This is a genomic window from Shewanella litoralis (assembly GCF_009828585.1).
GTDB lineage: Bacteria > Pseudomonadota > Gammaproteobacteria > Enterobacterales > Shewanellaceae > Shewanella > Shewanella litoralis.
The window spans coordinates 1-57,671 of record NZ_WSRZ01000015.1; the positions used below are offsets into that span (position 1 = coordinate 1).

Annotated in this window: 56 protein-coding genes and 1 rRNA gene (1 of these 57 running past the window's edge); 17 read left to right on the forward strand and 40 right to left on the reverse strand. The window is 42.2% G+C overall.

Annotated elements, in window-relative coordinates; translation table 11 throughout:
- Together GQA99_RS12745 and gmhB are read right to left on the reverse strand one after the other, a co-directional pair.
- Window positions 1-115, reverse strand: a 16S ribosomal RNA gene (locus tag GQA99_RS12745); the annotation flags it as partial.
- Between the two features lie 758 nt (window positions 116-873).
- Window positions 874-1,428, reverse strand: a complete 555-nt coding sequence (gene gmhB, locus GQA99_RS12750) for a D-glycero-beta-D-manno-heptose 1,7-bisphosphate 7-phosphatase (RefSeq protein ID WP_373291436.1) — start codon at window positions 1,426-1,428, stop codon at window positions 874-876.
- A gap of 203 nt (window positions 1,429-1,631) precedes the next feature.
- Here gmhB and GQA99_RS12755 point away from each other — a divergent pair, with 203 nt between their 5' ends.
- Both GQA99_RS12755 and GQA99_RS12760 read left to right on the forward strand, forming a co-directional pair.
- Complete coding sequence (locus GQA99_RS12755) at window positions 1,632-2,306, forward strand: GntR family transcriptional regulator (RefSeq protein WP_160054270.1); 675 nt, start codon at window positions 1,632-1,634, stop codon at window positions 2,304-2,306.
- Between the two features lie 103 nt (window positions 2,307-2,409).
- Entirely contained in the window at window positions 2,410-3,492 is a 1,083-nt protein-coding gene (locus GQA99_RS12760; protein WP_160054271.1) for a ketoacyl-ACP synthase III, read from the forward strand.
- A gap of 73 nt (window positions 3,493-3,565) precedes the next feature.
- On the opposite strand, the gene GQA99_RS12765 is transcribed toward GQA99_RS12760, so the two are convergent.
- From GQA99_RS12765 to GQA99_RS12780, 4 genes are all read right to left on the reverse strand, one after another.
- Window positions 3,566-4,255 carry an exonuclease domain-containing protein gene (locus tag GQA99_RS12765; protein WP_160054272.1) on the reverse strand — a complete coding sequence of 230 codons (690 nt, stop codon included), beginning with the start codon at window positions 4,253-4,255 and terminating at the stop codon, window positions 3,566-3,568.
- Complete coding sequence (locus GQA99_RS12770; protein WP_160054273.1) at window positions 4,255-6,102, reverse strand: DUF294 nucleotidyltransferase-like domain-containing protein; 1,848 nt, start codon at window positions 6,100-6,102, stop codon at window positions 4,255-4,257. Before GQA99_RS12770 ends, GQA99_RS12765 begins: the two co-directional genes overlap by 1 nt.
- 131 nt (window positions 6,103-6,233) lie before the next feature.
- On the reverse strand, window positions 6,234-7,952 hold the full coding sequence (locus GQA99_RS12775; protein ID WP_160054274.1) for a sodium:solute symporter family protein: 1,719 nt from the start codon (window positions 7,950-7,952) through the stop codon (window positions 6,234-6,236).
- A gap of 11 nt (window positions 7,953-7,963) precedes the next feature.
- On the reverse strand, window positions 7,964-8,230 hold the full coding sequence (locus GQA99_RS12780; protein ID WP_160054275.1) for a DUF4212 domain-containing protein: 267 nt from the start codon (window positions 8,228-8,230) through the stop codon (window positions 7,964-7,966).
- Window positions 8,231-8,591: 361 nt separating this feature from the next.
- Between GQA99_RS12780 and GQA99_RS12785 the strand changes: the two genes are divergently transcribed.
- On the forward strand, window positions 8,592-10,757 hold the full coding sequence (locus GQA99_RS12785; RefSeq protein ID WP_229785896.1) for a diguanylate cyclase: 2,166 nt from the start codon (window positions 8,592-8,594) through the stop codon (window positions 10,755-10,757).
- Window positions 10,758-10,769: 12 nt separating this feature from the next.
- On the opposite strand, the gene GQA99_RS12790 is transcribed toward GQA99_RS12785, so the two are convergent.
- Entirely contained in the window at window positions 10,770-12,227 is a 1,458-nt protein-coding gene (locus tag GQA99_RS12790; protein WP_160054276.1) for an alpha/beta hydrolase, read from the reverse strand.
- Between the two features lie 81 nt (window positions 12,228-12,308).
- Here GQA99_RS12790 and GQA99_RS12795 point away from each other — a divergent pair, with 81 nt between their 5' ends.
- Window positions 12,309-12,866 (forward strand): DUF6942 family protein, encoded by a 558-nt coding sequence (locus tag GQA99_RS12795; protein ID WP_160054277.1) that lies wholly within the window; start codon window positions 12,309-12,311, stop codon window positions 12,864-12,866.
- Here the strand turns inward: GQA99_RS12795 and nadE are convergent.
- From nadE to GQA99_RS12835, 8 genes are all read right to left on the reverse strand, one after another.
- Window positions 12,863-13,693 carry an NAD(+) synthase gene (nadE, locus tag GQA99_RS12800; protein WP_160054278.1) on the reverse strand — a complete coding sequence of 277 codons (831 nt, stop codon included), beginning with the start codon at window positions 13,691-13,693 and terminating at the stop codon, window positions 12,863-12,865. The genes GQA99_RS12795 and nadE overlap by 4 nt on opposite strands.
- Before the next feature lie 157 nt (window positions 13,694-13,850).
- Window positions 13,851-15,155: an inosine/guanosine kinase gene (locus tag GQA99_RS12805; RefSeq protein WP_160054279.1), complete on the reverse strand. Its 1,305-nt coding sequence runs from the start codon at window positions 15,153-15,155 to the stop codon at window positions 13,851-13,853.
- Window positions 15,156-15,425: 270 nt separating this feature from the next.
- Window positions 15,426-16,070 (reverse strand): adenylate kinase, encoded by a 645-nt coding sequence (gene adk, locus GQA99_RS12810; protein ID WP_160054280.1) that lies wholly within the window; start codon window positions 16,068-16,070, stop codon window positions 15,426-15,428.
- 136 nt (window positions 16,071-16,206) lie between these two features.
- Complete coding sequence (locus GQA99_RS12815) at window positions 16,207-17,070, reverse strand: tetratricopeptide repeat protein (protein WP_160054281.1); 864 nt, start codon at window positions 17,068-17,070, stop codon at window positions 16,207-16,209.
- 65 nt (window positions 17,071-17,135) lie between these two features.
- Window positions 17,136-19,049: a molecular chaperone HtpG gene (gene htpG / locus GQA99_RS12820; protein WP_160054282.1), complete on the reverse strand. Its 1,914-nt coding sequence runs from the start codon at window positions 19,047-19,049 to the stop codon at window positions 17,136-17,138.
- A gap of 291 nt (window positions 19,050-19,340) precedes the next feature.
- Entirely contained in the window at window positions 19,341-19,940 is a 600-nt protein-coding gene (gene recR / locus GQA99_RS12825) for a recombination mediator RecR (RefSeq protein ID WP_160054283.1), read from the reverse strand.
- A gap of 151 nt (window positions 19,941-20,091) precedes the next feature.
- Window positions 20,092-20,325 carry a helix-turn-helix transcriptional regulator gene (locus GQA99_RS12830; protein WP_160054284.1) on the reverse strand — a complete coding sequence of 78 codons (234 nt, stop codon included), beginning with the start codon at window positions 20,323-20,325 and terminating at the stop codon, window positions 20,092-20,094.
- Window positions 20,318-20,815, reverse strand: coding sequence for a hypothetical protein (locus GQA99_RS12835; RefSeq protein WP_160054285.1), 498 nt, complete (start codon window positions 20,813-20,815; stop codon window positions 20,318-20,320). Before GQA99_RS12835 ends, GQA99_RS12830 begins: the two co-directional genes overlap by 8 nt.
- A gap of 377 nt (window positions 20,816-21,192) precedes the next feature.
- On the opposite strand from GQA99_RS12835, the gene GQA99_RS12840 reads away from it, so the two are divergent.
- The gene (locus tag GQA99_RS12840; RefSeq protein ID WP_160054286.1) at window positions 21,193-21,465 is read left to right on the forward strand and encodes a hypothetical protein; all 273 of its coding nucleotides are present in this window, start codon (window positions 21,193-21,195) and stop codon (window positions 21,463-21,465) included.
- Between the two features lie 54 nt (window positions 21,466-21,519).
- Here the strand turns inward: GQA99_RS12840 and GQA99_RS12845 are convergent, their stop codons facing one another.
- From GQA99_RS12845 to GQA99_RS12880, 7 genes are all read right to left on the reverse strand, one after another.
- Window positions 21,520-21,852: a YbaB/EbfC family nucleoid-associated protein gene (locus GQA99_RS12845; RefSeq protein ID WP_160054287.1), complete on the reverse strand. Its 333-nt coding sequence runs from the start codon at window positions 21,850-21,852 to the stop codon at window positions 21,520-21,522.
- 144 nt (window positions 21,853-21,996) lie between these two features.
- Complete coding sequence (gene dnaX / locus GQA99_RS12850) at window positions 21,997-24,972, reverse strand: DNA polymerase III subunit gamma/tau (protein ID WP_160054288.1); 2,976 nt, start codon at window positions 24,970-24,972, stop codon at window positions 21,997-21,999.
- 149 nt (window positions 24,973-25,121) lie between these two features.
- Window positions 25,122-25,673 (reverse strand): adenine phosphoribosyltransferase, encoded by a 552-nt coding sequence (gene apt, locus GQA99_RS12855; RefSeq protein ID WP_160054366.1) that lies wholly within the window; start codon window positions 25,671-25,673, stop codon window positions 25,122-25,124.
- A gap of 132 nt (window positions 25,674-25,805) precedes the next feature.
- Window positions 25,806-26,171, reverse strand: a complete 366-nt coding sequence (locus GQA99_RS12860) for a YbaN family protein (RefSeq protein WP_160054289.1) — start codon at window positions 26,169-26,171, stop codon at window positions 25,806-25,808.
- A gap of 379 nt (window positions 26,172-26,550) precedes the next feature.
- Window positions 26,551-27,303 (reverse strand): HvfC family RiPP maturation protein, encoded by a 753-nt coding sequence (locus GQA99_RS12870; RefSeq protein ID WP_160054290.1) that lies wholly within the window; start codon window positions 27,301-27,303, stop codon window positions 26,551-26,553.
- A gap of 51 nt (window positions 27,304-27,354) precedes the next feature.
- Window positions 27,355-28,200, reverse strand: a complete 846-nt coding sequence (locus GQA99_RS12875; RefSeq protein ID WP_160054291.1) for an HvfB family MNIO-type RiPP peptide maturase — start codon at window positions 28,198-28,200, stop codon at window positions 27,355-27,357.
- A gap of 114 nt (window positions 28,201-28,314) precedes the next feature.
- Window positions 28,315-28,743, reverse strand: a complete 429-nt coding sequence (locus tag GQA99_RS12880) for an HvfA family oxazolone/thioamide-modified RiPP metallophore (protein WP_160054292.1) — start codon at window positions 28,741-28,743, stop codon at window positions 28,315-28,317.
- A gap of 352 nt (window positions 28,744-29,095) precedes the next feature.
- Here GQA99_RS12880 and dusC point away from each other — a divergent pair, with 352 nt between their 5' ends.
- A complete protein-coding gene (dusC, locus tag GQA99_RS12885; RefSeq protein ID WP_160054293.1) occupies window positions 29,096-30,040 on the forward strand; it encodes a tRNA dihydrouridine(16) synthase DusC in 945 nt (314 codons plus the stop codon).
- Window positions 30,041-30,177: 137 nt separating this feature from the next.
- Complete coding sequence (locus GQA99_RS20805) at window positions 30,178-30,543, forward strand: TraR/DksA family transcriptional regulator (protein WP_373291435.1); 366 nt, start codon at window positions 30,178-30,180, stop codon at window positions 30,541-30,543.
- Window positions 30,544-30,639: 96 nt separating this feature from the next.
- Here the strand turns inward: GQA99_RS20805 and GQA99_RS12895 are convergent, their stop codons facing one another.
- The 15 genes from GQA99_RS12895 to trmJ all read right to left on the reverse strand — a co-directional run bounded on the left by GQA99_RS12895 (window position 30,640) and on the right by trmJ (window position 46,214).
- Window positions 30,640-33,168, reverse strand: a complete 2,529-nt coding sequence (locus GQA99_RS12895; protein WP_160054294.1) for a TonB-dependent receptor plug domain-containing protein — start codon at window positions 33,166-33,168, stop codon at window positions 30,640-30,642.
- 1,150 nt (window positions 33,169-34,318) lie between these two features.
- Window positions 34,319-34,750 (reverse strand): nucleoside-diphosphate kinase, encoded by a 432-nt coding sequence (ndk, locus tag GQA99_RS12900; RefSeq protein WP_160054295.1) that lies wholly within the window; start codon window positions 34,748-34,750, stop codon window positions 34,319-34,321.
- 123 nt (window positions 34,751-34,873) lie between these two features.
- Complete coding sequence (rimK, locus tag GQA99_RS12905) at window positions 34,874-35,785, reverse strand: 30S ribosomal protein S6--L-glutamate ligase (RefSeq protein WP_160054296.1); 912 nt, start codon at window positions 35,783-35,785, stop codon at window positions 34,874-34,876.
- A gap of 266 nt (window positions 35,786-36,051) precedes the next feature.
- On the reverse strand, window positions 36,052-37,494 hold the full coding sequence (locus tag GQA99_RS12910) for an amidohydrolase family protein (RefSeq protein ID WP_229785895.1): 1,443 nt from the start codon (window positions 37,492-37,494) through the stop codon (window positions 36,052-36,054).
- 74 nt (window positions 37,495-37,568) lie between these two features.
- Window positions 37,569-38,039, reverse strand: coding sequence for a Rid family detoxifying hydrolase (locus tag GQA99_RS12915; RefSeq protein WP_229785894.1), 471 nt, complete (start codon window positions 38,037-38,039; stop codon window positions 37,569-37,571).
- Window positions 38,040-38,307: 268 nt separating this feature from the next.
- On the reverse strand, window positions 38,308-38,961 hold the full coding sequence (locus GQA99_RS12920; RefSeq protein WP_229785893.1) for a TetR/AcrR family transcriptional regulator: 654 nt from the start codon (window positions 38,959-38,961) through the stop codon (window positions 38,308-38,310).
- 110 nt (window positions 38,962-39,071) lie between these two features.
- Window positions 39,072-39,407: an ISC system 2Fe-2S type ferredoxin gene (gene fdx, locus GQA99_RS12925; RefSeq protein WP_160054297.1), complete on the reverse strand. Its 336-nt coding sequence runs from the start codon at window positions 39,405-39,407 to the stop codon at window positions 39,072-39,074.
- A gap of 8 nt (window positions 39,408-39,415) precedes the next feature.
- Entirely contained in the window at window positions 39,416-41,275 is a 1,860-nt protein-coding gene (gene hscA / locus GQA99_RS12930; protein WP_160054298.1) for a Fe-S protein assembly chaperone HscA, read from the reverse strand.
- A gap of 64 nt (window positions 41,276-41,339) precedes the next feature.
- Entirely contained in the window at window positions 41,340-41,864 is a 525-nt protein-coding gene (hscB, locus tag GQA99_RS12935; RefSeq protein WP_160054299.1) for a co-chaperone HscB, read from the reverse strand.
- 49 nt (window positions 41,865-41,913) lie between these two features.
- Entirely contained in the window at window positions 41,914-42,237 is a 324-nt protein-coding gene (gene iscA / locus GQA99_RS12940) for an iron-sulfur cluster assembly protein IscA (RefSeq protein ID WP_160054300.1), read from the reverse strand.
- Between the two features lie 14 nt (window positions 42,238-42,251).
- Window positions 42,252-42,635: a Fe-S cluster assembly scaffold IscU gene (gene iscU / locus GQA99_RS12945; protein ID WP_160054301.1), complete on the reverse strand. Its 384-nt coding sequence runs from the start codon at window positions 42,633-42,635 to the stop codon at window positions 42,252-42,254.
- Between the two features lie 32 nt (window positions 42,636-42,667).
- Window positions 42,668-43,882, reverse strand: a complete 1,215-nt coding sequence (locus GQA99_RS12950; protein WP_160054302.1) for an IscS subfamily cysteine desulfurase — start codon at window positions 43,880-43,882, stop codon at window positions 42,668-42,670.
- A 79-nt stretch (window positions 43,883-43,961) separates the two neighbouring features.
- Window positions 43,962-44,423, reverse strand: a complete 462-nt coding sequence (gene iscR / locus GQA99_RS12955; RefSeq protein WP_160054303.1) for a Fe-S cluster assembly transcriptional regulator IscR — start codon at window positions 44,421-44,423, stop codon at window positions 43,962-43,964.
- A gap of 229 nt (window positions 44,424-44,652) precedes the next feature.
- Window positions 44,653-45,474 (reverse strand): serine O-acetyltransferase, encoded by an 822-nt coding sequence (cysE, locus tag GQA99_RS12960; RefSeq protein ID WP_160054304.1) that lies wholly within the window; start codon window positions 45,472-45,474, stop codon window positions 44,653-44,655.
- 17 nt (window positions 45,475-45,491) lie between these two features.
- A complete protein-coding gene (gene trmJ / locus GQA99_RS12965; RefSeq protein WP_160054305.1) occupies window positions 45,492-46,214 on the reverse strand; it encodes a tRNA (cytosine(32)/uridine(32)-2'-O)-methyltransferase TrmJ in 723 nt (240 codons plus the stop codon).
- 150 nt (window positions 46,215-46,364) lie between these two features.
- Between trmJ and suhB the strand changes: the two genes are divergently transcribed.
- The 9 genes from suhB (at window position 46,365) to GQA99_RS13010 (ending at window position 53,872) form a co-directional block, all read left to right on the forward strand.
- Window positions 46,365-47,168, forward strand: a complete 804-nt coding sequence (gene suhB / locus GQA99_RS12970; RefSeq protein WP_160054306.1) for an inositol-1-monophosphatase — start codon at window positions 46,365-46,367, stop codon at window positions 47,166-47,168.
- Between the two features lie 160 nt (window positions 47,169-47,328).
- Window positions 47,329-47,739, forward strand: coding sequence for a phosphate-starvation-inducible protein PsiE (locus tag GQA99_RS12975; RefSeq protein WP_160054307.1), 411 nt, complete (start codon window positions 47,329-47,331; stop codon window positions 47,737-47,739).
- A gap of 142 nt (window positions 47,740-47,881) precedes the next feature.
- Complete coding sequence (locus GQA99_RS12980) at window positions 47,882-48,184, forward strand: PilZ domain-containing protein (RefSeq protein ID WP_160054308.1); 303 nt, start codon at window positions 47,882-47,884, stop codon at window positions 48,182-48,184.
- A gap of 106 nt (window positions 48,185-48,290) precedes the next feature.
- Window positions 48,291-48,959 carry an AAA family ATPase gene (locus GQA99_RS12985; RefSeq protein ID WP_160054309.1) on the forward strand — a complete coding sequence of 223 codons (669 nt, stop codon included), beginning with the start codon at window positions 48,291-48,293 and terminating at the stop codon, window positions 48,957-48,959.
- Window positions 48,946-49,290: a ribbon-helix-helix domain-containing protein gene (locus tag GQA99_RS12990; protein ID WP_160054310.1), complete on the forward strand. Its 345-nt coding sequence runs from the start codon at window positions 48,946-48,948 to the stop codon at window positions 49,288-49,290. Before GQA99_RS12985 ends, GQA99_RS12990 begins: the two co-directional genes overlap by 14 nt.
- A 96-nt stretch (window positions 49,291-49,386) precedes the next feature.
- On the forward strand, window positions 49,387-51,063 hold the full coding sequence (locus GQA99_RS12995) for a sensor histidine kinase (RefSeq protein ID WP_160054311.1): 1,677 nt from the start codon (window positions 49,387-49,389) through the stop codon (window positions 51,061-51,063).
- On the forward strand, window positions 51,060-51,770 hold the full coding sequence (gene btsR / locus GQA99_RS13000) for a two-component system response regulator BtsR (RefSeq protein WP_160054312.1): 711 nt from the start codon (window positions 51,060-51,062) through the stop codon (window positions 51,768-51,770). The genes GQA99_RS12995 and btsR overlap by 4 nt, the downstream gene beginning before the upstream one ends.
- A gap of 163 nt (window positions 51,771-51,933) precedes the next feature.
- The gene (locus GQA99_RS13005; RefSeq protein ID WP_160054313.1) at window positions 51,934-53,394 is read left to right on the forward strand and encodes a carbon starvation CstA family protein; all 1,461 of its coding nucleotides are present in this window, start codon (window positions 51,934-51,936) and stop codon (window positions 53,392-53,394) included.
- 112 nt (window positions 53,395-53,506) lie between these two features.
- Window positions 53,507-53,872, forward strand: coding sequence for a VF530 family protein (locus GQA99_RS13010; RefSeq protein WP_160054314.1), 366 nt, complete (start codon window positions 53,507-53,509; stop codon window positions 53,870-53,872).
- 151 nt (window positions 53,873-54,023) lie between these two features.
- On the opposite strand, the gene GQA99_RS13015 is transcribed toward GQA99_RS13010, so the two are convergent.
- From GQA99_RS13015 to GQA99_RS13025, 3 genes are all read right to left on the reverse strand, one after another.
- Window positions 54,024-54,824 (reverse strand): hypothetical protein, encoded by an 801-nt coding sequence (locus GQA99_RS13015; RefSeq protein ID WP_240904652.1) that lies wholly within the window; start codon window positions 54,822-54,824, stop codon window positions 54,024-54,026.
- 122 nt (window positions 54,825-54,946) lie between these two features.
- Complete coding sequence (gene ribA, locus GQA99_RS13020) at window positions 54,947-55,555, reverse strand: GTP cyclohydrolase II (RefSeq protein ID WP_160054316.1); 609 nt, start codon at window positions 55,553-55,555, stop codon at window positions 54,947-54,949.
- Between the two features lie 37 nt (window positions 55,556-55,592).
- Window positions 55,593-55,949 (reverse strand): YibL family ribosome-associated protein, encoded by a 357-nt coding sequence (locus GQA99_RS13025; protein WP_160054317.1) that lies wholly within the window; start codon window positions 55,947-55,949, stop codon window positions 55,593-55,595.
- A 352-nt stretch (window positions 55,950-56,301) separates the two neighbouring features.
- Between GQA99_RS13025 and GQA99_RS13030 the strand changes: the two genes are divergently transcribed.
- Window positions 56,302-57,671, forward strand: partial view of a TonB-dependent receptor gene (locus GQA99_RS13030; protein ID WP_160054318.1) — the 5' portion only. Its footprint extends 1,081 nt past the window's final position; only the first 1,370 of its 2,451 coding nucleotides appear in the window; it begins with the start codon at window positions 56,302-56,304; its stop codon lies off the right edge, out of view.

The window sequence follows — 57,671 nt, forward strand, 5'->3', positions numbered from 1 at the left end:
CCCGTCCGCCGCTCGTCAGCAAAGTAAGCAAGCTTACTCTCTGTTACCGCTCGACTTGCATGTGTTAGGCCTGCCGCCAGCGTTCAATCTGAGCCATGATCAAACTCTTCAATTAAAGTTTTTTGTTCGACTACGTCGAACGGCTCAATGAATTCTACTGTCATAATTCGCTTCGCTCAAAGAGCTCACAAATTACTCACTACATTGCTGTAGCTTCATATTACTATGAACATTCTCATCATCGAGTTTAAATTTTTTGATTGCCTACATTCCGAAGAACAAGAAGACAATTTCGAATAACCCAATACCTGTGAATGTCCACACAGATTACTTGATAAATTGTTAAAGAGCGGACTTGGTAACAATGCGTTAGACGCTGTGTTCCGTGTCAGTGGTGCGCATTATAGGGAACTCAATTTATTGCGCAAGGGGTTTTATAAAATTTATTTGATATTAATGCCTAATTGCGCAGTTTTTAGACTCAACGACATGTTTTTAGCTGTTTATGCTGACATTATGTACAAATAAGGCCGACTTTAACTTTGTTGTAATTATTATTATCATAGTCGATTAGGGCGTTAAAACTGGCTGTAGAGTGAAAAAGCGTCTAAATAAGCTTATTGAGACGGATATATGCCTCAAACGAGGTTAATAGCATGTTAATCATGAGTGATTACCCATCTTAATTGCGATAACTGACTAAGGGTTAATTCAATGCGTCATTAAAAACAACCCATTTGGCAATGCCATTACTGACATGATATTAGCCTGGTGGGCTGAAATGCTGGGAGGGAATTAAGTCATAAACTAAAAATAGTAGAAGGTAGCAAGGCATTATTTGCCAAAGACTACCTTGCTTTAAGTGACGTGTTGTTATTCAGGCTGGCGGAGTATGTTTGGTACGTCAGCAATACTGTCGACTACTGCTGTAGCAAGCTCGATGCCAGCTTCGTCGACGACTTTACCTGAACGCACTAATATCGCGCTATTAATACCAGCCGCTTTTGCCGCTCTCATGTCATCGGCTTTATCGCCGACCATCACTGATTGGCTTAAATCAATGTTAAGAAATTGGGATGCAGAATTAAGCATACCGGGTTTAGGTTTTCTACAATCGCAATCTTGCTTATATTCACCTAAACCTTTTTCAGGATGATGTGGACAATAATAGATACCATCAAGGTCGACACCTTTGTCAGCAAAGTTCCAATCCATCCACTCGGTTAAATGATGAAAGTCATCTTCGCTGTACATACCACGAGCAATACCTGATTGGTTAGTGACTACAACAAGTAGATAGCCCATCTCTTTTAATGCTAAACATGCTTCAAACACGCCATCGATATATTCGAAGTCATCGACATTATGCACATAACCAGTGTCTTTATTAATAACGCCATCGCGATCTAAAAATACAGCCTTCTTCAACCTAGTCACTCCTCAAACTCAATACTGAGCAGATTATCCCACTGACATCAATTTGGTGCCAGACAAACTGTTTAATTTTGCGTATTTAATCATTTAGTCCATTTTTATGATGTTTATCTGCATTTATGCATATGTTTCACTTTATAATGCGGCTGCTAAGCGTTACCCTTGCTCGAAGAAATTAGTGATGAACACAAAAATACATGAGCAATATACCTCCTATTATTCATAAAACACGAACACAACTTGTTGTGGAAGCGCTCAGAGAACAGATCCTTTCTGGTGATATAGCAGGAGGCGAACCGCTAAGACAGTCAGCAATTGCTGAACAGTTAAATGTGAGCCGAATTCCAGTTCGTGAAGCCTTAGTGCAATTAGAAGCTGAAGGCTTAGTTAATTTTGAACCCCATAAAGGGGCGACAGCAACGAAACTGTCAGTTGAACAAGTAACCGAGTTATTTGAACTTCGCGCCATGATTGAGTCAGATTTATTGGCAAAAGCCATTCCTAATTTGACCGAGCAAGACCTCGAAGCAGCAGAAGCCGTGCTCGTACAACTGGAATTGGCATTTAAGCTTAAAGAATCAGTGGCCAGTTGGAGTGAGCTTAACACCCGTTTTCATACCCGTTTGTACGAGGCGGCAAACCGCCCCCATACTCTCGATGTGGTTCACGGCTTAAATACCAATTGCGATCGGTATATTCGTTTGCAATTGTTGTTTACTGGTGGAATACCTACCGCTGAGCGTGAACACAGGATTTTACTTGAACTGTGTAAAGATCGTGATGTCCAAAAAGCAACCGATTTACTGCGCCTACATATTTTGCATGCTGCAGATTCGATTACCCAATTAGTAGAACAAAAAATTAAGTCATAACAACAATGATAATATCAATCATAAACCTTAGGGCCGAATAAGCTTCTATACCAGACTATTGATGTTAAACAGATGACTATCAACATATATTAAGAGAATTGCTATGCAGTATGCACACATTACCGGTTGGGGAAAATCAGTACCGACCGCCACACTGACCAATGACGATTTAGCCACATTCATGGAAACTACCGATGAATGGATTAAAACGCGTACAGGGATCAGTAAACGTAATATAAGCCATGTTAATACCTCTGAAATGGCATCGGTTGCGGCAAAGCACGCGCTTGCAGCAGCTGGTATAGATGGCAGTGAATTGGATTTAATTATTTTAGCCACCGCCAGCCCGGATACGTTAATTCCTAACATTGCTTCTACCGTACAGGCCAATATTGGTGCAACATGTGGCGCTTTTGATATTAATGCCGCCTGTAGTGGATTTTTGTATGGCGTAGGCTTAGCAAGTTCAATGATTAAAAGCGGCCAAAATAAAAAGATTCTTATCATTGGTGCTGAGCGGTTATCTTTTTATTTAGATTGGTCTCGCCGTGAAACCGCAGTATTGTTTGGCGATGGCGCTGGCGCAATTGTACTAGAAGCCAGTGACAGTCCAGGCGGCATATTAGGTTATGAGTTAAATAACGATCCTGAAGGGCGCGATATTTTACAATCTAACTTTGGCACCCAAATGGACCGATTTGATACTGAGTCTCTGGATTTTTATATCCACATCAACGGTCAAGATGTATTTAAGCGTGCAATCCATGGCATGGGTAATTTAAGCGCTAAAGTGCTTGAGAAATGCAATACCGACATTAATGATGTTGATTTTGTCATTCCCCATCAAGCAAACGAACGTATTATCGACACTCTCGTTAGCCGGATGAAAATTCCTAAAGAAAAAGCTTTTGTGAATATTGCCGACTATGGCAATACATCTGCAGCAACTATCCCTATCGCGATTTGTGATGCGTTATCACAAGGTAAAATTGTGCCAGGCCAAACAATTTTGTCTTGTGCTTTTGGTGCGGGCTTAACCTCTGCCGCCATGCTGTTAAAATGGGGCGAGCGCACTACGCCAATTAATATTAGCGAAGCGACATTACCCCCATGTGACAAAACTGCATTGGAATTAATCAAACCTGCTGTTGATTATTTTTTTAGTAAAGCTAAAGCTGCAGAATAACGCCTTATTGATACAAGAAAGTCAGTCTTAATCTGGCTTTCTTGTCTTTAATCACAAACCGCGATTTAACAACTTACCCAATAACATCAATCAATTTCTTTACTGTTAACTTTTTAACATCCCCCATCGCCGCCACTTGCGCGAGCAAGAGCTCTGCACACGATAACGCATCAACCAGAGCATTATGAGCCGAATATACAGGTAAATGATAACGCGCTCGGCTTGCACCTAACCTTAACGATCCTTGCTGTAAAATATCTTGTTGTTGCAACCTGCGTTTTTTTTCAATAGCTAAAGTATCAATAAAGACCAACGGGATTGAGTGACCAAAACAGCGTACCAGCTGTTGTTGAATAAACTGGATGTCTAGTGGTGCATGATGTGCAATTAAAATATGACCTTCGGTTTGCGATAAAAACCATGACATCGCTTCTGGCAAAGTTAAAGCGGTGTGCAGTTGATGATCAACAATGCCATGAACAGTGGCGCTGTGTCCGACACTGCCGCTAATGGCAATCATGAGATGTTGCGCTTTTGCTAATGGGATCTCGCCTTTCACTATCGGCACTAAGCCGATACTAATCACTTGGTCATTCTTAGGGTCTAACCCTGTCATTTCTAGGTCAATAGCCATTAATGGTGCATCGATAAAACGTTGATTCAATACCGGCGTGATTGCCGCTAAATAATTTTGTAAAGGCAAAGGTAACACTTTTGTTTTGCTACGCCACAATAACGTTTTTATCCACCACAGATTGGCCACTAAAAACTCCTCAAAAACTTCAATTTAATCCCTGCTTGCGCGTCATGCACCACCTTAAATGCATCGCGCAGTTGATGCCTTAGCAATGAGGATAAATGCTGTGGCTTTAAAAAATTATTCACCGGTAAATTATTGGTTACTTGATACCCTTGATTAGCGAGGCGCATATGAGCAATAAATTCATGCGCATCAGCAAGATTTAGTGCATCTTTACGATTAATGATGTTGGCTTCCATCAAGACTCTTATCCTCTTGGCGGTATTGACTTCCTTTATCCCTGCGCTTAATGCATACACTCTGGCAATATCATTAATCAATGCACTGCCCTTATGCTTTAAATCCATACCTTTGACTTCACTGCCATCACGTTCAAGTACAAATTTTCTAAAAAAACCCAACGGCGGTGATTCGGTTAACGAGTTTCCTGCCATACCCGCTAGAAATATGTCGTTGTCTTTTGTCGACGCTAATACGTCATCTTGTAATTCACTGAATAAGCTCATTGGCCCAAATACCGCACGCATATCAAAAAAGATGCTGGCATGCATTAATGCTTTAGGCTCAGGCGTTAATACCCAATGTTTGAATAACGATTTCCATTGATTTAACGGTAAACGCCACTTCGGATTTTGCGCCATAATATCGCCAGGGCAATAAACATAACCACACTGATCAAGTCCTTTGCATACGGCTTGAGTTAATGCCTCAAAATAAGCAGCGGCCAATTCATCAGGTTCGTGCGCCAGCAATAAACCATTGTCTTGATCAGAACACGCCACTTGATCTTGGCGGCCTTGCGAGCCAAAGGCTAACCAACAAAAGGCCATGGGTGCCTTACCTAAAATTTGCTGGTTTAACTCAATTAAGCGGCGCGTTAAGGCATCAGTTACCGACGTTAATACTCGGCCAATCTCTTCAGCCCTGGCGTCAGCACTGATGAGGTTTTGCAGTAATAACGGAATTTGTTTACTGACTTGGATTAAGCTATCGATGTTAGCCTGGCGGCCAATTTCACCAATGAGTAATAAGGGTTGCGAACGCTGCGCACGTAAAATATCTGTGCTGGTGATCATCCCAATGGCTTTACTGCCATCAACAACCGGCAAGTGGTGAATATTGTGTTCGCTCATGGTGAGCATGGTTTCAAAAACTAGTGCATTGGCATGAGTGGTGATGGGGCTAACCGTCATGGCTTGACTCACCAAAGTATTAACATCTAACCCTTCCGCGATAATACGGTTTCGTAAATCACGGTCAGTTAAAATACCCACAAGCTTGTCATTATCAATCACCAGGACTGACGACACTCGGTGATCACGCATGATTTTAGCCGCATCGATGACACTGTCATGAGCCTGAACAATAATGGGCTTAGCACACATAATTGAGGTAATACGACTGGTCGTGGTGAGATCTTTTGCTTTAAAGCGCCCTTCATTACGCAAACGCTTAGCAAACGCTCGAGCAAAGAACTGATCAAAACTGCGCTGCTCTGCGCGTAATTGCGCAAAAATGGCTTGAGGTAAGTGGTACACCAAACCATCTTCTAAAATGGCCACTTTATTAACAACCTTTTCGCCCGATAATAGCGTCGAAAAACCAAAGCATTCGCCTTCTGCAACCCGATCAACCAGTATGCCTTCAGGATCGCGCACCTCAAATGCGCCACTGCGGACGATATACAATTTAGGGTTTTGGGTATCAAACTCGACAAAAGCAGAAGCTTTACTGTAATAGCCAACCGTAATGTTTTTAGCGCAACGGCTAATCACCTCAGCGGGTAATGAATCAAATGGAGAGTGTGCAGCTAAAAACTGCTCGACGGGTTGTAACTCGCTTGCATCCATATTATGCCCATATTGAATACATCAATATAAACACTATAGCAAAGGCGTTGATATGGTTGCTATAGGACTTAAGCCCAACAAAAAGAGCGCCGAAGCGCTCTTTCAATTTGTTTAATAATCAAGAGTGATGATTAGTGGTCGTGTGCTTCACCCGATCCTTTAGGGAAACGGATAGACTCAACCATTTCTACAATTTCATCAGGTATCTTAGCTGTCACTTTACTGACCGCAAATGCCACACCAAAGTTAATAAACATGCCCACCATGCCAAAACCTTCTGGCGAAATACCGAAGAACCAGTTTTCAGATGTATTGGCAGCAGGATTAATAAACTTAAAGTAAGCAATGTAACCCGCAGTAGACAGTAAGCCAATCACCATACCTGCAATCGCGCCTTCTCTATTCATAGTCTTAGAGAAGATCCCCATGATAATAGCTGGGAATAACGATGCTGCAGCAAGACCAAACGCAATCGCCACCACCGCAGCCACAAAGCCTGGCGGATTAATACCAAAGTATCCGGCCATCACCACACCTAATGCCGCGGCAATACGAGCGTACATCAACTCTTTTTGGTCAGAAATATCTGGCATCAAATTTTTCTTAAGCAAGTCATGCGATACCGAAGTAGAGATAACAAGCAACAGACCCGCTGAAGTCGATAATGCAGCCGCTAAACCACCCGCTGCAACAAGGGCAATAACCCATGCTGGAAGCGATGCAATTTCAGGCGTGGCAAGTACGATAATATCGCGGTCGATGTTCATTTCATTTTTATCACCACTGGTGTAAAAAATCTTTCCATCGTTGTTTTTATCTTCCCAGGTAATCAGTCCTGTTTTTTCCCAGTTTTTAATCCAAGAAGGTGCTGTTTCATAATCTACACCTGTTGAGTCAGGACCATTAATGGTCTCAATCATATTCACTCGTGAGAATGCAGATAACGCAGGAACCGTAGTGTACATAATTGCGATAAACACTAATGCCCAGCCAGCAGAGACTCGTGCATCTTTCACTTTAGGTACCGTAAAGAAACGTACGATTACATGTGGTAAACCTGCAGTACCAAACATTAATGCACCGGTAATAAAGAACACATCGATCATGTCTTTAGAACCTTCGGTGTATTGGGAGAAACCAAGTTCTGCTGATAAGCCATCAAGTTTATCGAGTAAGTACACTCCAGTGCCATTACCCGCAGCGTCGACTAACTCAGCACCAAAGCCGATTTGCGGTAAAATATGACCTGTCATCATCACCGAAATAAAGATAGCTGGCACCATGAAAGCAAAAATTAATACACAATACTGCGCGACCTGAGTGTAAGTAATCCCTTTCATGCCGCCTAATACCGCATAAAAGAACACCACCGCCATACCTATGTATACGCCGGTTTCCACCTCAACTTCTAAGAAGCGAGAGAACACCACACCTACGCCTCGCATTTGACCTGCGATATAAGTAAAACAGATAAAAATGGCACAAATTACCGCAACCGTACGCGCGGTTTGCGAGTAATAACGGTCACCAATAAAGTCTGGTACGGTAAACTTACCAAACTTACGTAAATATGGTGCCATACATAATGCTAATAGTACGTAACCGCCTGTCCAGCCCATTAAATATACAGAACCATCATAGCCAACAAACGACACAATACCTGCTAGTGAAATAAATGATGCCGCAGACATCCAGTCTGCCGCCGTTGCCATGCCGTTCATCACAGGGTGAACACCGCCACCAGCAACATAAAACTCTTTAGTAGAACCTGCACGAGACCAAATGGCGATCCCGATGTACAACGCAAATGTGGCGCCGACAATTAAATAAGTGAGTGTTTGAACATCCATCGTAGTGCCCCTTAGTCTTCCTGAACATTGTATTTTTTGTCTAATGCATTAGCTTTCGCTACGTAAACAAAAATCAGCGCCACGAATACATACATTGCACCCTGCTGCGCAAACCAAAACCCCAGTTTGAATCCCATAAAGGTGAATTCGTTTAATACATCAACTAATAAAATACCGCAGCCAAAAGACACTGCAGCCCAAATTGCAAGCAAGCTAAGTACTAAGCGTAAATTCTCACGCCAGTAACCCGCTGCCTTATCGTTATTTTCAAAACTCATTGCGACTCCCCTGTGTTAGTTTTTGTAAAGTCATTGTTAATTTAGCAACTCAGGGCAACACCACAATCAAGACCTTAGTCGTACCCGAATATACTAAAGGTAAACAAAACACATAAAATCAATATAAATTAATAACTTAACATAAATAATATTGTATAAGTGTTGCATACTGGTTAAACTCAGTTAGACCAAGGTCGAACAAAAGTGACCTGTAAAAGCGTTATTAATTGGCATTCTTAAGGTATTAAAAATACAAAGGAATAATAAAAAGTCTGGTTTTACATTGAAATCTCAATGGTTTCTTGAGATAAGTGTTGAATAGCAAGACGCTTTTTATAATAAAATCAATAAGGATCTCTTTTTGAAGCTTCCCAAGGTTAACCAACAACATCTACTTTTTTCTATTGCGTTAGGCGTAGTGGGTTTGTTAATTAATTATTACCCCATCCAGTTTTTTGCCAATGTGCAATTTGTACTGGGCAATACTGTCACCGTAATAGCAGCTGTATTACTCGGGCCTTGGTATGCATTTGTGACCGCAATGCTCGCCTCGACAGGGCTAATGATTAACTGGGACAGTCCTCATGTTTATTTATTCTTTGGGCTTGAAGCATTATTTTTAGGTTACGCCAGACGACGTGATATTTATGCTTTGTATGCCGATGCTGCATACTGGTTAATTATTGGTGCGCCATTGGTTTACGTGTATGTCACCTTTATCATGGATATTCCGTCATCGCATTTAGGTTTTATTATTGCTAAACAAGGCGTTAATGGCTTGGTTTATACCAGCATTGCCTCACTGCTTATTTTAGCAATACCAAAACTGTGGTTTTTTAAAGACAAGGTTAAAGATCGTCATCGCCGCTTATTAAGTGCGCAACTCACTTACTTTTTCACCCTCATGGTTACCCTCACCTTGTTGTTTTCTGCGTTGATATTTAACTATTATTATTTAGAACGCCAACAAACGATGTTAAGAAAAAACATCAATGATGCGGTGTCTCATTTAGCAACCTCAGCTCAAAATTACATTAACAGTCACAAAACGGTTATTGCAAACGCAGCGAATCAATTAACGATTGCCGCTGACGATCCATTACGATGGCAACCGATTTTGTCTAATTTACACAGTAGCTATCCCGGTTTTATCAGTATGTTGATTGCCAATCCTCAAGCTGAAATCGTTGCGGCCAGCCCTGTATCGCGTTTATTAGCCCAAAGTAAAACACAAAATGTGAGCATTAAAGACCGCGATTACTTTATTGAATCGTTTTACAACCACCGCTTATTTGTGTCATCGGTATTTCTTGGGCGAGGCTTTGGTAATGATTCCATTATTGCCATGAGCGCACCGTTTTATACCAATGAACAGCACACGACTACGGCAGGGATCATTGAAGGCTCTCTTGATTTAAATCATTTTTCACATGTAGACCAAACTAATGAGTATGCCGAGGATGAATCGGTGGTGATGGTTGATGAACAAAACCAAATTATTTACGCTTCTGAAAAGCTTGGGTTAAATTCGTTATCGCCATTTACCTTTGCCATCAACAAAGGTGTCTATCAAACAAGCTTAGAGCTACTCAATATTGAACGTCCTAAATCAATAGTGCCAGAGTATATTTATGCCCACAAAACACTGGATAACGGCTGGACGGTATATATCCTAAAAGAATTCTCTCCTTTGCTTAAACTGGCTGAAGAGCAAATGTTCAGTAGTTTCATCATGCTACTAATATCGTTATTGGGTACGTTTTACATTTCAAAAAAACTCAGTGCATTACTTACCGTGCCTTTAGAGGCGGTCGCTAGCCAATTTAGCCCATCTGGATTAGGTCTGAATAAAGTGCAAAGCATTGACGAAAATTCGCCCAAAGAAGTATTCAGTTTGTATCAACGTTTAGCCGCCAGTAAACAGCAATTAATCGATCATCAAGTCGAACTTGAAGATACTGTAGCAAGAAGGACGGAAGAGTTAGAGGCTGCAAACCGCAAGCTCAAAGAGCTTGTTGATCGAGACCCACTAACCGGTTTGTACAACCGCCGGTACGCTGAACGTAAATTTACTGAATTATTGGATTTTTGTTTACGAAGTGAACAAGCTATTACCGTTGCAGTATTGGATTTAGATCTCTTTAAAAAGATTAATGACAACTATGGCCATTTAGCTGGAGATGAGTGTTTACGTATATTTGCCCAATTACTGCAAAAATACTTTAAACGCGATATAGATATTGTTTCTCGATATGGTGGAGAAGAGTTCTTACTCATTTTACCACTGACTAACGCCCTGCATATACAGCATCACTTAAACAGCTTTAGGGAGGCTTTAGCTGAGTTTGAGATGATATCGCCAGAGGACAAACGATCTTTTCATATCACGGTAAGTATAGGCGCCATTACCGCCAATCCCAACTACGCAGATGAGTTAGACAAGTGGATAAAAATTGCAGACGACAATCTCTATCAAGCAAAACAAGATGGACGCAATAAGACCGTCATCGATATTATCACTCAATAAGCTGATATAACGTTATGGGCGGTGTTGAATAAACCCGTCCATCCGACTCATCATATACGGGTAAAATGGGTTCCATTTTTGGCGTAACATATCTGCAGCTGTGACACTAAAGATCCCTCTCTCACCCTGGTATATTCCTCGACCTATTTGTATTTTGTCTGACTCTTCACTGGCTAATGGGCCATACAAGGTGTCTTCTATGGGGAAGGTTAATGCCACATGAGACAATGAATACACTTCTTTAGGCCAGGTTAATGTCAGCGCCTGTACATCCGTTGAATTGGTGTTCTTTGCCAGTTCTCGCACTTGTACATGATTATCATGTTGCATATCATTTTCAAGCAAACTCAAACGATAAGGTAATGGCGTCGTGAGCCAAAAAGGCGCAAACGGTGCTAAAGGGTCATGCATTAATAATTGATTATGGCTGTGTTTGCGATTGACATCGAATAGCACTAATTCATGCCCTTTAGATGCTGGCAAGTGTTGATAAAGTTTTTCAACCACAGATAAGGACGACACGGTATCATCGACCACTGACTGAAACGTTAATATCGGTGCTATGGCCTGGTATTGCTTATCCGTTAACCCAGCCAGTAACGTTTGATTGCGTAAAGTTAAACGGTAGACCACGTCCCCCGCATTGACGGCAAAAGATTGATATCGAAAAGGATCATACTCAGCTTGAATACTATTCCAGTACAGCTTATCTTGGCCTAATGCTCGTCCCAACTTAGCTTGCCAATATGCCCCAGCAGCAATAGGTGCGAGGCCTATCGCGGGAGATAAAAATATCATTCCCGCAAAGTCTGTCGGCTTATTAAGGTTAATATTTTCAAGCTCATGGTTTAATGCTAAGGCTGCGCCGGTAGAAAAACCGGCAACATAAATGGGTTTACCTGGCAACTTGGTAGCCAAATGTGCTGCGGCAAGAGATACCGCGCCCGCTAAATCTGGCCAGGTAATGTCTGTCAGTCCTGAAGGTACGGTGCCATGGCCGGGTAATCTTAATCCCACAATATGCGCTTGGTGTTGATAATGCTGCGCGATATGCGACATCACATAAGGTGAATCTGACATGCCGTGGATCAGCAAAAGGCCAAATTCAGCCTGAGAGTTTTGCCATTCAAAAGAGCGGTTCCAGTTTTGTTGCCACAAGGCGGGGTCAGACAAACTGTGACGCTCATAACGATTCAGTGGTGAGGATATCTGTGGTTGGTATTGACGATATATCTTGCGCTCAACTTCAGCAAACAGTTTATCTTCTAATTTAAGGTATTGATTAAAATCGGCTAAACCAGATTGTTGATGATATTCTGATGTGAGATGCGTGGTATGCCATATTGATAAATTAGGCCGATCGTTTAACAGCCATACAGCGGTAAACAGAATGGCAACACTAATCCCGATTGCAGCATAAAAGCTGGCAAACAGTAGGTGTTTTGTAGAACCAATCACAATCGCACGCATTTTTTGCCTTAATCAATGATTATCGTAAACTCATTTGTTGTTTAATAATGACTTTTTTCAATGCAGTCATAGAGGAATACCATGCCATCACAGCCAACCATATTAACCTTAGGGCCAAGTCACGCTGAGGTGATTTTCTACCTGCCTACCCCACCGATATTGCCGCCTAACTGGCATCATAATCACCTTAATGCCATCACGGATATCATTGCATTAAATGGTAATCATTGGCGTAAAATTGTCACTATTATGGCTAAAATTTGTTGCCGACACGCCGACCTAAGCGCAAACAAGGGAGGTGCCTGGAAGCCAATCAGACAAGGTCTGCTTCAAGATATATCGCCACAATCATTAGCGCACCGATTAAGCTGCCAAATACAGATTATTCCAGACCAATTAAGCCATGCGACTGAGCCGTTATTCAACCCAAAGTGCTGGCACATTGTCTGCGGTAAAGAAACCCAACAACGGCTTGGTTTACACACCATTGAACATACACAAACAGTTGACGTTAATAATAAAATACAGCGCCAGCAAACCTGTTTACTGACGCCGTATTTAGATTATCGACAATATGCCAATGCCCTTATTGAAACAACAAGGCAGCTGATTGCCAGCGAAGATTTATCCCTAAACTAATCGTAAATGGTTGGGATAGGCTGACGCTTATGTTGAGTGCGCTTGTAAATTCCAACCAATTTATCTTCTACTGACTTAGGCACATCTTTGCCTTCCAAAAAGTCATCAATTTGATCGTAGGTTAATCCCAGTGCCACTTCATCTTCTAACTGTGGTTTATTGTCTTCTAAATCTGCTGTGGGTGCTTTGTTAACTAATAACGCTGGAGCACCTAAAAATGCTGCAAGCTTGCGCACTTGACGTTTATTTAATCCAAATAATGGCGCTAAATCACAAGCACCGTCACCAAATTTAGTATAAAAACCGGTAATATTTTCAGCGCTGTGATCGGTACCTACCACTAATCCCCCCACCAAACCGGCAATATTATACTGCGCAATCATCCGCATTCGGGCTTTAACATTACCTTTGACGAAATCGACTTTGTTTTCTTCTGGTAATGTCATACCAGCCTCAACTAAACCCGCTAGAGTGGCATGATGAACGCCCAAGACTCCGTCAGCAATGTTCACCGTGACCTGCTTTGAAGGCTGAATAAACTGACAGGCTAACTGTGCTTCATCTTCATCTTTTTGCACTTGATATGGCAGACGAACAGCAATAAATTGATAAGTTGTGTCACTCTGTTCTGTATTTAAGCTGTCTACGGCTAACTGGCACAAACGACCAGCAAGAGAAGAGTCCACACCACCACTAATGCCAAGCACTACGCTATGGCAGTGCGATTCTTTAAGCTTTGCTTTAATAAATGCAACTCGGCGCTGAACTTCAAACTCAGGCTCAATAGCCTTAAGTACATGCATCTCTCTTAAGATTTGTCCTTTCACGTGACGCTCCTGATTACTTACTTTGATAGTTGATGCTAATTGCTGTTAATAAATGGATAAGTTTTGATTGTACCTGAGCTGAGACTATTCTATTAAATTCCAGGCAAAAAAAAACGATAATGATGATGCATTATCGTTTTTTTTAACTAAAGCGAAATTATCGCTCCCAATATGACTCTTCTAAACTGTCTTCACGCTCAGGTAAGCCACGCGATAAACGCGGGCTATGTTGCGCTAACACTTCATATGCAACACGGTTAGCATACTTGCACACTTGCGAAAACGATGAGTAGCATAAGCCATCGCGTTTATGCTTGCTTGACCCTGGTACGTTGGTTTTATGGAAGGTATTGGCAGACAAATCGTGCAGCAAAGCCGATAACGCACCATCACCCGCGCCATTAGTATTACGAATAAGTTCTGGACCGCCCATGTACGGAGAAATGTGCGCGTACACCTTAATGGGCGTTTCACAATCTTCTTTGAGCATGGGCCGTGAAAACTCATAGCGGTTAAACTCAGGGATTGCGCCCGGTAACAGTAAATGACTGGTTTCACGTTTGGCGCTGTCTTCTGCATAACCTGCGGTATATAAACCAATCGGCCCTGCGGTAGTTAATACCATATCACACCATTCAAGCGCTGCTTCACTGGCCAATAACGGGTCTTTAAAGCCCGTTAGCGCCTCGCCTTCATCTTCGTTCATGGCCAAAATAGTCACATGATTGCGAATAAAGTCTTGCCACCATTTGGGATCTTCTTGAATTAAAAAGCGTGTTCCTAAGGTTAGTACCACAGGCACTTCGGCTTCTTTAGCGTATTCAATGGCAGTCATCGCGGCATCGGTAATGCCATCACCATCACTGGCTCGCATCAAATAAGCGGTTAACACTAATGCCGAGCTGCCTTGGATAACGTCTTTGTTGATAAACTCTGGGGTTAACTTGTCCATTGAGCCCTTGCTGATAGCAAACGTGCGTTCACCACAATCAGAAATCAAGGTAAAACAACGGCCAATAGGACCATCAACAGGCTGTAAATAGTTTAAATCCACTTTCGATGAGGTGTTACATAAGTAACGATATGCGTAGCTGCCAACCATAACCTTTTGGCTCATAACGCCAAATAATACCGAACGATCGTCCGCTAAAATAGAATAATTGTGGACCGTATTTCCGATGGTACCACCAGCAAACTCGTCGCTGATCATTTCATTCGATTTAAGCTCATGATATAAATTATGCGCTTGCTCATCGTTAATCAAGGTTGAGTTACCTTTAGGTAAACCATAACGCTCAAGTAATTCGTCTTCGACTTTGGCTTCAATATCGACAAGCGTCTGATCAATACCACAAATATAAGTCGAAAATGGCTGCGGCTGCTGCGTAAGTTGAGCCAATAAAGGATCACGACTGTTTACAGGAAAATAGTGCTTTGACTTACGTTGACCGGGAAACTTCATAATGGGCTCTCATAGCTTAGCGTCCGTGCCAGTGTGATGTTAATTGCCTGTGACGACCTTCAACGTTGAAAAGTCGCCCTCTGCGAAAATGGCGGCAGATTTTATCATAGATAAACGACAATTTTATATTACTTTTAACTTAAATCGCAGTAATTGTTGGGCTTGTTTCTCACAGTTTGAACTGACACAGTACCGGAAGACATTAACGGGACAATTTTCAGGCATAAAAAAACCTGCATCAGCAGGTTTTTATGACACATTCACGTATCGCTATTTTAACACGTCAGCAAGTTGTTCACTGACTTTAGACACAGACTGAGTACCGTCAAACTTGTTGTACTGAGTGCGACCTTCTGCAGCCACTTTGCCATAGTAATCAACTAATGGTTTAGTTTGCTCGTGGTAAATGCCTAAACGCTTACGCACTGTGCTTTCTTCGTCATCTGGACGGATAGCAAGTTCTTCACCCGTTACATCATCTTTGCCTTCCACTTTAGGTGGATTAAACACAACATGATAAACACGGCCAGAACCAGAGTGAACACGACGACCGCTCATACGTTTAACGATTTCTTCGTCAGGGACGTCGATTTCAATCACGTGGTCAATCTCAATGCCATTCTCAGCCATTGCATCTGCTTGAGGAATTGTGCGAGGGAAACCGTCAAGTAGGAAACCTTTTACACAATCATCTTGAGCAATACGCTCTTTCACAAGACCAATAATCAGATCATCAGACACTAATTGACCTGCATCCATGACTTTCTTGGCTTCTAAACCTAATGGAGTGCCAGCTTTAACCGCTGCACGCAACATGTCACCGGTTGAGATTTGTGGGATACCATACTGTTCCATAATGAACTGAGCTTGGGTACCTTTACCGGCACCTGGGGCACCCAATAAAATAATGCGCATCTCAAAAGTCCTCTTTTAAGTTTATGTTCTTTTTAGGGCGGCGATTTTCGCACATATACCGCACTTTTAATAGCGCTTTTGTTATGACATTAGACCTAAATCTAATAAGGTTTGTAACAAAAACGCTAAGGCATGTTTAATACAGTAAGGTATACAATTTACGGCGATATTGATTGGCTAACGCATTGCCCTGTCCTATCGCGGTGAGTATCTCCATAAAGGCTTGTTTAACTTTACCGTCTAATGCGCCTAAGTCTTTTTGCAAAATAGCAAACAATAACTCCAGAGCTTCTTCATTTCGATGCGCCAGATTTAATGCTTTTGCTAATAAAACAACCGCGTCTACATTATCAGGTTGCTCTGCAACACTTTGTTGTAACTGACGGATCTCGGGTGTATCAGCCGCATCTTCAGCTAAGGCTAATTTGGCCATTAGATTCTGATAGTAACTGTCTTGATCCGCTAAACCAATCTGAGCTAATAATGCTTTAGCATCGGCTAACAACCCTTGCTGTAGAGCAACGTCTGCCATGACTAAGCCAACTTCAGCGGCTTGCTGCGCACTGGTGTATACCGTTTTCAGCTGGGTCGCGAGTTGCGTCAACTCTTCAGCGGTTAATTCACCTTCGGCTAACAGTTGCTTAATCGCAGCAAACTCTTGAACCCATAATGGTGGCAAATGCTTGTCGAGTAGGCTCTCTACTTGTTCTTTCGTTTGCACACCAGCAAAGCCATCAATCGGGCGGCCTTTGTCGAGCACTAATGTGGTGGGTAAATTTTGAATTTGGAAATAATTAGCAATTTCGATTTCTGCTTCACAATCGACTTTTGCCAAAATAAATCGACCCGCCTGAGTTTGTGCTATCTGCTCTAACGTTTGCAGCATCTGTACACTTTCAGGCTGCTGTTGCGCCCAAAAAGCCAATACCACCATTTTTTCCATGGAGGTATCGACAACTTGCTGAATGTTTTCTTTGGTTAAATTAATCAGGTAGTCCATATTGCCCCCGGTATCATCCAAAAACAAAAGCGGACTGAGTGTCCGCTTTTACTGTTTAGGTTAGCTTATTTAAAACTGGCCATTAGCATCTGGTTTGTGAGCTTAATAAACGCAGACGGGTCTGACAAACTGCCCTTCTCTGACAGTAACGCTTGTTGTAATAACAAGTTAGACCAATCAGCAAATAACTGCTCGTCAGCTTCGTTGTTTAAGCGCTCAACCAATGGGTGGCTTGGGTTGATTTCAAATGTCGGTTTTGACTCTGGCACAGGTTGCCCTGCAGCTTGCATCAATTTAATCATTTGCGTCGACATTTCTCCATCGCCCGTCACTACACACGCTGGAGTGTCAGTTAAACGCGAGGTAACTTTTACATCAGACACTTTGTCGGCTAATGCCGCTTTAATGCGTTCAACTAGGCCTTTAGCTTCTTCTGCCACTTTATCTTGGGCTTCTTTATCCGCTTCATCTTCTAGTGAACCTAATTCAAGGTCGCCTTTGGTCACCGAGTGCAGTTTTTTACCTTTAAACTCGGTTAAGTGATTAATTAACCACTCATCAATACGCTCAGACATCAATAATACTTCAATGCCTTTTTTGCGTAACAGCTCTAGGTGCGGGCTATTTACTGCGGCGTCATGGCTGTCGGCAACAATAAAGTAGATCTTATCCTGACCTTCTTTCATGCGCTCAATGTAAGCGTCTAACGACACGGTAGTTGCCGCTGAATTGTCGTGAGTAGAAGCAAAGCGCAATAAACCCGCAATACGTTCTTTGTTAGCAAAATCTTCTGCTGGGCCTTCTTTTAATACCTGGCCAAATTCAGCCCAAAATGATTGGTATTTCTCGGCATCATTTTCAGCCAGCTTTTCAAGCATACCCAGCACACGTTTGGTTAACGCCTGGCGTAAGTTTTTGGTCACCTGGTTGTCTTGCAAGATTTCACGCGATACGTTTAGCGGTAAGTCTTTTGAGTCAATTAAGCCTTTTACGAAACGTAAATAAGTAGGCATGAACTGCTCAGCATCGTCCATCACAAATACACGTTGTACAAACAGTTTAAGGCCGTGTTTGTGGTCACGGTTAAACATGTCCCACGGTGCTTTAGCAGGAATATAAACTAAGCTGGTGTATTCTTGCTTACCTTCAACACGGTTGTGAGACCATTTAAGGGCATCGGCATAATCGTGTGAAATATGCTTATAAAATTCTTGATATTCTTCGTCAGTAATATCAGCTTTATTGCGTGTCCAAAGCGCGGTGGCTTTGTTCATTGGTTTCCAAGCCCCTTCAGTGGCAGCAATCTTTTCGCCGTCTTCACCTTCTGACTCTGGTTGGCCTGCCTCAAACATTTCTACCGGAATAGAAATATGGTCTGAATATTTAGAAATAATTGAGCGTAAACGGTATTCATCTGCAAACTCAGTTTCTTCGTCACGAAGGTGCAGAGTGATTTCAGTACCGCGAGTGTTTTTAGTGATGGTTTCTACGTTAAATGAACCTTCACCTTCTGATTCCCACAATACCGCTTCGTTTACCGCATGGCCGGCAGCACGAGTACGCACGACAACTTTTTTGGCCACGATAAATGCAGAGTAAAAACCAACACCAAATTGACCAATTAGTTGTGAGTCTTTTGATGCTTCACCAGATAAATTATTGAAAAAATCTTTTGTGCCTGATTTGGCAATGGTACCTAAATGCTCGATAACGCCGTCACGGGTCATACCGATACCATTATCAGAAATAGTAACCGTGCCTTTTTCTTTATCTGCACTCACTCGTACGCGTAATTCACCGTCACCTTCGTATAGTGCATCGTCGGTTAATGCAAGGTAGCGTAATTTGTCAGCAGCATCGGCGGCATTTGAGACTAATTCACGTAAGAAAATCTCTTTATTGGAATACAAAGAGTGGATCATCAAATGCAATAGTTGTTTTACTTCGGTTTGAAAGCCATGAGTTTCTTGTTGAGACATGAATAATTTCCCTTGGTGTTACGTTAATACAAAACGAGTTGAACTATCCACTCGTGTAAAAATCTTCGTTAACCAAGAAATGGGGGGCTTTAAACTGTTTTCAAGGGCTGTTGGATTTTATTGCTCAATATTTCCGCAACAATCCGTGTTTATCGACTCTAAAAGTATTTTGTGAATAAAAATTGATGACAGTATGCTCGCAAGAGAGACAATATTGACGGGAAATGCCTGCCAATCTGTGATTGGCAGGCAAACAAAAGTTTTATGAACCGTTAACACAGATATGAGCGATTAAAGCGGAATACGGCCATTAAATGACAAGGCTAGCGTGGTGCTGTCGACATACTCAAGTTCGCCGCCTACGGGGACACCGTGTGCGATACGGCTAATAATCACTTTGTGACGTCTGGCCATATCAGCAATAAAGTGGGCTGTCGCATCCCCTTCTACAGTGGGATTGGTGGCTAAAATAAGTTCGCTGACATCATCTGACGCTAAATGACGCTCTAACAGTGCCAGACCTAGCTCTTCTGGGCCGACACCATCAAGTGGCGATAAATGCCCAAGTAATACAAAGTAACGTCCTGTAAAGTGACCACCGGCTTCAATGGCGAGCACATCTGCAGGTGTTTCAACCACGCAAATGATACCGGCATTAACACGGCGGTGACTTGCACAAATAGGACACAATTCTTGCTCAGTAAAGGTGCGGCAACTTTGACAATGCCCTACTTCAGACATGGCTTTTTGTAATGACTCGGCTAATTTTAAACCCACTTTACGTTCACGTTCTAACAACTGAAATGCCATACGCTGCGCAGATTTAGGGCCTACGCCAGGTAAACCACGTAAAGATTGAATTAACTCATCGAGCAAGGGACTAAACTTCATAAAATTGCGAATACCTTAATGACTGATCTAATTGTAATACCATCGACACTGCCCAAAACACATTCACTGGACGACAATGCTGTGCGATTATTGTCTGAGCTGAGCGTGAATGCAAAGGTTAATCCTTTAAGAAGCATATTTGATCATCGAGTTATTTATCCGAACGGTAACTAAATACTTTATCTAACGGTAAGTTGAACACTTCTGCGATTTTAAACGCCACCTCAAGTGTCGGCGAGTATTTATTCGATTCAATTGCCATAACGGTTTGCCGAGTAACACCAATGTGTTCAGCTAATTGCTTTTGAGTCATTTCATTATTTAAAAACCGTAGGGTGCGAATTGAGTTCGAAATCCCGATTTTATTGTCATCAGGCTTACTCATAAATATCTCCAGAACGGCCCTTGTACAACTGCACACCATAATGTGCTAACTCCGCCGCTAAGAAAGCCCCAACTAAAATGTGTAACGGTAAATGCGGCACGCTTGATTGCATAAACTCGAAATCCTGGGCGGCGATATTATATTGAAATAAGGCTAAAACCACCCCGACTTGTAAAATGATGGCGCTGTATTTGTAGCCCACTAAATTAATCTGCTTTTCTCTCACATCCATTGGCCGAGATAATTCATCGTCGCTGATAAACGCCAATGCAATATAACTGACCACCATCAAAACAATAGAATAAACAATCACCTCAAGTAGCACTGTAGAAAGCCACTCTATGGAGGCGAGTTGCTCTGGTGTGGCATTAAGCAACTGACTTAGGTAAAAGTAACTAATATACCCGGTCACGATAAAATCGACTGATAATGTCACTTCTCTAAAACTGGTCTCTTGTAACCATTGAATCAACTTCTGTTTATTATTCATGTTAACCTCAAGATACTTGATGTATAAAATTTTTAACTTAACTTATCATAATCCACCATCACCCAATGTCAAACATTTTTAACCTCGAGTTAAGAATTAGATACTTTAGGTTGAAGTTTTGATCACAGATAGCGGCTAAAAATACCAAAAAACCGTCACACATTTAGCAAAATAATTGGTCAGATTAGCCATATACTCGCAAAGTAAACCATCGACAGTGCAATAATTTTCAATAAGAGATTGATTTTTATGATGCTTTTATTTGGCATAAGGATTGCTTACTAGTTTTATACCCAGTGATAGTGCAACATACTAAATTGAACAGTAAACGCTCACTGATTAACTCATGGAATCATTAAGAATATTAAGGATGTATTATGAAAAAGTTGATTATTATCATTGTCGCAGTGGCGCTTGGTTATCTAATTAATCTCAAGTTTGTCGACATTGCGTATGCAATGGGATTTGCAGAATTAAAGAAAGAAGCGATTTTGATTAACGATCAAAAAATGAAAGTGAAATGTGACTCGTATGCCTTGGGCTTTTTTGATGAAATCAAACTCGAAAATAAATTTCAGCAATGCATTAATGACTATCAAGCACAAGGCTATGTGGTATTAGCCCCTGTACCAATTGACTCAGACGCCTAAAAAAAAGCTCAAGCATAATGCTTGAGCTTTTTTGTTTGTTGTTAACAACAACGATTAAAACGGCATTTTCATTCCTGGTGGTAATTGCATACCACCGGTTACTTCAGCCATTTTAGTTTTTTGATTTTCTTCTAAACGACGTGCTGCATCATTACAGGCCGCGGCAATCAAGTCTTCAAGCATTTCTTTGTCATCTTCCATTAAGCTTGGATCGATTTCAACTTTACGCACACTGTGGTTACCTGTCATGGTGACTTTAACCAAGCCAGCACCTGCCTCACCCGTCATTTCTGTGCGTGCGATCTCTTCTTGCACTTTTGCCATTTTATCTTGCATCATTTGGGCTTGTTTCATTAAATTGCCCATACCGCCTTTTCCACCAAACATAGCATGTCTCTCTCTAATTAGGATTGTTAGCACGTCGCCATAATGGCGCTAATCTTACTGAAATAAAATCGATTGGCAATCTAGGCTGAGCATTTTTGAGATGAAGATATGTTCATTTCAACCTAAATTACCCTTTATTAATCATTATTGAGCCGTTATTTGAGCAATATCTTGGGCAATTTGCGCCAATTGCTCAGGCGGGTACTCAATACTATCACTGTCTAATTGGGCAGATAATCGTTGGATCATCCATTGAGTATTATCATCTTGCAAAATTGATTGTTCAGCTTGAGCAATCAACTCGCGATGAAATCGTTTACGTAATTCTAACGGTGTTTCACGCTTTGGAACAATACCAATTTGAATATGAACCTCGGTTGGTTCCTGTAAATAATCGGTCAACGCAACTTGCAATTGATCTATCGCAATGGGCGCTGAAAGGTGTTTTTGATCTGGTTTTAATACCAACACCAATGGATTAGTTAATGCCTGACACACTGAATTAACGCCCAACTGCCTAACACGGCCTCCTACAGACACATTTGTCATCACTTTATACCAATGTAAATCAAGCTCATTACCTTCAATACTATGTGGAGTAAAAGGCACTATTGCATTGGCTGCTTTAGGCTCTGCAGATTGAGTTAAAGGCTCTGCAATTATTGCGGAGGGTGACGCCGTTAACGCACTCGCGGTTGGCTTTTTTGCTGCGCCGACTTGGGCAGATTGTGCGGCCTGTTGCTGAGCAAAATCATTAAACGTAGTGAATGTCTCATCTGCTGCAGGCTCTTTCCAAGGCGGCCTGTCATATTGAGTATCTGTAGTCTCGGCGGTACGGTTAGTTGTGCTGACATTTGTCGAGTCTAGAGCTCTTAAGCCATCATCAGGCGTTGTATCAGCTAAAATTACCGACGCAGAAACAGTAGCTTGATGATGCTCAATCGGTGTATTTTCGACTGACATCTCAAGTGATGAGTCAAGCGATGGATCAGTCAAAGGCTCTGGAGATGATTCAGCTGTAGTCGCAAAGCGTTTCGGCGCAGCAGGCACTTTACTCATGCTAGCTGACTTACTGGCAAGCGGCGTTTTGGCTGCTTCAGCTTCTTTTTGTTGCAACGCACCGACATCGGCGATTAATGAGTCACGACTGGCAAGTACCACATTCAAAAAATCTAACGCATCTTCTTGGTTTTCTGCTGTGTCTTCGTCTGATTTCACCGCTGTTACCTGCTCGATATCAGACGATGACGCTTCACCAGAGGTACTCTTTTGTTCAAATGGCTCATGCAACGGCTGTGACTGTAATGAAGACTCTGACTGGGCAGAAAATGTCATATAATCGTCATGATCAGCAGGTTGATATTCACTGTCTTGATCGTAATCAGTAAACGAATAACCATCAAAAGGATCGTCTGATGAGCTATTTGAAGTGCTATCAAGTGAATCATTGACTGCGTTATCAACAGAAACGCCTAAAACGTCGCTCGGCTCTGTGGTATTACTGAAGGAGTCCGACTCTTCTGCAGATGTAGATGTAGATGTAGATGTAGATTGAACACTAGCGTCTTGATCAGCATCAGCAAGGTCAATCTCTGTCGTAACAGGCTCAAGCCCTATCGTTTGCAAAGCTGCAGATTGCGGATCCGTTTTACTGGATGAATTATTATTAAAACCAAAGCTCTCAGCTTGGCTCAATAACACATGTTGCTCCGCTATTAATGCAGCATCAGTGGCCTCATCGGCATCACTAAGCGTATTATCGAGTTCATCATCGCTTAACTCACTTTGCACCGTGTCATCGTCAGGCGAAGCAGCATCACTCGAATCTGCTAGGGTTAATTCAGTATCATGTTGGGTTGCCAAGACTTGGCTTGCATTGGCTTGTGTAACATCCGATGGCATTGATGCTGGAGCTTCACTTGGCGTTGCTTGGCTAACGGATACTGAATCTTTAAGCTTTGGGCTTGTATCTGTGACCTCGTGCGTTTGTGCTAAATCAATTACCGCTGGCGTAGTTGTTACCCAACGTTTGACTTGTTTTTCAGGCGTGAAAGCTACCGCACGCAGCAATGCCATTTCCAGCCCTGATTTTGGATCTGGCGCAAAAGCTAAATCCTTACGGCCATTGAGTAACATTTGATAATACAATTGCACTTGCTCTGGCGATAATTGCTGGGCAAAGGCTAAAATTTGCTCACTGAACAGAGACTGTTGAGCAACGGCGGGGGCAAACTGGGTTAAAGTGATTTGATGCAGTAACTCTAGCAAACTACGCAACACTTCTTCAGCATCGGCGCCAAAGGCTAACACTTTTGCCACCATTTGCATTAATGGGCCGACATCGGCATCACATAAGGTTTTTAATAGCGCAATAACATGTTGCTCATCAATACTACCGAGCATGGTTTGTACTTGCTCAAGCATCACCTGCCCGCTACCAAACGCAATGGCCTGGTCGGTTAAACTCAATGCATCGCGCATACTGCCATTAGCCGCCTTAGCCAATACATTTAATGCTTGAGGTTCAAAAGGCAATTGCTCTTGAGTAATCACGTACTCGAGTTGCTTGCAGATCTCTTGTTGCGACAAACTCTTTAAATTAAATTGCAGACAACGAGACAATACCGTTACCGGTAATTTATGTGGATCTGTGGTCGCCAGCAAAAATTTTACGTGCTCAGGGGGTTCTTCTAAGGTTTTTAACAAGGCATTAAAACTGCTGCGCGACAGCATGTGAACTTCGTCGATAAGGTAAACTTTAAACCGACCACGCGATGGACGATATTGCACGTTATCGAGTAATTCGCGGGTGTCATCCACCTTGGTGCGCGACGCCGCATCGACCTCAATTAAATCGACAAAACGCCCTTGAGCAATTTCAATACAGCTTGAACATTCACCGCAAGGATTAGCGGTGACGCCGGTTTCACAGTTTAGCCCTTTGGCAAACAGGCGCGCCAAACTGGTTTTACCGACCCCACGGGTTCCGGTAAACAAATAAGCATGATGAAGACGTTGCTGACTTAATGCATTAGTGAGTGCCATGAGTACATGGGACTGACCAACCATTTGTTCAAATTTTGCTGGACGCCATTTGCGGGCGAGCACTTGATAAGACATGAAATTCCCCACAGAGAGCTATCGGGAGTCAATCCCATTAAAGGGGATAACAATAACATGCCACGCCCTGGCATGCTATTGTTGAGCGGGCATTTGATGGTTGCTAACGCGGTTAACTGCTTAATAAATTGGCAGTTATTTTAACCGAACTATTCGCCGTCAAACTCACACAAGCTTAATACTTCAATCCCTAAACCTTGTAGACGCTTTTCGCCGCCAATTTCAGGCAATGAAATAACAAATGCTGCGTGTGCCACTTCGCCGCCGAGCTGACGAATAAGCTTAACCGTTGCTTCGATTGTACCGCCAGTGGCTAATAAATCATCAATCACTAGCACTTTATCGTTAGCATTTATCGCATCGGTATGAATTTCTAAGGTATCTTTACCGTATTCTAATTCATAAGTTTGGCTAATGGTTTCGCGTGGTAATTTACCAGGCTTACGCACAGGAACAAACCCAACACCAAGCTCAAGAGCTAATGGCGCACCAAATAAAAAACCACGCGCTTCTGTGCCAACCACTTTGGTAAAACCTTTTGATTGGTAGTGAGCAACTAAAATAGCAATGGTTGCTTTGTACGCTTCAGCGCTTTCTAACAAGCTGGTGACATCACGAAACATTATGCCTGGCTTTGGATAATCAGGAATGGTTTTAATGCTGTTCTTGATAAGCGCTAAACTGTCTTGGTTCATCATAATTAGTTAACTCTGTTTAAAAGTGATTGAGCAATAAAAAAGTCCACGTGATTGGTGGACTCTGATAAAAATACTGAGGTGATCTTATGCCCGTTTAATCTCAGTTGCAACTGTCATGCATTAACTGGCGATTTATTATTCTAACTCTGGGATCCGCCACAAAAAAAACAACAAAACGAGCATCATGCTGAACAACATTATTTTAACCCACATAAGTGGCACTATGATAATGCTGACACAAAAGCTTAAGCAGCTCATTAACATGGCTTTGCGTTTTAAAGGCCGACTCAAAGCTCTTTTTGACTGCCATTGATTGATCCCTTCTGCAAACCAAGGGTGTGTCACTAACCAATGGTGTAAGCGATCATTTGAACGGGCAAAGCAAAATGCCGATAACAAAATAAACGGCACCGTGGGCAATAACGGTAACAGTATGCCCATTAAGCCTAGGATTAGGCTGCATAAACCTATAATCAAAAAAAAGCCGCGTTTTAGCGCCATAACTACCCTCGCCATAAACAAAAAACCACTCTATCAGAGTGGTTTAGTAAGGCAATATCATGACAGATTATTCTGAAATAAGTGTTAAATTAATCCTGACACTTTCAACCATGAAAGACTTGCTGGTAATGTCGGAATTAATAAAACCAAAATAAAACCAATAAAATAAACAATGTTAAACGGGTCTTTAAACGGCTGACTCATGATAATTCCTAGATTAAAGTGATATTTTTACTGCAATGGCTTATTTAAGTCGTTCAATGATGTGATTAACAAGTGAGTTAATCAGCAATATTGACGTGAAGCCGATCACAAAAAGTGGCTTATTTTAGACACATCTTTACAAAATAAAAACCTTAAAATTACTAAGCCTACTAAATTAATTGGCCGCTACCACAATCCCCTTCTGTGCGAGTTGCTGCAATAAAGGTAAGCAGCCAGAAAATAAGGCATCCTTGGTCATTTGCGGATAATGTTCACTAAGCCAATCAATAATGTTTTCAACATTAACCGCTTGTTGAGCGCGACCCATTTCTTCGATATGAGCTAAGACTTGCGCACTTAATGGCGTAAGTTGTAAAAATGCCACTTCATCTTCACTGTCGCGGTAAACACAAAAAAAGTGAGCTTGAGCCGTTGGCGCTATTGGCTGATAATCGACGCTAATGTGTTGAACATCAAACCCATATTGAGCAACCTTAGCACTGGCGGCTAACCCTAAAGGTTTATCTTGTATATCGCTGCCTAATAACTGCGATGCGGCTGTGTCAGGTGCCACGGCGGCGCACAATTCTAACCATTCATAATGCGCCAGTTGCAGCATAAAAATGGGGTCATGTTCAGATGGCGTGTATTGGTGCTGTAAAAATGCCAAAAACTCAGCAGCTATTTCGACAAATATCGGAGTTTGACAATCATGTTCAACAAAAAATTGCTGCACGAGCGCCTGCCATTTTTCGGCAGAGTATAGGCTTTTTAATACCGGGAAGGCACTGGAGACAAAGCCAGAAATATTGTTAAAAAACAGCTCTCGGTATATTGTCATTCGCCGTGCTTCTATGCCGTCAGGCAAAGGTAGACTGGGATCGCGAATGTAATCCATAAACTGCTGCTGTACGTCAATAAATCCCATTTCAGTTTCCTCAATAATAACAGCGACAACCACGATTTGACTCAAACTACTTTATTTCTGTAATAGAGCATCTTGTTGATAATGATGAATTTGGTTTATCTCGTTGAGCAAAACTTCTGTTTTAGGAATATTAAAATCTCGTTCGAGCAACGTCGGGTGAACACCGTGCAATTGATAACATCGCTCTAATAAAGCCCATACAGGATCAATCACGTCAGCCCCGTGAGTATCGACCTTTAAATCGACGTCTTCGTCATAATGGCCAGCAATATGCAAATAGGCGATACGCTCTGTTGGCATCGCGGCCAGAAATTCATTGGCATTATATTGGTGATTAATTGAATTAACATAAATGTTATTAACATCGAGTAATAGCTTACAATCGGCTTCGTGCAATACCGCATTCACAAAAGCTTGTTCGCTCATTTGCGCCCCGGGTGCTGCATAAAATGATACATTCTCAAGAATAAAAGGACGCTCGAGAATATCTTCAACTTGCTTGATACGTTGTGCTGTGTGGATCACGGCTTCTTCGGTAAATGGTATCGGCATCAAGTCGTACATGTGCCCAGTTCCAGAGCAATAACTTAAATGTTCTGAATATACGTCAATGCTGTGACTGTCTAAAAAACGTTTTATATTTTGGACGAATTGAGCGTCTAATGGCGCTGGACTGCCAATAGAGAGCGATAGACCATGACAAAAAAAACGATGTTGCTCAGTTAGCTGCTTAAATTGACGACCAAATTTTCCCCCTAATGTCATCCAGTTTTCGGGGGCAACTTCAAAAAAGTTAATGGCCTGCGGTACATGTTGGCAAAATTCATCGAGCATTTCACGACGTAATCCTAAACCGACACTCGCGTGGCTTAACGGGAGATGTTGTAGTGCAGACATAATGCGTCCTTAAACCCTAAATTCGAGATAAAATTAAGGCCTGAAACTCAGGCCTTAATTGTGTCAGATAAACCGAAGTAATATCTAATCATTGTGGTTAATATTGATTAACGATTACTTAGCGCCACCACATTTGCCTTCACCACACTTGCCTTCTTTGGCTTTTTCAGCAGATTTTTTCATGTCGCCGCCGCACTTACCTTCGCCACATTTGCCTTCGGCTGCTTTTTCAGCAGACTTTTTCATGTCGCCGCCGCACTTGCCTTCACCGCATTTTCCTTCAGCCGCTTTTTCAGCAGACTTTTTCATGTCGCCGCCGCACTTGCCTTCACCGCATTTTCCTTCAGCCGCTTTTTCAGCAGACTTTTTCATGTCGCCGCCGCATTTGCCTTCGCCGCACTTACCTTCACCACCATCTAATTGGTAGCCAGAAGTTAATTGTTCAAATCCAAAAGGGTTAGCTTGTACTTCAGCAGCAAAACCAGCAGTCATCACAACAGCACCTAACGCAACAGCTACAGTAGTTTGTTTGATTGAGTTCATAATTTTTATCTTCCTCGTGTCTTGATTATGTAATGGTGACCAACAGTATTGCCGGCTTGCATAAAGAGACCTGCGCTCAGTGACTTTTATTTCAAAATAAATAATAAAGTGTGAAAAACTTCACGATAAGTAATAAAAAATTGGGCTAGGACGCAGTTAACGTAACACAAAACCAACAATACCAGAAGTACCTGAGGGAGTTTAAACACAAGCTATTTATCGACTATCCTGATGATAAATAATCATAAAGTGAGTTTGCTAACCAACTTAGGCAGTTAAAATGATGCTTAATGCTGTTATCGACTGATAAACACGGTAAAATAGCGCACTTTTTTATTCAGCAAGGTGTATTGTGCGCGTTATTTTAGCTCCGATGGAAGGTGTGGTTGATGACCATATGCGTGATATTTTATCTGCCATTAACCCATTTGATTTAGTAGTCACTGAGTTTGTAAGAGTGGTAAATCAGTTATTACCGGAGAAAGTCTTTTACAAATTGTGCCCTGAGTTACTCAATCACGGATTAACACCTTCAGGTACCCCTGTGCGTGTGCAGTTATTGGGGCAAGAACCTGATTGGATGGCCGAAAATGCCATCAGAGCGATTGAATTAGGCTCTAATGGTGTTGATGCTAACTTTGGCTGCCCAGCTAAAACGGTCAATAAGAGTAAAGGTGGTGCAGTATTACTGCAATACCCAGAAAACATTCACAAGATTGTTAAGGCCATGCGTGATGCGGTGCCAAGCGAGCAACCCGTTACCGCAAAAATACGCCTAGGCTACGAAGATAAATCCTTATTTATGGAAAACGCTTTAGCCGTGTACGAAGCTGGTGCATCTGAATTAGCTATTCATGCGCGCAGCAAAACAGACGGATATAAGCCACCTGCTTACTGGGAATACATCACTGAGGTACGTAAACGTTTACCTATCCCCGTTATCGCTAATGGCGAAATTTGGAATGCCGCAGATGCTCAACGGTGCATGGATGTCACTGGCTGTGACAGTGTCATGATTGGCCGCGGCGCAATTTCGTTACCCAATTTAGGTGATACCATCAAAACCGGTGCAACGCCCTATACCTGGTTACAAACGTTATCATTATTGATGAGTTACACAGAGAAAGAACTCAGTGGCCGGAAATCAGATTATTATCCTTCACGAATTAAACAATGGTTTAGCTATTTAAATCGTCAATATCCAGAGGCGGATACACTATTCCGTGAATTACGGGTGTACAAAACCACCGAAGAGATAGTCAAAGTACTGCAACAGGCTCATCAGTCATTACGCTAATGTTTATCGTCTCAGGCGGCATACTTTTGCCGCCTGAGAGCAAAAATCTACCTTAGAATTGATCTTCGTCATAACCTGCGTTTTTTTTGTGCCTAGAATAGAATTTCTAGTGACATTATCAGCAAAGGTTATTTCAGTTGCACAACTATCAGGACATACTGCAAAAATTACAACAACTTGAACTCAAATTGAGGTACGAGTTATTGCTAATTACCAAGGATATTTCACCCGATGCGAGCCCACTCGCACATGCAGCAGCACTCGGGGATGTTATTGATTACCTGTCACAAGTCAAGCTTACCAACACCGATCTATTTGCTCGATTAATGAAGCTCGATGCCGCATTATGCCAACTCGATCTCGGTCTCTATGGTCTATGTTCTGACTGTGAAATGGACATTGAAACAAGCAGATTACAACAAGATCCTACAGAGCAACGCTGCAGCAACTGTCAGCAGAAATATCTCAATGAACATAGGTTAGAACTTAGGTTAAATCACTAAACATCTATCAACTGACAGATACAAAAAGCCTACATTTCTGTAGGCTTTTTATCACGCAAAATGAGCACGACTTAGCACTCATTATTGTGGCACGTATTAGAACTTAACGGTTACACCACCATAGTATTGACGACCAATGGTGTCATACACTTCTGGTACTGTACCGCCATCACTTCCGTTAGAAACGGTTGATGGTTCTTCATCTGTGAAGTTTTTCACACCAGCGCTTAGGGTGATCATGTCTGTCACGAAGTAAGTACCTGCGATGTTGTGGTATAGCACTGCGTCAACTTTATCACCAGTACCTAGGTCGTCCATTTCACCAATGTAACGGTTGAAGTAGTTAACATTCCAGCTATCTTGGCCAGCTTGAATACTAAAGTTGTTACGCACTTCGGCATAAGCACCAAAGTTACCGTCGATATAGTTGGTGTAATCGTTACCTTCTTGCTCAAAGTTCAGCAGGTAAGTTGTGTCATTGCTGATTTTCCAATCTAACGATAACGCTTCAAAGTTATACGCTAAGTTGAAGTCTACACCACTGGTATCTTGGCTACCTACGTTGGTTAACGAGTTAGTAAGATTAGATAAATCACCATTAGCACCAATATTGAACGTTTCACATGCTGCAGCAGATGCATTAGCAAAACATTCGTCTAAACCCGCTTGAACATCTAAACGAGTAATCGCGTTAGTGACTTTAAAGCGCCAGTAATCAAGCGTTAACGATAAACCGTCAACATAACTTGGAGAATAAACTACACCAGCAGTATATGAGTCTGACTCTTCTGCTTTAAGATCATCATCAGACGTATAACGTACTAGGATTTGCGGATCTTGGGCATTACCCCATGGATCATCTAAGTAGTCATAAGAACCGGTGTCACCACCAAATAGCTCACTGATACTCGGCGCACGGAAACCGGTTGCAGCAACACCACGAAGCATTAAATCATCGGTTGCTTCATACGTTAAACCGACTTTCCACGTTGACGCTTTACCAAAAGTTGAGTAATCATCGTAACGTAAAGCAAATTCACCAGTAAGCTTGTCAGTGAAAGGTACGCTCACTTCCTGGAATACAGAAATGACATTGTAATCGCCATCGGTCGCATCTTGTTGTGCAGCTGTACTGTCTCCGGCAACAGTCACTGGATCTGGATTGTAATAGCCGCTTTCGTAACGGTATTCAGCACCAATAGCAAATGCAACAGTACCTGCGCTTACATCAAACAAATCACCGTTTAGGCCTGCAGAAACTGTGTGTTGCTCATTGCCGCCATTCGCGTTGTCAGTAAAACTAATATCATTAACGATATCACCCGTTAATGGTACACCACTGAACCAAGCATCTTGATTCGCATATACTGATTCTTTTAAGTTTGTTGCATTGATAGAGTTATCAACACTAGAGTCTGCTTTATTTTTACCGTAGGTATAAGCAAGATCCCAGTTCATGCCAGTATTAATATCAAGCTCACCTGCTAATGCAGCAGAGATACGGAATGTATCAGTGTCTTGAGAGTAAATACGAGGACCTGCATCTGTTGTACGACGACGGTAGTTAACACGACCAGTATCATCTGCTGCGATACCACCGGCTACCATTGCATCACTCAGCGTAATACAAGATGCGCCAGCAGCAACACCATCAGCGCCACATACGTTTAACATTACGTCAGCAGGTTGAGGAGCAAGTTGTTGATCAGACTTACGCTTGGTGTAAAGCACATCACCTGTTAGTACTAAATCGTTATCTAATTCTTGAACCATATTAGCAAACAAGCTGTAACGCTCGTTTGGTGTTTGGTAATAGCTGCTTGTGGTGTAATCGTAACCAGTGCTACGTGCTACCCATTCACCAGCATCATTTTGCACTTTGCTGCCTAATGAACCTGTTGGCAAGAATGAGCTATAACCAGGCTCTGTCCAGCTACGGTCTGATTGAATAACACTTTCACGCTTAGAATAAGCTGCACCAAACGTATAATTACCGCCATCAGTGTTAAATCCATATAAACCGCTCATTTCTCCAGTTTCACCGTCGCTTTCGCTAGTAGTGCTTCCGTTGAGGTCTAATTGGAATCCTTCGAAATCTTTTTTGGTGATAATATTAACTACACCAGCAATCGCATCTGAACCGTAAACAGCTGATGCGCCATCTTTTAAAATTTCAACGCGTGAAATCATTGCAACTGGAATAGAGTTCAAATCAACAGAGCTATCAGCACCTGAACCAGAGTTAACCATACGACGGCCGTTTAATAACACTAACGTACGTTGTGAACCCATGCCGCGTAAATCAACTTGTGCAACACCGTCTGAACCATTATTTGAGCTTGAACCTAGCGCGGCACCCGCCATTGAGGTTTGTGCTTGCAGTAATTGGTCAACTGATGTGAAACCTTCTGCACGGATGGCTTCAGATGAGATGACGGTTACAGGCGAAGCGGTTTCCATATCTTGACGTTGAATACGTGAACCGGTGACTTCGATCCGTTCAACTTTCTGCTCGTCGGCAGCAATAACGGCTGAAGAAAACAAACCTGTCGTTGCCACACTTGTTGCTGCTACAACTAATAAACTGCGACGAATCGCTTTAGCTGTCAATGTTACTGAACTCATGAAAAGCTCCCTATTCTTGGAATTAAATAAAACAAGTTGTTATATTTTTAATTATTAATAATCGAACTAGTCAATTACCAAAAACATTATTAATGAATAAAAAACCTTTCGTCAACAACGGCAACATGTAAACAAAATGATAAAAAAAACCAAAAGAGATAATTAATTTGACTAAATTTTTACTCATAAAAATCAATCAATTAATTAATAAAAGCTTATCTTGTAGTTTTTATGTTATTTAAATAAATTGAAATCAATACAAATAAAAAACCACAAAAACACAAATAAAGGATCTTAAAAAAACAAAAAATCAACATTTAAAACAATATAGATACATTTAATCACAAAATGCATCTATTACTATTTTGTAAATTTAATTAAATTATTATTTATTTGAACTAAAAAACAGCAAATTTGTCTCTCTGAGACACTGATTATTTATTCACAAAAGAACTTAAACGTATTCTATACGCTTATTTTTATTCAAAATATGTTAATAAATACTGCAAACCGCTTATTCAAACGGTCAAAAACAGTTATAAAATCGTGTATAAATACAGCAATTAACCTCACAACATTCAACGTTCTGCTCGTTTATCGCTCAAAAACTGACACGTTAAACAAAACAATTTGATAACATTTAATGGTAAAATATCTCGTTAAGAATAAATAGATCATGGTAACTAAGGCAGCGACTTGAACGGCTCAACTGTACACTTAAACATCACTGCGCCTTTGTGAGCACGAAACTCAAAGATCAACTGCGAGAAAAGGCAAAGCATCATCAAACTGAATCTCAATACAGTTGTTAACTATTGGGTGCTAGTCATTAGATGTTAAATTAACAAGTGACCACTCAGAATGCATCCAGCGGTTTTTGATTAAGGCGTCGCTATGTAGTAATGGTTGTTCCCTTTCAAATAGCAAAAGCTACTGAGCTATCCTTATCAGGTGAGTGTTAAAAGGGCTTAAGCTCTCGCTGGTCATCATTTATTAACCCGCAATGGTATGAATGCTGCATTGGAGTGATGAATATAGGGGCTTGATAACAAAAAGTTGATAGCTGAGCGATAGAATTCAAATGTTCATTGTTACTCTTAAATACAAAAAAGGAGCCATGAGGCTCCTTTTATCATCTTCTAAGTGAAGATTAACGAGTGCGTTGGCACACTTCTTCAGCGCTGAAGAAGTAAGCAATTTCACGTGCTGCTGATTCAACAGCATCAGAACCGTGAACTGCGTTTTCGTCGATGCTTGCCGCGTAATCTGCACGTAAAGTGCCACGAGCAGCTTCAGCTGGGTTAGTAGCACCCATGATTTCGCGGTTAGCAAGAACAGCGTTTTCGCCTTCTAACACTTGAACCATTACTGGACCAGAAGTCATGAAAGACACTAAAGCACCAAAGAAAGGACGTGCGCTGTGTTCAGCGTAGAAGCCTTCAGCTTGTTCTTTAGAAAGGTGTACCATTTTAGAAGCAATGATCTTAAGACCCGCTGATTCAAAACGGTTGTAGATTGCACCGATGTGGTTTTTAGCAACTGCATCTGGCTTGATAATAGAAAATGTGCGTTCGATCGCCATAACTAGCTTCCTTAATGTGAGCAAGTTTAAAAAATTCGCGCGGATTATACGTAATTAAACTGAAAAAGCCTAGTTTTATCAGCAACCGCAGTAACATTTGAGCATTTGTTTACGTCATTTATATTAACAAGCGGCAATTTCCTTGCTTTGCTTGTTCACTTTAGCGGCGTTTTTTTCAAGAAAACAGATAATCGCATCCGCAACATCTTTTTGAGTTGCGCCTTCAATACCTTCAAGTCCTGGTGAAGAGTTGACTTCCATCACCACTGGACCGTGGTTCGAACGCAATAAATCAACGCCAGCAACATTTAATCCCATTGTACGAGCTGCACGTAGTGCAACAGAGCGCTCTTGTGGTGAAAGCTTAACCAAAGTCGCACTGCCGCCGCGGTGTAGGTTTGAACGGAACTCACCCGGTTTTGCCTGGCGCTTCATGGCCGCAATCACTTTATCGCCTAAGACAAAACAGCGAATATCAGCTCCTTGGGCTTCGGCAATGTATTCTTGCACCATAATGTTAGCTTTAAGGCCCATAAAGGCCTCTAGTACACTTTCTGCTGCTTTACGGGTTTCAGCAAGTACCACACCAATGCCTTGTGTGCCTTCGAGCAGTTTAACCACTAATGGCGCTCCGCCGACCATATCAATTAAGTCAGGAATGTCACTCGGTTTATTGGCAAAACCAGTAATCGGTAGACCGATTCCTTTGCGCGACAATAGTTGCATCGAACGTAATTTATCACGTGAGCGAGCAATACCAATTGAGCTATTTACAGAGTAAACACCCATCATTTCTAATTGACGCAACACTGCAGAACCATAAAAAGTCACCGAGGCGCCAATCCGTGGGATCACGGCATCAAAATGGCCTAAATCTTTACCCGCCATATGAATGCTAGGTTTAGTCATGTTGATGTTCATATAACACTTTAATGGGTTGATAACTTTAACTTCATGTCCGCGGGCGACAGCAGCTTCGACTAAGCGACGAGTTGAATATAATTGCGGGCCTTGAGACAGTATTGCGATGCGCACAGAGTGCTCCAAAATAGGAATTTTCGCGCATCATACGCTGAGTTTATTTAAAATCAATGACTGGTGGTATAAATAATTAACCTGCTCAAAATTAGCGTAAAAATAATCTTGAATGTGCTTAATCATTGTTGGCTAAAAGGCAAGTTTAGAAGCTGAACCCTGATGTAGATAAGTCTTAATAACGTGGCAAGCAATAGAGAATAGATCATGCCGCTGGCACAAAAAAAGAGATTGTTGAGTCTGTTTATTGTGCCAGCAGCTTACTGCTAATGCATTCCAACGACCTGTTTTGTTGCATTAATTAACGCCGTAGAGTCATACCCTACACCTTGCTTAAACACATATTGCATTTGCTGAATAGCACTGGTGTCCTGGCTTAGGTCGCCATTAATTAACACTAAGTCTGCGCGCTTACCGACTTCCACCGAGCCAATTGATTTATCTCTGCCTAAATAAATGGCTCCATTTAAGCTCGATATTTTAATTGCTTGTTCAATGCTAAAACCAGACTCAACTAACAATTCAACCATGCGCTGGTTAGAAAACCCAGCAACAACACCACCAAAGCCTGTGGGATCGGTTCCTGCCATTAATAAACCGCCGGCTTCAACAAACCGTTTCTCCAACTTACGCATTTTTTCAAACACCACTGGCCATGTCGCATCTTGTTGCTGAGCAATCTTTTGCCAGTTATTTTCGTAATGGGTTTTAAGTTGAGGAATGAGTGCCTCTAACGCCAGCGGATAAGCTTTAGGTCGACCTTTAGTGTAGGTTTCATAAACGGTTAGCGTTGAAGTCAGCGCAACCTTCTTATCGACTAAATGGTTAATCAGATTAACCACTTCAGGTGAATCAATGTCTAAATCGACTAATGATTGATGGGCCGTTTTTGGGCACTCTCCTGCGACTTTATCTTTAACGAAATCAGTGGCCGCAAAAAAGCCGTGCTCTAAATTATCTATGCCTAAATCGGCGGCCTCTCTGTAAGTAATAGAACATAAATGCGCAGTGACTTTTTGCTGGCGCTGATGTGCGAGGTCAATCACGGTGCTAAGTTCAGACTCGCTAATTTGCATGTAGGCTTTGTATGATGTGACACCTTCATAGCTCCAATAATCAATCATCTTTTTGGCATTTTCAGCATCGCGTAACGATTTAAGTTTCAAAATGGGTAAACCTGGGCCGTTTAAATATGGCGCGGTAACATCAATGTCCGGACCAAAAGTGGTGCCTTGCATAATCGCATCACGCACATTTAAGTCGCCATAAGGCGCTGTAGTGCCAGCCGTTCTTACTGTTGTTGCCCCGCCAGCTAAATACAATTTGGGAAAGCTGTAAAGCATTTCGGTGTACTGAGCCTTACCGGTAGGATAAAACATGTGTTCGTGCATCATCACAAGCCCTGGAATCACGCTTTTACCGGCAGCTTCAATAATCGTGGTACCTGCGGCGATATCTGCATTACTCGCATCGCCAACATAAGTGATTTGGCCTTGCTCCATAATCACGGTTTGATTGGTTTTAGCTTTAGCGCCAGTACCATCAATTAGTTTGACTCCCACTATAGCGATTGTCGGTTGATCATAGGCAATAAACGGACTTTTTTGAGGCGTTATCACTGTTTGAGCAGACGCTGCCACGCTAAATAGACTTAAGCTACCGAGCATTGCTGCAATAATGTTCTTTTGACTAAAAGATGGCATAGACATAGCGCATTCCTATTCAATAAAAAAATGAGGCTACTAATCCTTGTAGCCAAAAAAGACAAAGTGGTGAATTAACCTCATTTGGCAGCGATACACTCAATTTCTATTTGAGCGTTTAGCGCTAATCCACTGACCGCAAAAGTACTTCTGGCAGGATAAGGCGAGCTAAAAAACTGTTGATAGATTTGATTAAATTTAGCGAAATCATTGATGTCCGCCAACATAACGGTGCACTTAACCACATCACTGAGTTGATAACCGGTTTGATTCAACGTACGTTTAATATTAGTCAGGGTAGCTTTTGTTTCAGCCTCAACCCCACCAGTAACCAATTGTTTAGTTTGGCTATCAAAGCCAATCTGACCAGAGAGATACAAGGTATTATTGACCTGTACTGCCTCTGAAAAAGGCAATGAGTTAGCTTTACTGTGATTGGTAAACTGTACAGATTGTTTCGTAACCTGCGCTGCAACAGCTTGCGTCATACTGCTAAGCAAGATGACTGTAGCGACATTTAACAACGTCATTGCCAATGGTGATTGTTTCATTTTTGCCTCTTTGTGGTGAGTCATGTTATTCGTATAGGCTATGTTGTTAGAGGAGCCATAGTGTTAGAAAAGCCATAATGTTAGAGGAGCCATGTCAGCGCTATCGATACACCTCTTAGTAAAGCAAGGTAACTAATCACCATTAATTATGCGAACTCTGATTCACATAATCTACGCGAGACACACAAATAATGCAAACAGGCATTGTAGATTGAGTTAGCGATTAGCTGGCGATTAACTCACTATGGGCAAGTTTGGCGAGTAAAGCTTAAACCGATCTTAGGTAGGCGAGTAACACTTTAGGCAATTCGGCGGCAAAAGCATCGCAAGATAATTGACTGGCTAATGCCGGCGTTAAGGTGGGATATAACACTTTATCTAATAAAGTCGAAATCATCATAAACACAGCTAAATCAGCAGATTGTGCTTTATTCTTAGCGTTTATTTCGACATGGTAACGTAATATCAGTGCCGAAATACGCTGATAAATCACTTCACGGTTAACTAATTTATCCGATGCTAAAATGTCAGAGTGCAAGCGCGAATTGAGATGTAAAGTGCGGAATACACTTTGCCGATCACATAAAAATTGGTATATCTGTTGGCAGATAAGGGTTAAGGCTTGCGTCAAGTCTGTTGAGGTTCGTTGTTCAAGTTGGCTCACCCACACGTCGAGATCATGGCCAAAATCTTGATATAACAATGGCAGTAATGATTCTTTATCTTTAAAACGACGATAAAAGGTTCCTACAGAAACACCTGCGTGTTCTGCCAATTCTTTAATACTGATATGTTCAAAAAATTTATCTTGTAAGCAGTGGTGTAATGCATCAATCAACTTTTGCTGAGTATCTTGGCTTCGTTTTTGTTTCGGTTTAAAAATCGTAGTTTCAGGCATAATAAACAGTACTGACAGCAACATGAGAGCACAGATAATGCGAAATTTAGCGTCAAACAGCAACCGTTAACTGCCGATAAGATCAAAAAAGGGTAATGACATTATCATTACCCTTTTTTAGTTTACTGCGCGGTTTAGCCTTCGCTAACCATGTTGATAGTGTATTTAGGGATATCAATCACCATGTCACAATCAACCACTTTAGCTTGGCAAGATAAACGACTTTCAGGTTCTAAACCCCAAGCTTTATCAAGCATATCGTCTTCTAGCTCGTCACTTTCTTCAAGCTCGTTAAAGCCTTCACGAACAATAACGTGGCAAGTCGTACAGGCACATGACTTTTCACATGCATGTTCGATGTGAATGCCGTTACGCAGTGCAACGTTTAAAATAGTCTCACCTACTTCTGCCTCAAGTACTGCGCCGTCTGGACAAAGCTCTTGATGGGGTAAAAATACTAACTGTGGCATTATTTCACCTATATGTTATCGACCGACTGCCCTTTTAGCGCCGCTCTAATAGAATTATCCATGCGTCGTGACGCAAAATCTTGAGTTTGATCATCGAGATTAGCAATAGCTTTCTCAATGGCATCAACATCATCTTGCTGTGCGGTAACATCAAGTAACGCAATAGCGTCTGTTAACTGCTTACGCTCTTGCTCATCAAGTAAATCACCGTCTTTGCCTAATGCGGCATTTAATGACTCTATCACTCGCGCCGCTTCTACTTTTTGCTCAGCCAGCATACGACGAATAATGTCATCTTTTGCATGCTTCATTGAGTCTTTTAGCATGGTTGCAATTTCAGTGTCAGACAAACCAAATGAAGGCTTAACCTGAATGGTGGTTTTCACTTCGGTGGATTTCTCCATCGCTGTGACACTGAGCAATCCATCTGCATCCACTTGGAATGTCACACGAATATGTGCAGCGCCTGCGGCCATAGCCGGAATACCATGTAGCGTAAAACGTGCGAGTGAACGGCAATCTTCCACCAATTCACGCTCGCCCTGTACCACATGAAAAGCCATCGCCGTTTGGCCGTCTTTAAACGTGGTAAACTCTTGTGCGCGTGCGACCGGAATCGTGGTGTTACGGGTCACGACTTTTTCAACCAATCCGCCCATGGTTTCAACCCCAAGCGATAATGGAATAACATCTAACAATAACAAGTCTGACTCTGGTTTATTACCCACCAAAATATCAGCTTGGATCGCAGCGCCTATAGCGACAACGCGATCAGGGTCAATGGAGGTCAGTGGCATTTTCTTAAAGAAAGCTTCCACTTGCTCACGCACTAAAGGTACGCGCGTTGAGCCGCCGACCATCACGGTTTCAATCACTTCATCAACACTAACACCGGCGTCACGAAGCGTACGACGACAACTGCTAATAGTCTTTTTAACTAATGCGCCAATCAGTTCATTAAATAACGATTTTTCAACTGAAGTGGTTAATGTTTGATTATCAATCACAACGCTAGCATCTGTGCTATCGTTTTCTGTTAGGGCTTCTTTTACTCTACGTGCTTCAATTAATAACTGACGCGCCAACTGATTGTTAGGCTCAGTAATATCCCACACTTGTTGTAAATGGCTCACTAACAAATGATCAAAGTCATCACCACCCAACGCAGAATCACCACCGGTTGCGAGTACTTCAAAAACACCGCGGTTTAGACGCAGCACAGAGATATCAAACGTGCCGCCACCTAGGTCATATATGGCTATCACGCCTTCTTGCTTAGAATCTAATCCGTAAGCAATTGCCGCTGCGGTAGGCTCGTTTAACAAACGTAAAACTTTTACACCTAATAATTCAGCCGCATCTTTAGTGCCTTGACGTTGAGCATCATCAAAATAAGCGGGTACAGTAATCACAATACCTTGTAACTCGCCGCCTAGTGTTGTTTCTGCACGAGCAATTAGTGGCTTAAGAATTTCTGCCGATACTTGCACTGGGTTCACAGGCCCTGTAGGTGTGCTAAACACAGGTAAACCATTTTCGCTAGCGTGTAATGCATAAGGGAGTTTATGTACACCCGATTGCACATCAGCCAGGCTGCGGCCCATGAAACGTTTAACCGATACGATGGTGTTTTGCGGATCTAACGCTGATTTAGCCTGGGCATCATAGCCGACTTGCACGGTGTCTTTACCGTAATGCACAACCGACGGTAAAGAATGACGACCGTGATCATCAGCTAAAGTCGATGCAAGGCCACTTCTCACTGTCGCCACTAATGAATTTGTAGTGCCAAGATCGATACCCACAGCCAAACGGTGTTGGTGCGGTGCGGCGCTTTGGCCAGGTTCTGCAATTTGCAACAGTGCCATAGTGTTCCAACTTGTTGTGTTATTGACCAGCATTGCTAGTCATAAAATTTAATGTATGCCTTACTTAGTCAAGCAAACCATCTTCAATGCGGTTTAACTCATCTTGCAATTTTGCCATAAACTTTAACTTACGAATTTGATCTGCAGCCAATAATGCATCAGCCTCTTCAGTTGATGCGAGTAACGCGGTTAATTTAGTCGACAGCGTCGATTCAAACTCGCCAAAAGAGTCGTATAACTCGTCTATCAAGTCTTGAGGTGCATTACTGTGCTGAATATCTTCTAACGCTTCGCGCCACTCCATTTGTTGCATTAAAAATGCACCATCTTTTAGGGTGGTGGTTTCGTGACTTAATTCAATACCACGCAAACTCAGCATATGCTCAGCACGGCGTAAGGGATTTTTTAAGGTTTGATAACCATCATTCACTTGCGAAGTACGTTGTACCGAAAGCAATTTTTGTTGTTCGGTGTCGTTAGCAAATTTATCGGGATGAACCGCCCGTTGCAGTTCGCGGTAGCGTTCTGCAAGTAAGGCGGTGTCGATATCAAAGGCAGGTTCTAGATTGAACAGATCGAAATAATTCATGGGCAGATATCATGCTTACTGTTTTCGATAAAACGGCTAAGGTGAATAATTAAACGGTGAAACTCTCACCGCAACCACACTCACCTTTTGCATTTGGGTTATTGAACTGGAAGCCTTCATTAAGGCCTTCTTTAACGAAATCCAATTCAATACCTTGCAAATAAATGAAGCTTTTAGCATCGATGATGATATTGACACCATCGATTGTATAAAGCTCATCATCGTCATTGAGTTCATCAACAAACTCAATGACGTATGCCATACCTGAACAACCCGATGTTCTCAATCCAAGGCGTAAACCTAAGCCTTTACCACGGTTAGCAAGAAACGATCTTACTCGGTCTGCCGCCGCAGGTGTCATTGAAATAGCCATCTACACTCCAGGTATTACTTAGCTTGTTTGCTTTTATACTCTTCAATTGCCGCTTTAATGGCATCTTCTGCCAAAATTGAGCAATGAATCTTAACTGGTGGCAATGCTAACTCTTCAGCAATATCAGCATTTTTGATCGTTGCTGCTTCGTCAACGCTTTTGCCTTTAACCCATTCAGTGACCAGTGAACTAGACGCTATAGCACTACCACAACCGTAGGTTTTGAATTTTGCATCTTCAATAATGCCGTCGGCACTAATTTTCAATTGCAACTTCATTACGTCACCACATGCGGGTGCGCCAACCATACCGGTGACTACTGATGGATCGTTTTTGTCAAATGAACCAACGTTACGTGGGTTTTCATAATGATCGATTACTTTTTCGCTATAAGCCATGATACTGCTCCAAAATCTTTGTCGTTATACGATTAGTGATGTGCCCATTGAACCTGGTTCAAATCAATACCATCTTTAAACATCTCCCAAAGTGGAGACATCTCACGTAACTTATCAATTGATTCAGTTATCGTTTTGATAGCGTGTTCAATTTCTTCATCGGTAGTGAAACGACCAATTGAGAAACGAATTGAGCTGTGAGCCATTTCATCGTTTAAACCTAATGCTCGTAATACGTAGCTCGGTTCTAAACTGGCTGAGGTACAGGCTGAACCTGAAGAAACCGCTAAGTCTTTTAATGCCATCATTAACGACTCACCTTCAACAAAGTTGAAGCTCACGTTAAAGATGCCGCTGTAGCGTTGTTCCATATCACCATTGATATAGGTTTCTTCGATATGCTTGATGCCGTTCCATAACTTGTCACGAAGACGAGTAATGCGAGCACTATCTTCTGCCATATCTTGTTTAGCTACGGCTGCAGCTTCACCTAAACCAACAATCTGGTGTGTCGCTAATGTGCCACTGCGCATACCACGCTCGTGCCCACCGCCATGCATTTGTGATTCAAGACGAATACGTGGCTTACGACGGACATATAACGCGCCGATACCTTTAGGGCCGTACATCTTGTGGCCAGAAATCGAAATCAAATCAACTTTTGTTGTTTGCACATCAATCGGTAATTTACCTGCACTTTGCGCAGCATCCATATGGAAGAATATACCTTTTGAACGACATAACTCACCAATGGCATTGATGTCATGAACCACACCAATTTCGTTGTTAACATGCATAATGCTAACCAAAATAGTGTCATCGCGCATGGCCGCTTCTAAGCGCTCCATTGGGATGATGCCATTGGCTTCTGGCTCAAGGTAAGTCACTTCATAACCTTCACGCTCTAACTGACGACAAGTATCAAGAGTCGCTTTATGTTCAGTTTTACTGGTGATGATGTGCTTGCCCTTTTTATGATAAAAATGGGCAATACCTTTAATCGCAAGGTTGCTTGATTCTGTCGCACCTGAGGTGAAAACGATTTCGCGGTGATCAGCATTAATCAAATCAGCAACTTGATTACGGGCGACATCAACCGCCTCTTCTGCTTGCCAACCATAACGATGTGAACGCGATGCTGGATTACCAAACACGCCGTCCATTGTCATGTGTTGCATCATTTTTTCTGCGACACGCGGATCTACAGGGGTTGTGGCGGCATAATCTAAATAGATAGGAAGCTTCATAACACACTCCGTACTTAGCAGTCTCAGATGAGGCTACATACAACGTACAAATAATTATTTATCAATCAACATAGCGGAGTTACAAACTCACTCTATGTTCCTTTTGCATTTCATCTTGCTTTAGCGAGATAAATTGAACGTCTCGTTTTTGCATTAAGCCTGCAAGCGAAATACCATCTAAAAACTCAGAAATTTGTTTACTTAAGTCGCCCCATAACGAATGGGTTAGGCAACGAGTACCGCTTTGGCAGTTACCTTGTCCTTGACAACGAGTGGCATCAACAGATTCATCAACGGCATGCACGACCATACCTACTGAAATATCGACGGCTTCTAGGCCTAAACGATAACCGCCACCGGGTCCGCGAACACTCGACACTAGACCATGTTTACGTAACTTTGCGAAGAGTTGTTCAAGATAAGACAAAGAGATACCTTGTCTTTCAGAAATATCGGCTAAGGGCACTGGGCCTGCAGCTGAGTGAATAGCAACATCTAACATAGCTGTCACTGCATAGCGACCTTTTGATGTAAGTTTCATAACTTGTACTGCTCCCAAAAAGTATGCAGTAATTTCATCATACCCGACTAATTTAGTCAAGTATTAATCCGACTAATTTACTCAGGTATTAAGGTATTTCATATAACAAAAGGTTTTATTTTCGCGGGGGTATTTAACCTTTTTATCCGTAAAAATTCAATGCCGATAAGGCAATTAATCGCAATATCGACCATTTTTTTGACCTGTATCTACAATGACTTAGTTATCGTTAAATACTAGGGTCAAACTTATCGATGTCTTGTTTACGATTACTCGCGGCATTTCGCTCAGCTTCATCAAAAGCATCCACGTTTAACTCTGGCAACTTTTTAGTACACACTTCACCGCCCATTTGCTGAATAGCCTGGCATAACTCTTGGACTTTAGAATCCATTAAATGCATATGATCAAGCATCTGCCCTATGGCGTTTGCAACTGGGTCGGGATTATCTGGTGACACAGCGTAAGCATCAAAACCATACTTTTTGGCCATTTCTGTGCGGCGCTCAGTTTTCTCTTTTGACTGGTTTGTTGGTGATGCGACTACTCGGCCAGGGATCCCCACGACGGTGTGATCGCTTGCCACATCTTTAACTACCACAGAGTTTGAACCAACCCGCGCACCATCGTGCATCGTAATGGGGCCTAATACTTTAGCACCCGCGCCAATCACCACATTATTACCCAAGGTTGGATGACGTTTGCCTGCTTGCCAGGTCGTTCCACCTAAGGTCACACTGTGATAAAGCGTGCAATCATCGCCAATTTCGGCTGTTTCGCCTATCACGACACCCATGCCGTGATCGATAAAGAAGCGTCGGCCTATTGTTGCCCCTGGATGAATCTCAACCCCAGTTAACCAACGTGAAAACGTCGACAAACAACGCGCAGTAAAATGCCATTTCGCTAACCACAATTTATGGCTCACTCGATGGATCCAAATGGCGTGCATCCCCGGATAGTTAAATATAATCTCGAGAGTACTGTTTGCTGCAGGATCGCGGTGGTAAATCGACTCTATATCTTCTTTAATTCTAGCAATGACGCCCATGGTGTGTTCCTTACGGATTAATCTTGTTGGTCCATTTTCTTGTCAACGGAACTCAAAATACCACGCAGAATATTCATTTCTGGCGCTTCAATTCGCGCTCGGGTAAATAAACGACGCAGTTTAGTCATCACTTGACCAGGATGATTTTTTATCACAAAACCGGTTTTAGATAAGGTGGATTCTAGGTGCACAAAAAATCGGTCAAGCTCAACCGTTAATGGATATTCTTCAGTTTCTGCCGGCGCTTCTGTCTGGGCTAAATGCGCCACACGCGTTTCATAACAGATAATCTGTACTGCTTGCGCTAAGTTGAGTGAACTGTATTCAGGGTTCGCAGGTATCGCCACATGATATGTGCACTGTTGTAGCTCTTCGTTACTTAACCCATGGTTTTCACGGCCAAATACAATCGCAACAGGACCGCTTAAACATTCTTGGGTTAGTTTTTGCCCCGCTTCACGCGGGTCAAGCATTGGCCAATCTAATGTACGGCTTCTTGCACTGGTGGCAATCACTAGGCTGCAGTCTGCAATGGCTTCTTGTAATGAATTAACCGTGGTGACATTTTTAAGAATGTCAGAAGCACCTGCTGCAAGGGCAATTGATTGGCCATCTGGCTCAACGCGAGGTTCAGCAAGATATAAATTAGATAATCCCATGGTTTTCATCGCTCTAGCGGTAGAGCCAATATTACCTGGGTGAGACGTTCCAACTAAAACAACACGAATATTACTGAGCATGTACGACTTTCTTTAGACAAAAAATATTGCCCATATATTAACACAGTCGTTGTTTATTACGTTATATGAAAATCTGCATTTGATATAATCTCTAAATTAAGTATAATGCGGGCGCTATTTTACTCGTTCTTTAACATCCAGGGGATTGCAATGCATCCGATGCTGACTATTGCCACGCGCGCTGCACGCGCTGCGGGCCAAACTATTATGCGCGCCTATACTGAACTTGACCGTGTTGAGGTTAGCAGTAAAGGTATTAATGATTTTGTAACTAGTGTAGACAAGGAAGCAGAAGCAACTATTACTTATCAAATTCGTAAATCTTACCCAGATCACACTATCGTGGGCGAAGAAGACGGTGAAAACCGTGGTAAAGACAAAGATTACGTTTGGATAGTTGATCCTTTGGATGGCACTAACAACTTCGTTCGTGGTATTCCTCATTTCGCAGTATCTATCGCAGTTCAGTATAAAGGCAAAATTGAAGTTGCCGTCATTTACGATCCAGTTCGTGAAGAATTATTCTCAGCTGTTCGCGGTAAAGGTGCCAAGTTAAACGATTTCCGTTTACGTGTAACCAATGTTAACGACCTAAGCAATACCATGATTGGTACTGGCTTCCCATTCAAGGCTCGCCAACACACTGACACCTACATGGCTATTTTGGCAGAAGTATTTCCGCTGTGTGCAGATTTACGCCGTACAGGTTCTGCAGCATTAGACCTAGCTTACGTTGCTGCAGGCCGTTTAGATGGTTTCTTCGAAATCGGCTTAAAACCATGGGACATCGCAGCAGGCGACTTAATTTGTCGTGAAGCTGGCGGCACTGTGACCGACTTTATGGGCGCTCATAATTATATGACTTCAGGTAACATTGTTGCCGGCAGTCCAAAAGTAACCACGCAGCTAGTGAAAACCATGCGTCCGTTACTAAACGAAGGGTTAAAGCGCTAAGCTAATACCCCAATACGACATGTATTCATAAAACCGCTAATTGCAGCAATGCTATTAGCGGTTTTTTTATCTGTGAATTTGCTAAAGTTGAACCGGATCACTGGGCAAATTATCGAAACTCGTCGATAATGCAGACTCATTTGTTCACAGAATAACAACTATGCCATTACATAAAGCGAAAGAGTTAAGCATCAAATCCTTAAAGAGCTTTGAACACTTAGTCTTGTTCATCATTGCGCTGGCGACCTTATTTGCCATCGGTGAAGAAATCCTCCACATGATCGCTATTCGTACCGTTGAATTAGCCGACTTACTTTTACTGTTCATTTACCTCGAAGTGCTCGCCATGGTGGTGAACTACATCGAGTCGGGTAAGTTACCCATCCGCATGCCACTGTACATTGCCATCGTCGCGTTAGCGCGATACCTCATCTTAGACATGAAAGCCATGGAAGACTGGCGTATTTTAGCCATCTCAGTATCAACTATCGTTTTGGCGTGTACGGTCATAGTGATCCGTTGGGGTCAGTTAAAAATGCCTTACCCTAAAAACCAGGATTACGACAATTAGCATAGCGTCCTTAGAACGAGGATGATTGAACATTAACTCTGTCTTAGCGCTTGCTTAACAAAGCAAATATGCTAACAATAAGATTAATCACAGTAATACCACAGCCATTAATTCAGTGTTTTGATTTTCAAGGAGCGACAGTATGGGCCAAGAGCCAACAGGATTTGACGAAAAACGCGGTTCACTTAGAGTTGATATGGAAGCTGAACGGGTACGTTTAGATTGGATAAACGCCCAAGGCGAGTCTTGCCAGGACTTTGGTGTTTGCATTGATTTAGCCCGAAAAGGTGTATTGCTAGACTTTAAAAACGCTTTTAAATTGGGTGATCTTATCGCAATAACTTTTAACGAAAACACGCCTAAGCAAAATACCATTAAAGGCCAGGTGTGTCGCTGCTCTGAATGTTCGCCGCAAAGCTATCATATTGCGCTTCAATTAATTTAAATCATTGAATATTTCATGCAGTCTGAGTGGGCTGCTCTATACTCAATAAATTAGCAGCATTAGCCAGTTGCGACGTTATACAACGTTAAGCGTAGAGGATCTAAACATGATATTGCTCGTTGGTGGAGAAAAAGGTGGCAGCGGCAAAAGCTGTTTAGCGCAAAACCTTGCGGTATACATTACCCAAAAATTCGATGCCAATGTATTGATGGTAGATTGCGATCCTCAACGCACCACATCAGATTGGATCCAGGCTCGTAACAATGACCCCAGCTTAAAAGCCATTAACTGCATCCAGCTCTACGGTAAAATCCGCAATGACTTACTGAGTTTAGACGAACGCTTTGATTATGTGATTGTCGATTGTGGCGGCCAAGACAACTTAGCCATGCGTGCAGCTATGTCTGTGGCCACTTATGTGGTTATTCCATTACGCCCTAAACGCCGTGATTTAAAAACCTTACCGCACATGGAAGACATGCTTAGCACCTGTAAAATGGTCAATCCTAAAATGGTAGCCTCGATTGTGATTACTCAATGCCCTGCACTACCATCACAAGGTAAGCGTATTTTAGAAGCCAAAGAAGTGGTGCAATCATTTGGATTACGCGCGCTAGACTCGGTCACTTTTAGCCGTAATATCTACGATGACAGCGAAGAAAGCGGCTCTTCTGTATTAGAAATTGAACCCGATGGTAAAGCCGCTGATGAAATCCGTGCTATTGCCGATGAGCTATTTGCCATACCGCCAGAAAATAGTTATGAGTTTAACTGATCTCAAGCGTAAGAAGCCCAAAGATACGCGCCAAAAAGTGTCTGTGGATGATTTTATTGAGGATGCAAATAACTATGCATTAGGCAAAACGGCGGGCCAAAATCCGTCTGGGCAAACTACGGCTCAGTTTCTCAAAGGACTCGATAAAAAAAGCACTAAAATGTATCGCCATGCGACATTCACTCTCACTGAAAAAAGCATTTCACAGCTAGATGAAATTGCCAAAACCACCAAAGTCGCCAAGTCTAAAATCCTCAGAGTACTGATAGATGAATTTTATCAACAACATGACAATACTCAATTAACCATATTGAGTAAGTCGTCACGTTAACAGCGCTTCATTTCCCGTAATATTATTCACGCATTCTAATTTAGCTACGCTACCGGAAGGTGATTCCAAGCAGGAATCACCATTGTGTGAGAAATTATGTCACTGATTTTATTACTCACGCAGCAAATGTGCGTGTACCTCGTTATTGTCTATTTGGTCAGTAAAACACCATTATTTAAACTCTTTGCCGAAAGCTCAAAACGCTTGCCCCACAAAGTCTTTATTTATGTGGTGTTTTCACTATTTTGTATTCTGGCAACCTATTTTGGTGAACAAACTACCGGCGCTATAGCCAACACTCGTGCTATGGGCGCGGTACTCGGCGGACTACTTGGCGGGCCGGTTACTGGTTTTTTTGTGGGCTTAACTGGTGGTTTGCACCGTTACACTATGGGCGGTTTTACCGATGTTGCTTGTGCCATCTCAACCACACTCGAAGGCTTATCTGCCGGTTTATTCAGTTATTATTTGAAAAAAGTCGGCAAAGAAGAGTCGCTATACAAGCCTGCCTGGGTTTTTATGGTGACCTTTGCTGCCGAGTTATTACAGATGAGCCTGATTTTACTCATTGCCAAACCGTTCGATCAAGCCTGGGAATTGGTTTATGTTATTGCTCCTCCCATGCTATTAATTAACTCCTTGGGCGCAGCCATGTTTATGAGCATAGTGCGTGACCAAAAAACCATGTTCGATAAATTATCATCAAGTTTTTCAACCAATGCCCTAAAAATTGCTGAGCGCAGTGTCGGTATTTTATCGAAAGGATTTAATGAAGAGTCGAGCCAAAAAGTCGCGCAAATTATCATTGAAGAAACCCGTGTTGGTGCTGTAGCAATTACCGACCGCCATAAACTATTAGCTTTTATCGGGATTGGCGCCGACCATCATCTGCCTAATACCGCTATTTCGTCTCAAATCACCTTAGATGCTATTGCTCAAAATAAAGTCATGTTTGCCGATGGTGTCGACACGACTTATGCCTGTTCGATATCAACTCATTGCAATCTGGGCTCAAGTTTAGTCATTCCCTTGCGCAGTAACGACGAAGTTGTTGGCACCATTAAACTGTATGAGCCTAAAAACAAGTTGTTTCTTAACATCAACCGTACATTGGGAGAAGGCATTGCTCGGTTGTTGTCCAATCAAATTTTATATGGCCGCTTTGAACAGCAAAAAAACTTATTGATGCAAGCCGAAATTAAATTACTCCACGCCCAGGTTAACCCCCATTTTTTGTTTAATGCTTTAAACACCATTGGCGCAATTATTAGCCGTGATCCACCCATGGCCAAAAAACTCATTAAACAATTGTCGCAATTTTTGCGCATCAACCTCACACGCACCACAGGCTTGGTGACCCTCGCTGATGAGCTAGAACATATCGACGCTTATCTCGCCATTGAGCACGCCCGTTTTATCGACAAACTTAAGGTGAGTATTGCTATCCCTAGCATTTATCATCACCACAAAATGCCAGCATTTACCTTGCAGCCGTTAATCGAAAATGCGGTTAAACATGGCACTTCATTGCTACTCGATGAAGGCGTGATAAAGGTCGAAGCCAGCACCGACGGCACAGATTTGATCCTCAGCGTTACCGACAATGCGGGCTTATACCAACCCTCAACCAATACTGAGGGATTAGGTATGAACCTCGTCCATAAACGATTACAAAATCTTTTTGGTGAACGATATGGTATCGAGGTTCACTGCAAAACAGATGAATTCACTTGTGTGCAAGTGCGTATTCCCCTTGAAGAGGCGACATTATGATCCGCTGTTTAATTATTGATGATGAACCCTTTGCCCGCCAGGAAGTGGCCGATCTACTGGGCAAACATTCAGACATCGAAGTGCTCGCTCAATGTGGCAATGCGATAGAAGCGTTACAACACATCAACCGATTAAAACCCGACTTGATTTTTGTGGATATTCAAATGCCACGGATAAATGGCATGGAATTAATTGCCATGCTCAATCCTGAGCAAATGCCTCGGGCAGTATTTATTACCGCTTTTGATGAATATGCCGTAAAGGCATTTGATAACAATGCATTCGATTATTTATTAAAACCGATTGATGAAACACGCTTTAATCAAACCCTCGATAAAGTGCGCAGTAATATGACGCCTCAACCGATGGCAAGTATATTACCCAGCCAACTGGCTCACTTGCCTTGCTATACAGGCAGTAAGCTCAAAGTGGTCACCACCGCCGATGTTGAATTTATTGTCAGTGATGTAGGCGGTATTCATGTTCATTCAAATAAAGGGGTGTCTCACACTCAGCTCACCCTCAAAGTATTAGAAGAAAAAACGCCATTATTTAGATGCCATAAACAATATCTACTCTCAGCGGATGCCATATCAGAAATTGAAATAACAGACACGGGTGCAGATGTCACCACTCACAGTGGTGCGACAGTGCCCGTTTCACGTCGTTATCTTAAAGAATTAAAGCAATTATTAGGCTTTCAATAGTGTTTTAATCAGTGATGTACTGCACGTTTTATCTCTGGGTGAAACGCTTTAAAGGCATTATTTACCGCTTACCCCATCAAATTAACCTGTTACTGAGTTACGTCCCAATTGTTCACAGAGATACTTTAACCTTGTCTTACTATATTTATGGGGAGATATAAAAATGACTTGGTTTCTACTCTGTGTTGGATTACTCATTGGTGGGTATTTTATTTACGGGGCGTTTGTCGAAAAAGTATTCGGCATTAACACCCAAAGACAAACACCTGCGTTTACTCAGACTGATGGCGTCGATTACGTGCCTATGTCTAAAGGTAAAGTCTACTTAATTCAATTGCTCAATATTGCCGGGGTCGGTCCAATTTTTGGTCCTATTTTAGGTGCACTCTATGGCCCAGCTGCCATGTTATGGATTGTGTTTGGTTGTATTTTTGCAGGCGCGGTGCACGATTACTTTTCAGGTATGTTGTCGGTTCGCAACAATGGTCAATCTGTACCTAATCTAGCAGGTAAATATCTAGGCAAGAACGCCAAACACTTTATGAATCTATTTGCGATTGTCTTATTACTGCTCGTCGGTGTGGTCTTTATTTCGGCGCCCGCAGGTTTGTTGAGTAAATTAACCGGATACGATGTTGCTATTTTTGTTGGAGTGATTTTCTGCTACTACCTGATTGCCACTATCGTTCCAATCGATAAAATCATCGGCCGCTTTTACCCTTTCTTTGGTGCGCTATTAGTATTCATGTCGCTTGGTTTAACCATCGCGTTAATGCTGTCAACTGAACACACCATGTTACCTGGCTTTGAAATGGGAGACTTCTTCACTAACCTTAATCCTAACGACATGCCATTATGGCCTGCACTGTTCATTACCATCGCCTGTGGTGCTGTATCGGGGTTCCATGCTACCCAATCGCCATTAATGGCCCGTTGCGTTGAAAACGAATCGAATGGCCGCTTTGTGTTTTTTGGGGCAATGATTGGTGAAGGTGTTATCGCGCTGATTTGGTGTGCTATTGCCTTGTCATTCTTTGGAGGTGTTGAAGGACTTAATGCGGGTATGGCGGGTAACCCTGCAAACGTAGTGTATGAAGCATCTAACGGATTACTTGGCGCTTTTGGTGGATTCTTAGCAATCTTAGGGGTTATTGTACTGCCTATCACATCTGGTGACACCGCGTTTCGCTCTGCTCGTTTAATCTTGGCTGAGTTTTTTAACATCAAACAAGTTGCACTGCCAAAACGCCTTTTACTCGCACTGCCATTATTTGCTATCGGTGCAATATTAACTCAGGTCGACTTCGGTATTATTTGGCGCTACTTTGGGGTTGCTAATCAAACCACAGCAGTATTAATGCTTTGGACGGCAGCAGCATATTTATTGCGCCATAACAAATTCCACTGGATTTGTACGGTTCCGGCAATGTTTATGACCTGTGTGGTAATAAGTTTTATGCTTAACTCATCTACGTTAGGTGCTGGTTTACCCATGACAGTGTCAACGGTTGCTGGCATGGTAACCACAGCGATTATTGCGGCACTGATTATCATTAAAACCAAAGGTAAAGGTGATATTGATTCAGACGATGAAGACAGTATCAATTTAGCCAACGAACAATAATATTCGCTCTACCACATCACAAAACGGCAGCCTCGGCTGCCGTTTTGCATTGATATCACTTTGGCAATAATGTGGGTATAATATTGACAAACTTAATTAGCTCGCACGGCCCATGACACAAGAAAACAACCCACTTCACGGCATAAAGCTGGAAACTATTGTTACCGAACTGGTTGAAAAATACGGTTGGGAAGAACTCGGCTCGAGGATCAACATCCAATGTTTTAAAGACAATCCGAGTGTAAAGTCGAGCTTAAAATTTTTACGCAAAACGCAGTGGGCACGTGACAAAGTTGAATACTTGTACCTTAAAGCAAACAAGTTACCTTTACCGCCACCTAAAGATGACTCTCGCAGGCCCGCGTCTAAGCCTCAACATGCTGCGGCTAAAAAGCCTCAAACGGTTAAAGCGCAAACCAACAAATCAACCGATACTCCGGGTAAACCTGTCAATGCCAACATTTGGGGCAACGGATAATCGATAAACAAAAAAGTGCTGAATATTCAGCACTTTTTTGTTTATATTGCGGCTATTGATGTCTTTAAATGCACACTCTTACAGTGCAAATAATTAAAGTGTAATTAATTACACTGTAAACAATGTAACGCCCATCGCCCGTTGAAATAGTCTACAACGGGAACTCAAAAATCAAACGCCATACTTTTAAACCGCCGCCCACTTGATAACTTAACCCGATATGATCAATTTCGACACTGTCTAAGCCAATAGCCGAAAAATTAATGGGTTTAGAGAAAGCCAAAGTCGAGCCAATTTCATAAGTGTATGACGTTAGGACATTTTTACCGACTGGTGTGACAAATTTGAGTTGGTTAAAGTACCAGTGCCCTGCGACAAACACTCTCGGTTCAACCCGAATATCATCCCATTGCCAATCGTAATTCAAGGCAAAATCAATACCGGTTTTTAGTACCGAATACCCCTCAGTACTGTCGTTTTGATTACTCTTATAACCTGCATAATAAAGACGGTTAACCCACACAGGGCTATATTCAGCGGAGCCAAAACGATACAAACTCGACACGCCAGTAGAGTAAATCCCCACATGACTGTGGGTCGAAAAGTTATGCCCGTATCCCAAATCCACGTAAGACTCTAACGTCAATTGGTCGTCCACCAGCCAATGATATTCAATGCCAGGGGTCAGGGTTAGCGTACCGACACTTTTAGGAAAACTGCCACCGGGTAAATCATTAAAAGAATAATCAAAAAAACCCAACGAGGCGGTTAAGCGTAGCTTCAAAAGGTGCTCATCAGACTCTTCAAGATCAAAACCTAAAGGAATATTCACCACCGCAGCACTTTGGCCAGAGGTACGGTAAATACCGCTGCCTAAATAATTGGCGAAAGCGTAATGTGAAGCATCGGGTTCGGAGGTTATCTCTTCTGCGACAGCATGATGAGTCGTCAAGATGGAAGGTAAAACGAGTACAGAAACAAGCCAAGCTGAACGTAAAAAACGACACGATGATAAACCCACAAGACTATGATGTCGCCTTTGATTTATCACCATATCGTTATTGTTCGATCTGCTTATTCGTCGTTGAAATGGTATTCAGACATCATATGACCAAGCTCAGTTGATTTGGTCTTCAAATATGACTCGTTGTACCGATTTTTACCCACTTGCAGTGGAATACGTTCAGAGACTTCAATACCTGCATTTTGCATCGCCATCACTTTACGCGGGTTGTTAGTCATCAGGTTGACTTTTTCTACGCCAATTTGTTTGAGCATAGGCAAAATCATGTCGTATTTACGCATATCGGCTTCAAAGCCTAAACGCTCATTGGCTTCGACAGTGTTGGCACCCGCATCTTGCAATTCATAGGCACGGATTTTATTCAACAAACCAATGCCACGACCTTCTTGTCGAAGATACAGCAAAAAGCCTTGGCCTTTTTCTGCAATACTTTGCATTGCAGCTTGTAACTGAAAACCACAATCACAACGTAAACTGAATAACGCATCACCGGTTAGGCACTCAGAATGAATGCGACCTAACATAGCTTGAGTGGGATCAAGTTGACCAAATGTCAACGCAACGTGTTCTTTACCGGTCGCGGTTTCTTCAAAACCGTGCATGTCAAACACTCCCCAAGGAGTGGGTAATTTAGATGTTGCGATATATTTTATCGGCATGAATTAACCTTACGACAACTAACTGTAAAAGAAAATATTAAAACTTAGCAGGAGCAAAACCAGTCACTTCTTTAATGCCCATTTCACGGCCTAATGCCGTTAACGGATGCACAACAACCAAGCCTTTAACCGACTTGTTTAACTTGCCCATATCTGCTTGCTCAGCTTTGGTTAATGCACGCTTAAAGCCAAGCGTTTTTAACGCTGTACCTTCTTTACTTAACTCGCGCGTTTGCTGACCTTTGGTGCTGGCAATACGCTTGGTTACAGTGGCAATTTCTTTCTTAAACTGCATGATAACCGTGGCATCACCACGTTGTTCAGCCGCGGCTAATTTGCGACGAAACTTGTCTAATTTATCATTTAATGTTTGCAGTTCTTGCTTTAAATTCATTTGGTTACCTTAAATACTTTGGTGTGTTATTGAATAGGCTACTTAGTTGTATACCTCACAACACCTTTTCGGAGGCAGATTATATACCCAAACCCACCTAATATGCGACAACCAAACACTGCATATACAACTTTATGCCTCTCAAGTGTCATGTTAGACAATGATTTTAAAAAAAGGCAACGCCCTAAAACACCCTTTTTATTTATCCAGTGCTTATTCTGCAACCAAACCGGATAAACATTGTGCAGCCTAGCGTTGTCGTAAACTTTTTTATCACATTAACGTGTAAACCTCATTGCAATCTTTATGATAATCATTATCATTCGCAGCAATTCCATCAAAGGTATCCGTTATGACATCGCTCAGACTCTCTCTACTGGCTATTACGTGCCAAAGTGTTTTATTTCCTGTTTATGCTCAAGACTCAACGCCAACAGAGTTAAATACTCCAACTCAAGCATCATCTGAGGATTATGAACGCATTACCGTATATGGTCGCCAAAACCAAGTGGTAATGAATTCTGGCCTTGCAACCAAATCAGACATGTCGCTGATGGAAACCCCCGCTGCGGTAGTGATTGTTGACGAAGCATTAATCGATGCCCAAGGTGTCAGTAACATGCAAGATTTAATTCGTAATATCAGTGGTGTGACCCAAGCGGGTAACAACTACGGTATTGGTGATAACCTCGTCATTCGAGGCCTAGGAGCAAATTACACCTATGACGGCATGTATGGCGGCGCAGGACTTGGCAACACCTTTAACCCTACCCGTTCGCTCACTAATGTAAGTTCAGTCGAAGTATTAAAAGGCCCTGCTACTGGATTGTACGGAATGGGAAGTGCTGGCGGCGTAATGAATTTAATAGAAAAGAAGCCAGAGTTTGTCAGTAAGCATGTTATGGAAGCCGAAGTGGGTCAATGGGACACATATTCATTTATGGCTGATAGCACAGGTGCGGTTTCTGACGATGTCGCCTATCGTGTGGTAGCCAAAAGTGCTCGCAGTGACGGATACCGCGATTTAGGAACCGACCGCGACGAAGTCTACGGCTCGCTAAAGTTTGTGTTGAACGACAACCAAAACCTCATGCTGTCTACCGCTTACATAAACGATTCTATTCCCGTAGATTCCATTGGCCACCCAATCCGGATTTATAATGCGGCTTCTGTTGATGGTAAAACGGCAGACCAGGTAAGTTGGCAAGATTTGGTTAATAACCCTACCAGCAGTGGCGTGCAGCTCACCGATGAGCAGCGTCAACAACTGGCTAATTCATTGAGTGCATCAGATGGTGAAACACCTTACGATTTTGGTCACAATGGCTTAATTTCACCAATGGCAAAAGATAACGAAGGTGAAGAGTTACGTTTCAAACTGACTCACAACATTTACTTAACCGATAACCTGTTTTTAAACCAACAATTGCAATACCGAAATTATGAAACCAGCTTTGCTCGCCAAACTGGCGCGTATAACTACGTGTATTGGGAACGAAATGGCATCATTAACCAAGACCCACGCGCACCGTTAGTTGAAGATGAAGTGTTATATCCTTATGCCGCTCGTCGTCAGGAGTATCGTAAAGTTTCTGCCGATGAACAATCTTGGCAATACTTTGCTGACTTACGTTACGACTTTGACATTGGCAATATCAGTAACGAATTATTAGTTAATGCTAACTTTGAAGACCGCACAATTCGCTTCAAACAATACTCAAT

What these genes read in the sequence shown, in the direction of transcription:
- htpG (WP_160054282.1), bottom strand. Translation starts at nt 19,049, where the DNA reads ATGTCTCAACAAGAAACTCATGGCTTTCAAACCGAAGTAAAACAACTA.
- ribA (WP_160054316.1), bottom strand. Translation starts at nt 55,555, where the DNA reads ATGCCGATAAAATATATCGCAACATCTAAATTACCCACTCCTTGGGGA.
- GQA99_RS12790 (WP_160054276.1), bottom strand. Translation starts at nt 12,227, where the DNA reads ATGCGTGCGATTGTGATTGGTTCTACAAAACACCTACTGTTTGCCAGC.
- fdx (WP_160054297.1), bottom strand. Translation starts at nt 39,407, where the DNA reads ATGCCACAGTTAGTATTTTTACCCCATCAAGAGCTTTGTCCAGACGGC.
- GQA99_RS12870 (WP_160054290.1), bottom strand. Translation starts at nt 27,303, where the DNA reads ATGGGATTTATTGACGTACAGCAGCAGTTTATGGATTACATTCGCGAT.
- btsR (WP_160054312.1), top strand. Translation starts at nt 51,060, where the DNA reads ATGATCCGCTGTTTAATTATTGATGATGAACCCTTTGCCCGCCAGGAA.
- GQA99_RS12990 (WP_160054310.1), top strand. Translation starts at nt 48,946, where the DNA reads ATGAGTTTAACTGATCTCAAGCGTAAGAAGCCCAAAGATACGCGCCAA.
- cysE (WP_160054304.1), bottom strand. Translation starts at nt 45,474, where the DNA reads ATGGGCGTCATTGCTAGAATTAAAGAAGATATAGAGTCGATTTACCAC.
- GQA99_RS12985 (WP_160054309.1), top strand. Translation starts at nt 48,291, where the DNA reads ATGATATTGCTCGTTGGTGGAGAAAAAGGTGGCAGCGGCAAAAGCTGT.
- GQA99_RS12910 (WP_229785895.1), bottom strand. Translation starts at nt 37,494, where the DNA reads ATGTCTATGCCATCTTTTAGTCAAAAGAACATTATTGCAGCAATGCTC.
- GQA99_RS12760 (WP_160054271.1), top strand. Translation starts at nt 2,410, where the DNA reads ATGCAGTATGCACACATTACCGGTTGGGGAAAATCAGTACCGACCGCC.
- GQA99_RS12780 (WP_160054275.1), bottom strand. Translation starts at nt 8,230, where the DNA reads ATGAGTTTTGAAAATAACGATAAGGCAGCGGGTTACTGGCGTGAGAAT.
- GQA99_RS13025 (WP_160054317.1), bottom strand. Translation starts at nt 55,949, where the DNA reads ATGAATTTAAAGCAAGAACTGCAAACATTAAATGATAAATTAGACAAG.
- GQA99_RS12795 (WP_160054277.1), top strand. Translation starts at nt 12,309, where the DNA reads ATGCCATCACAGCCAACCATATTAACCTTAGGGCCAAGTCACGCTGAG.
- iscA (WP_160054300.1), bottom strand. Translation starts at nt 42,237, where the DNA reads ATGGCTATTTCAATGACACCTGCGGCGGCAGACCGAGTAAGATCGTTT.
- GQA99_RS12995 (WP_160054311.1), top strand. Translation starts at nt 49,387, where the DNA reads ATGTCACTGATTTTATTACTCACGCAGCAAATGTGCGTGTACCTCGTT.
- iscU (WP_160054301.1), bottom strand. Translation starts at nt 42,635, where the DNA reads ATGGCTTATAGCGAAAAAGTAATCGATCATTATGAAAACCCACGTAAC.
- GQA99_RS13010 (WP_160054314.1), top strand. Translation starts at nt 53,507, where the DNA reads ATGACACAAGAAAACAACCCACTTCACGGCATAAAGCTGGAAACTATT.
- GQA99_RS12755 (WP_160054270.1), top strand. Translation starts at nt 1,632, where the DNA reads ATGAGCAATATACCTCCTATTATTCATAAAACACGAACACAACTTGTT.
- GQA99_RS12880 (WP_160054292.1), bottom strand. Translation starts at nt 28,743, where the DNA reads ATGAACTCAATCAAACAAACTACTGTAGCTGTTGCGTTAGGTGCTGTT.
- adk (WP_160054280.1), bottom strand. Translation starts at nt 16,070, where the DNA reads ATGCGCATTATTTTATTGGGTGCCCCAGGTGCCGGTAAAGGTACCCAA.
- iscR (WP_160054303.1), bottom strand. Translation starts at nt 44,423, where the DNA reads ATGAAACTTACATCAAAAGGTCGCTATGCAGTGACAGCTATGTTAGAT.
- GQA99_RS12860 (WP_160054289.1), bottom strand. Translation starts at nt 26,171, where the DNA reads ATGGCGCTAAAACGCGGCTTTTTTTTGATTATAGGTTTATGCAGCCTA.
- GQA99_RS12770 (WP_160054273.1), bottom strand. Translation starts at nt 6,102, where the DNA reads ATGGATGCAAGCGAGTTACAACCCGTCGAGCAGTTTTTAGCTGCACAC.
- GQA99_RS12975 (WP_160054307.1), top strand. Translation starts at nt 47,329, where the DNA reads ATGCCATTACATAAAGCGAAAGAGTTAAGCATCAAATCCTTAAAGAGC.
- GQA99_RS12895 (WP_160054294.1), bottom strand. Translation starts at nt 33,168, where the DNA reads ATGAGTTCAGTAACATTGACAGCTAAAGCGATTCGTCGCAGTTTATTA.
- recR (WP_160054283.1), bottom strand. Translation starts at nt 19,940, where the DNA reads ATGAAGTTTAGTCCCTTGCTCGATGAGTTAATTCAATCTTTACGTGGT.
- GQA99_RS12950 (WP_160054302.1), bottom strand. Translation starts at nt 43,882, where the DNA reads ATGAAGCTTCCTATCTATTTAGATTATGCCGCCACAACCCCTGTAGAT.
- GQA99_RS12980 (WP_160054308.1), top strand. Translation starts at nt 47,882, where the DNA reads ATGGGCCAAGAGCCAACAGGATTTGACGAAAAACGCGGTTCACTTAGA.
- GQA99_RS12830 (WP_160054284.1), bottom strand. Translation starts at nt 20,325, where the DNA reads ATGAGTAAGCCTGATGACAATAAAATCGGGATTTCGAACTCAATTCGC.
- GQA99_RS12775 (WP_160054274.1), bottom strand. Translation starts at nt 7,952, where the DNA reads ATGGATGTTCAAACACTCACTTATTTAATTGTCGGCGCCACATTTGCG.
- GQA99_RS12875 (WP_160054291.1), bottom strand. Translation starts at nt 28,200, where the DNA reads ATGTCTGCACTACAACATCTCCCGTTAAGCCACGCGAGTGTCGGTTTA.
- GQA99_RS13005 (WP_160054313.1), top strand. Translation starts at nt 51,934, where the DNA reads ATGACTTGGTTTCTACTCTGTGTTGGATTACTCATTGGTGGGTATTTT.
- hscA (WP_160054298.1), bottom strand. Translation starts at nt 41,275, where the DNA reads ATGGCACTGTTGCAAATTGCAGAACCTGGCCAAAGCGCCGCACCGCAC.
- GQA99_RS12920 (WP_229785893.1), bottom strand. Translation starts at nt 38,961, where the DNA reads ATGTTGCTGTCAGTACTGTTTATTATGCCTGAAACTACGATTTTTAAA.
- hscB (WP_160054299.1), bottom strand. Translation starts at nt 41,864, where the DNA reads ATGAATTATTTCGATCTGTTCAATCTAGAACCTGCCTTTGATATCGAC.
- GQA99_RS12815 (WP_160054281.1), bottom strand. Translation starts at nt 17,070, where the DNA reads ATGGACTACCTGATTAATTTAACCAAAGAAAACATTCAGCAAGTTGTC.
- GQA99_RS12840 (WP_160054286.1), top strand. Translation starts at nt 21,193, where the DNA reads ATGAAAAAGTTGATTATTATCATTGTCGCAGTGGCGCTTGGTTATCTA.
- trmJ (WP_160054305.1), bottom strand. Translation starts at nt 46,214, where the DNA reads ATGCTCAGTAATATTCGTGTTGTTTTAGTTGGAACGTCTCACCCAGGT.
- GQA99_RS12835 (WP_160054285.1), bottom strand. Translation starts at nt 20,815, where the DNA reads ATGAATAATAAACAGAAGTTGATTCAATGGTTACAAGAGACCAGTTTT.
- dnaX (WP_160054288.1), bottom strand. Translation starts at nt 24,972, where the DNA reads ATGTCTTATCAAGTGCTCGCCCGCAAATGGCGTCCAGCAAAATTTGAA.
- suhB (WP_160054306.1), top strand. Translation starts at nt 46,365, where the DNA reads ATGCATCCGATGCTGACTATTGCCACGCGCGCTGCACGCGCTGCGGGC.
- GQA99_RS12845 (WP_160054287.1), bottom strand. Translation starts at nt 21,852, where the DNA reads ATGTTTGGTGGAAAAGGCGGTATGGGCAATTTAATGAAACAAGCCCAA.
- GQA99_RS12915 (WP_229785894.1), bottom strand. Translation starts at nt 38,039, where the DNA reads ATGAAACAATCACCATTGGCAATGACGTTGTTAAATGTCGCTACAGTC.
- ndk (WP_160054295.1), bottom strand. Translation starts at nt 34,750, where the DNA reads ATGGCGATCGAACGCACATTTTCTATTATCAAGCCAGATGCAGTTGCT.
- GQA99_RS12805 (WP_160054279.1), bottom strand. Translation starts at nt 15,155, where the DNA reads ATGAAGTTTCCCGGTCAACGTAAGTCAAAGCACTATTTTCCTGTAAAC.